Source organism: Streptomyces sp. NPDC058683, assembly GCF_042716195.1.
Lineage (GTDB): Bacteria > Actinomycetota > Actinomycetes > Streptomycetales > Streptomycetaceae > Streptomyces.
The window spans coordinates 1-48,139 of sequence record NZ_JBHXSK010000074.1; the positions used below are offsets into that span (position 1 = coordinate 1).

Below are 48,139 nucleotides of genomic sequence, written 5' to 3' on the forward strand. Positions count from 1 at the left end.
ACCGAAGTCCTCAAGATCACCGGCGAGAACGAACTGCTCGACGCCACCCCCGTCCTCAAGCAGACCTTCGGCATCCGCGACGCCTACCTCGACCCGATCTCCTACCTCCAGGTCACCCTCCTCAAGCGCCAGCGCGATGCCGCCACCGCCGGCGCCGAACCCGACCCCCTCCTCGCCCGCGCCCTGCTCCTCACCGTCAACGGCGTGGCAGCAGGACTGCGCAACACCGGCTGACCAGCACCACCGCACATGGCTGTGCCCCCGGGGTCGTACACCCGGGGGCACTTGCGTATGTGCTCACTGCCGTATGCGCTCACTGCAAGGCGAAGAAAGCCGCCGTCAGCAGCGCGATCCCCGAACCGCCCAGCGCCCACGCCACCCGTGTCAGCCGCAGCCCTCCGGCGACCACCACCGCCGCCAGCAGCAGCGCACCGCCCAGCGGCACCCAGGCGAGCAGGATCCCGGCGGGGCCGGACCGGACCACCTCGTCGGTGCCGGGCTTCACGATCACGTCGTAGGTCTGCCCCTTGCGCACCGCCACCGACTTGTCGATGACCACACGGGAGCGCGCGGAGGCACCGGAGGCGATCGGGGTGAACGGGCCCGTGCAGGTGTCCGCACCGCACGCGGTCACCTCGACCGTGCCCCGTTCCTTGCCCTTCGTCAGCATCACGTGCTGCGCCGTGCCCCAGGAGCCCCACACCCCGCCGACCAGGATCAGCACGGCGACCGCGCCCATCGACACGACCCGGCCGAACCGCAGGGCGGCGACCGGAGGCGTACGGGAAGAGGGGACCGAGGCAGCAGGCATGGCCGGGATCATTGGCCATGTCCCTACGGCCGGTCAACTGCGGTGGGGGACAAGTCAGGAGTTGTACGAGCTTTGCGCCCGCTCCAGTCCCTCGGTGACCAGCGCCTCCACGGCGTCGGCCGCCCGGTCCACGAGGTAGTCCAGTTCCTTGCGCTCGGCCGAGGAGAAGTCCTTCAGCACGAAGTCCGCGACCTGCATACGACCCGGAGGGCGCCCGATCCCGAACCGCACCCGGTGGTAGTCGGCGCCCATGGACTTCGTCATCGACTTCAGCCCGTTGTGGCCGTTGTCGCCGCCGCCGAGCTTGAGCCGGAGGACGCCGTAGTCGATGTCCAGTTCGTCGTGGATGGCGACGATATTCGCCACGGGCACCTTGTAGAAGTCGCGCAGCGCGTTCAGCGGGCCGCCGGACAGGTTCATGTACGACATCGGCTTGGCCAGGATCACCCGCCGGCTCCCCGGGCCCGGCGCCCCGAGCCGCCCCTCCACGACCTGCGCCTGCGCCTTGCCGGCCCGCTTGAACTTCCCCCCGATCCGCCCGGCGAGCAGGTCCGCGACCATGAAACCGACGTTGTGCCGGTTCATCGCGTACTCCGGTCCGGGGTTGCCGAGGCCGGCGATCAGCCAGGGGCCGCCTGCGGGGGCGGCGGCTGCGGGGGTGGTCACGTCCATGTCTCCTTGATACGCGCCAGCCGCCGCTCCCGGGAGGAAGCGGCGGCTGACGAACGATGAAACGAAGGTGAGGATCAGGCCTCGGCGACTTCCTCGCCCGCCGCGCCCTCTTCGCCCGCAGGGGCTTCCTCGGCCTGCGCGGCCAGGACCTGCAGGACGACCGTGTCGCCGTCGACGGCCAACGTGGTGCCGGACGGCAGGGTGATGTCCTTGGCGAGGACGGAGGCGCCGGCCTCCAGGCCCTCGACGGAGACGGTGACGGACTCGGGGATGTGGGTGGCCTCGGCCTCGACCGGCAGCGCGTTCAGCACGTGCTCGAGGAGGTTGCCGCCCGGGGCCAGCTCACCCTCGGTGTGCACCGGGATCTCGACGTTGACCTTCTCGCCGCGCTTGACCAGCAGCAGGTCGACGTGCTCCAGGTAGCCCCTGATCGGGTCGCGGACCACGGACTTCGGGATCGCCAGCTCGTTGGACTTGCCGTCGATGTCCAGGGAGATCAGAACGTTCGGGGTACGCAGCGCGAGCAGCAGCTCGTGGCCCGGGAGGGTCAGGTGGATCGGGTCCGAACCGTGGCCGTACAGGACACCGGGGACCTTGCTGTCGCGACGGATACGGCGGGCGGCGCCCTTGCCGAACTCGGTGCGCGACTCGGCGGCGATCTTCACCTCGGACATGGTGATCACTCCTCGTATAGGTAGAAACGGACGTGGTCACCCGGCCACGAACGGCCTGCTACGAAGAGCGCGTCGATAACGGAGCGCCGACACCTGTACGGAACAGGTACGGCCTCCCTCGCCGAGCAACTTGTGCAGTCTACTCGGCGGGAGAGGCCGTACCAAAAGGATCTTCAATGCGGGCGGTGCAGGCCGCGCAGCCTGTGCAGAAACCTCACTGCACGGTGCTTACGAAGCGCCGCTCACTGTTCGTCGAAGAGGCTCGTCACCGAACCGTCCTCGAACACCTCGCGCACCGCGCTCGCGATCGTCGGCGCGATCGACAGCACCGTGATCTTGTCCAGATCCCGGCCCAGCTCGCCCGGCGTCGGCAGCGTGTTCGTGAGCACGAACTCGCTCACCCGCGAGTTCTTCAGGCGGTCCGCCGCCGGACCCGAGAGCACACCGTGCGTCGCCGTCACGATCACGTCCTCGGCGCCGTGCGCGAACAGGGCGTCCGCCGCCGCGCAGATCGTGCCGCCGGTGTCGATCATGTCGTCGACCAGGACGCAGACCCGGCCCTTGACCTCGCCCACGACCTCGTGGACGGTCACCTGGTTCGCCACGTCCTTGTCGCGGCGCTTGTGCACGATCGCCAGCGGCGCACCGAGCCGGTCGCACCAGCGGTCGGCGACCCGCACCCGGCCGGCGTCCGGGGACACGATCGTCAGCTTGTCCCTGTCCACCTTCCTGCCCACGTAGTCCGCGAGCAGCGGGAGCGCGAACAGATGATCCACCGGACCGTCGAAGAACCCCTGGATCTGGTCCGTGTGCAGGTCCACGGTCAGGATCCGGTCCGCACCCGCCGTCTTCATCAGATCGGCGATGAGCCGCGCCGAAATCGGTTCACGGCCCCGGTGCTTCTTGTCCTGCCGCGCGTAACCGTAGAACGGCACAATCACCGTGATGGAACGCGCCGACGCGCGCTTCAGCGCGTCGATCATGATCAGCTGCTCCATGATCCACTGGTTGATCGGAGCCGTGTGGCTCTGGATCACGAAGCAGTCGGCACCGCGCGCCGACTCCTGGTAACGGACGTAGATCTCGCCGTTCGCGAAGTCGAAGGCCTTGGTCGGTACCACCCCGACACCCAGCTGGTGGGCGACCTCCTCGGCAAGCTCGGGGTGGGCGCGGCCGGAGAAGAACATCATCTTCTTCTTGCCGGTCGTCTTGATCCCGGTCACAGCACTGTCTCCTCAGAGGTGTCTCAGCCGTACAGCTGGATGTCCAGCGACCTCTGCGCCGTACGCGGGAGGCCGAAACAGCTGGTTAGGTGCGGGTGTGCACTTATCACGGTACGACGTCTTCGGCGCACCTGTTTCCGGTCAGTCCTCGTTCGTGCCCCGCCGGGAGGCCGCCTCGGCGGCCTTCGCCGCCGAGCTCCCCGGACGCTTCCGGGCCACCCAGCCCTCGATATTCCGCTGCTGACCGCGGGCCACGGCCAGCGAACCGGGCGGTACGTCCTTCGTGATCACAGACCCGGCAGCGGTGTATGCACCGTCCCCGACCGTGACAGGCGCCACAAACATGTTGTCCGAACCCGTCTTGCAGTGCGACCCGACCGTGGTGTGGTGCTTGTTCTCGCCGTCGTAGTTCACGAACACGCTCGCCGCACCGATGTTCGTGTACTCGCCGATCGTCGCGTCGCCGACGTAGGAGAGGTGCGGGACCTTGGTCCCCTCGCCGATGGCGGCGTTCTTGGTCTCCACGTATGTGCCGATCTTGCCCTTGGCGCCCAGCCGCGTCCCCGCCCGCAGATAGGCATACGGTCCCACGGTCGCGTTCGGACCGACATGGGCGGAATCGGCCACCGTGTTGTCCACGCGTGCCCCGGCGCCGACCCGGGTGTCCTTCAGCCGGCTGTTCGGCCCGACCTCGGCGCCCTCGGCGAGGTGGGTGGAGCCCTGCAGCTGCGTCCCCGGGTGGACGACGACGTCCCGCTCGAAGGTGACCGTCACGTCGACCCAGGTGGTCGCCGGGTCCACGACCGTGACGCCGTCCAGCATCGCCCGCTCCAGCAGCCGGTCGTTGAGGATCCGGCGCGCCTGAGCCAGCTGCACCCGGTTGTTGATCCCGGCGATCTCGCGGTGGTCGGCGGCGACCGACGCACCGACCCGGTGCCCGGCCTCGCGCAGGATCCCCAGTACGTCCGTCAGGTACTCCTCGCCCTGGCTGTTGTCCGTGCGCACCTTCCCCAGCGCGTCCGCGAGCAGCTGCCCGTCGAACGCGAACACACCCGAGTTGATCTCCCGGATCGCCCGCTGCGCGTCGGAGGCGTCCTTGTGCTCGACGATGGCCGTCACGGCGCCGGACGCGCCGTCGCGCACGATACGGCCGTAACCGGTCGCGTCCGGGACCTCGGCGGTCAGCACGGTCACGGCGTTGCCGTCGGCGTGGTGGGTCCCGGCGAGCCGGGCGAGGGTCTCGCCGGTGAGCAGCGGGGTGTCGCCGCAGACGACCACCACGGTCCCGTCGACCGGGCCGCCCAGCTCCTCCAGCGCCATCCGCACGGCGTGCCCGGTGCCGTTCTGCCGCTCCTGCACGGCCGTACGGACGGTGGCGTCGACCGCACCGAGATGTGCGCCGACCTGCTCGCGCGCGTGCCCGACGACGACGACCAGGTTCTCGGGGTCCAACTCACGGGAGGCGGCGAGCACATGGCCCACCAGGGAACGGCCACAGAGGTCGTGCAGGACCTTGGGTGTGGCCGACTTCATACGGGTGCCCTCACCCGCTGCGAGAACGACGACGGCTGCCGGGCGAATGGCGCTCACGGAGTTGCCCTTCGGCTTTTTGGATGGGTGGGGGTGACATCCGCAGGATACCGGGGCGTTTCGTGGGGGACATGAGAGCGGGCCCTGACGGGACTGTCAGCGGTCAGGACCGGAACGAGTGCGGCTCCCCCGCCAGGACTCGAACCCGGACAGATGGCACCAAAAGCCACAGTGCTGCCAATTACACCACGGGGGAATACGTCGACCAGGCCGGACATTCGGTCAGGCCGGTGAGTGGCGCCTCCTACTATGCCGTACCAGGCGCCTTCGATGCGACGGTACAAGTCGGCGCCCTTCAGGACCTTTACCGCGTCGCCTCTGCCGATTTGCGGCATTGCGGTCTCGTCGCTCTGCCGCGTTGCCGTGTTGCCGCTCTGCCGTGACGGCCGCCGGTGCGCATCGCGGCCGCGCTTCCGAACCCCCGTCGCGTTGACGGGTGAACGTGCCGTCCGCGTACCGTCTGGCCGGATTGATCGATTCCGGCCTCGAACGGGCGTGGTTCGGCAGTTCGAGGGATACCGGTGGGTTTCGGTGTTGTTCGGTTACGGAGGGTGGTGTAGGCCAGTAGACGAAACTCACCGGAAAAGCCCACCCCCGCGCCCGTAGGCTGGACGCATGACCACGACGGGGGCAGACCGCACGACGGCCTTGGCAGGGCCGTGGTGGTGGTCGCGGTGGCGAAGCGCGGCGCTGGACGGTGGTCTGGCGCTGGTGTCGGCGCTGGAGTGCGGCGCCGAGGGAATCCCGTTCGCACGGGATGCGGGGGTTCCGGTGTCGGCCGGGATCGTGTTCGGTCTGCTGGCCGGTTCGGTGCTGTTGCTGCGCAGGAAATGGCCGATCGCCGTCGTACTCGTGTCGATCGCGATCACGCCGGCCCAGATGGGCTTCCTGATGGGCATCGTCGGCCTCTACACCCTCGCCGCGGCCGAGGTACCGCGCCGGATCATCGTGGCGCTGTCGGGGATGACGCTGCTGGGCACGCTGATCGTGACGTTCGTGCGGGTGCGGCAGAGCATGGCGCGCGGGGATCTCACGCTCGGGGACTGGTTCGTGCCGTTCGCGGCGCTGGCGACCTCGCTCGGGCTGACCGCGCCTCCGGTGCTGCTGGGCCTCTACGTGGGTGCGCGGCGGCGGCTGATGGAGAGCCTGCGGGAGCGGGCGGACAGCCTGGAACGCGAGCTCCAGCTGCTCGCGGAGCGCGCGGAGGAGCGCGCGGAGTGGGCGCGGGGCGAGGAACGGACGCGGATCGCGCGGGAGATGCACGACGTCGTCGCACATCGGGTGAGCCTGATGGTGGTGCACGCGGCGGCGTTGCAGGCGGTGGCGCGGAAGGACCCGGAGAAGGCCGTGAAGAACGCGGCGCTGGTGGGCGACATGGGACGCCAGGCGCTGACGGAGCTGCGGGAGATGCTGGGTGTGCTGCGCTCGGGGGACGGCGACCGGCGTCGTACGGCGCCGGCGTCCGCGGCCTTGCCGTTGGCCGCGGTGGGGGTGGCCGCCGCGGCGGCGGCTTCGCGGATGGTGGCCGAGGAGGAGGGGCCGTATCTGTCGGAGCTGGAGGAGCTGATCGGGCAGTCGGCGGCGGCCGGGATGGTGGTCGACCTGTCGGTGGAGGGGGACGCACGGTCGTACGCGGTCGCGGTGGAGCAGACGGCGTACCGGGTGGTGCAGGAGGCGCTGACGAACGTCCACAAGCACGCGGCGGGTGCCAAGACCCATGTGCGGCTGGCGCATCGGGTGGCGGAGATCGCGATGCAGGTCGAGAACGAGCCACCGCCGGAACCGGCGTCGGCGGCCTCGGCGGGCCTGCCGTCGGGCGGCAACGGTCTGGTGGGCATGCGCGAGCGGGTGCTGGGGCTCGGCGGGGTGTTCGTGTCGGGGCCGACGGACGCGGGGGGTTTCCGGGTGTCGGCGGTGATCCCGGCGGCGTGAGCGGTTGTTGTGTGTGGGGGTGAGCGGTTTTGGTGGGTGGTCGCCGGTCGGCAGATCCGTCGGGGGCGGGTGGGTGCCGGTCAGGCGTGGGTGGTGAGGCGTTGGGGTTCGACGCCTGCGATGAGGGTGGTGAGGCCGTGGTCGATGTCGGGGCCCACGTACCAGTCGCCGGTGTGGTCGAGGGTGTAGACGCGGCCCTCGGTGTCGATGGCGAGGAGGGAGTGGGTCTCGGTCTCCTCGCCCAGCGGGCAGACCTCGGTGTCCAGGGCGCGGCCGAGGTCGCCGAGGGTACGGGCGAGGTGGAGACCGTGCAGGGGGTCGAGGTGGAGGGTGGCGGGGGCGATCTGGCGGCCGGGCCCGGTGGGGTTGATGTGCAGGCCGCCGAATTCGGCCCAGGCTTCTACGGCGGCGGGGAAGACGGTGTGCCGGTGTCCGGCGGGTGAGGTGTGCTCGCGGAGGGCGTCGGCCCAGACCTCGGCCTGCTTTATGTCCCAGCGTCCCGGTTGCCAGCCGGCGGCGCGCAGAGCTGCGTCGACGGGCACGGAGAAGCGGGTGGTGGAGGTGCGGTCGGGGTGCATCTGCCCTTAGTTCGTGTGCGGGTGCGTGTGCGGGTGCGGGTGCGGGTGCGGGTGTGGGTGCGGGTGTGGGTGTGGTGGTTGCGTGCTGCGCGGGTGGGACGGGGTGCTGCGCGGGTGGGGGTGTGCGTCAGTCGTCGGTGGCGGTGGAGTCGACGACGCGGACGCCGAAGTGGGCGGTGAGGGCGGCGCAGGCCCGGCAGGGGGCGGCGAAGCTGCCGTGCAGGGGGTCGCCGTCCTCGCGTATGCGGCGGGCGGTGAGCTTGGCCTGCTTGAGGGCTTTGCGGGCTTCGCCGTTGGTCATGGGTTTGCGGGTGGCTCGTTTGCTGCGGGCGTCGTCGGCGGAGGCGATGTGCCGGGAGATGAGGATGGCCTCGGCGCAGCGGCCGGTGAAACGGTCGCGTTGTCCGCTGGGCAGGGTGTCGAGGAACTCCTGGACCAGCGGGTGCAACGGGGGCGGCTGGTCGCCGCGGGCCGCGGTGCCGGTGAGGGTGGCGCCGCGGACGGAGAGGGCGGCGGCGACGGTGGGCAGGATGCCGTCGCGGCGGTGCCGGAGGGCGGGCGCGGGAGGTATTTCGGTGCTGCTCCAGCCGATGCGGGGGTCGCCGTTGGTGGCGCCGTGACTGGCGCCGGGCATGGCGGTGTGCGGTCCCGTCTGTGTGACGTTCATGATCGTCTTCCCCTCCCGGGCATCCCCCCGAAAGTCACAGACTGCCAAATCCCGTGGCGGGTGCGGAAGCTGGGGCGGTGCGACACGCCCGGGTTTGGGCAGGCTGTCACGGCAGGGTGACGGCTGGTCACGGAAGCGGAGGCCCGGTGACCGGGGTTCGCGTACCGCATAGGCTGTCGGCACCGCGATGGGCGCGGTCGACGCGTCTGGGACGTGGGAGAGACAGCCGGATACGGGCCGTGGCGCGCTTTGGGGTGCGGTTTCGGTTCGTACAGAGTGCCGCAGGGGGCAACCGTCATGACGACAGGTCGGCTCGGGCTGGGGGCACCGCCCAGCCGCCAGGCCGGAGGACAAGCCGTGCCGCCGAACTCGGCCTACGCCGGGCAGGTCGTGCATTTCCCGGATCCGGTCCGGGCGGCACGTCACCCGAGAGGGGTACGTGTCGACGAGCACGGCTACCCCGATTTCTCGCCCTACGCGCGCGCGGCGGCGGAGATCGCGGACCCGCCGGAGGGCTTCGGCGTCGACGAGTTGCGGCTGACGGACTACGTGTCGGCGAACGCCGTGCTGTCCGCCTCGGGCCATGAGCTGTGGGACACGGTGCCGGCGGTGGCGACGCCGCACGGCTGGACGTGGCATCACGTGGCCGGGTCGCGGCGGCTGGAGCTGGTCCCGGTCGAGGTGAAGGCGTTGCTCCGGCATCACGGTGGGGTGGCGACGGCCCGGGTGGACCAGGGCAAGCGGGGCACGCGTCCGCTGCAGGAGACGCGCCCGGCCCATGTGGGGCTGCCCAAGTCGGGTGTGGCGGTGTCGGAGTCGCAGGTGCAGGGCGTCGAGGAGGACCTCGGCTACCGGTTGCCGGGTGCGTACCGCTCCTTCCTCAAGGCGGCGGGCGGGTGCGCGCCGGTGGGTACGGCGCTGGCCCCCGAACTCGGGCTGCTCCTCGACCAGCCGTTCTTCACGGTCCGCGACGAGGCGGCGGTCAACGACCTCGTGTACGTCAACAAGTGCCTGCGCGACCATCTGACCAAGGACTACCTGGGCGTGTGCTTCGTGCAGGGCGGTCTGCTGGCGGTGAAGGTGAAGGGCGACCGGCTCGGCTCGGTGTGGTTCTGCGCGTACGACGACGTGCGCGACGTGGATCCGTCCTGGCCGCCGGCCGAGCGGGTGGAGCGGCTGCTGCTCCCCTGCGGTGAGGACTTCGACGTGTTCCTGTCCCGGCTGGCGGGTTCCCCGCCGGAGCTGGAGACGGTGGCGAACCTGATGGTGGACGGCAGTTTCGCCCGTGCCGTCTCTGTTGGCTCGGGGGAGTGAGTTTCGGCATGGTGACGTTCGCGCAGGCGCAGGAGCGCGCGGAGGAGTGGATCAACGGGGACGTGCCGGCGTACCAGCACCGTGAGGTGCGGGTACGGGAGTTCGGCCTCGGGTTCGTGGTGTGGGGCGAGGACCGTGCGGAGGGCCCGCGTTCGGACGCGGGCGGTCAGCGGCTGGTCATCGCCCGGGACAGCGGCGACGCCACGCTGTGGCCGGCGCTGCCGGTGGGCGAGGTGATCCGCCGGTACGAGGAGGAGTACGGCCGTGAGGCGGAGGTCGCCGACGCGGTACCGGCGCCCGCGGCACGGGTCGACCTGAACCAGACCTCGTTCCTGTTGAGCCCGCCGGAGTGGCTCCAGGAGGCGGCGGACAAGCTGGGTATTCCGGATCGGCGGTCGGGGAGTGACGGGGCGTCGGCCGAGGGGGCGGCCGGGGGTTCCGGGGCGGGTTCAGGTGTGGGGACTGGGGTGGGTTCCGGGGTGGGCTCGGGTGTGGGGACTGGGATGGGCTCGGGTGTGGGGGCCGGTGCGGGTTCCGGTACAGGGCCGGGGATGGGGTCCGGTGGGCTTGCGGAGACGCAGGCTGGGGTGCCGGCAGGTGCCGGTGGGGCTGGTGCCGGGGTTGGTCCGGCAGGGGGTAGTGGGGCTTCTTGGCCGGTGGCCGGGGGTAGTGCGGGTGGCGCGGGTGTTGCGGGTGGCGCCGGAGTGGGTGCGGGCGCGGGGGCTGCTTTTGGGGCGCAGGGTGCGCCTGGTGCGCCGGGCGTGCCCAACGTGCCTGCCGGCGCGACCCCTTGGGCGGGCACCGACACGAACGGCGATGCCGGTGAGGACCGTTCCGTGCCGTTGCCCGCGACGGTGTTCGCGCCGCCGCTGAGCGACTCCGACGACGGTGTGCTGGGGGACGCCGAGACGGCGCTGATGGCGGGAGGCAGCCAACTGCCGCCCACGGCGGTGTCTCCGGCGATCGAGGACGCGGGTGCGCCGGGCGTGCAGGGCGGACGGGGTGGTGTATCGGGGGCGCCCGGAGCTGTTGGTGCGCCGGGGGTGCCGGGTGCACCCGGGGCGCACGGTGCGGCTGCCGCGCCCGGCGCACCGCAGGGCAGCACGCCCCCGCCGCCTCCGCCGGGCGCCCCGACGTACGGGTACCCGCAGGGGCCGGCGGCGGCTCCGGGTACGCCCGCGCCGGGCGCGTCGCCCAATCCGCCGGCGCCCGCGGCTCCGCCCGCGCCTTCTTACGGCTATCCGCAAGGCCCCGCCGCCCCGAACTACGGCTACCCGCAGGCGTCGGCCGGTGCTCCGGGCACGCCCGGGCCTCCGGTGGGTCCGGCCGCGCCGAGCCGTCCTCTGGCACCGAACGCCGGTGACATAGCGGACGCCGCGACGAGCCGGGCCGCACCTCCTCCGCGCAAGGCGCGCGGTGCGGCCGGGGCGCCGCCTCCGCCGCCGGGCGCCCCGGGAACGCCGGGCGCACGTCTGGGGGGCACGCCCCAGCCGCCCGCGCCGCCCGCGCCGGGTGCGCCGGCGGGCGGGTATGCGCCGACGCAGATGGTGTCGGCGTTGGGTCCCGAGGGGCCTGGGGGTCCGGCGCAGGCGCCGGGCGCGCACACTCCGCCGGGCGCCCCCAACCCGCCCGGTGCGCCGGGCACTCCTGGTGGCACGCCCCCCGGCGATATCCATCGGTCGGCCACGATGCTGGCCGACCCGAGCGGGATGGGAGGGGGCGCGCCTCAGCCCCCGCGAGCCCCGGGCATGCCGAATCCGCCCGGCGCTCCTGGAGCACCTGGCGCCGCGGGCGTACCCCCGGCGCCCGGCGCACCGCTGCCGTCGCACGCCCCGGGTGCACCTTTCGCCCCCGGGGCACCGCAAGCCCCGGGCGCCCCCGGCGTGCCTCCCGCGCCCGGTGCCCAGGGCTCCACCGGTGGTGCGCGTGGGGCGGTCCACCACGCGGAGACCGTGTTGGCCGCGCCTTCGGTGGGCGCCCCGGGCGCACCGCTGCCCCCGCCCGCCCCCGGCGTACCCGCGGCTCCGGGCGCCCCTGGTATGCCGCCGGGCGCCCCGCAGATGCCTGCCGGTGCGATGCCGCCGCCCGGGCAGCCCGTGCCGGGGCAGCAGCCGCCGGCGTACGGCTACCCGCAGCAGGGTCAGCCGACCGTGGGCCCCGGCTACCAGGCGGTGCTGCGCTACCGTGCGCAGGACGGTTCGGAGCAGCAGCTGATCCGGCGTTCGGCGCCGGGGACGCCGCACCCGGAGTGGCAGATCTACCACGAGCTGCGGGCGATGAACGTGCCGCCGGGCCAGGTGCTGGAGCTGCACACGGAGCTGGAGCCGTGCGAGCTGCCGGGTGCCTACTGTGCGCGGATGATCCGGGAGCAGTGGCCGCAGGCGCGGCTCGCGAGCATCGCGCCGTACGGGACGGATCACGCGAGCCGGCAGCAGGGGATGCGGCAGTTGCTGGCGCACCAGGGCGAGTTGCACCAGGTGGCGGCGGGTCCCGCGCGGCCCGCGCCGGTGCGGGCGCCGTTGCCGCAGGTCCAGGCGGCGCCGCCGATCCCGCCTGAGGCGATCGCGCAGGAGCTGGGAGCGGCGTTCGGGCCGGGCGTGTTCCGGTTCGAGCAGGCGGCGGTGTCGCGGCAGGGTGTGCCGCCGATCGTGGCGCACACGCTGGTCGCGGCGGGACTGCCGCTGGACATGGGGCCGTTCTTCTGGGCGCAGGCCCAGCCGGGCCGTCCGGTGCCGACGCTGGCGGAGCTGGCGCAGGAGCGCGGGGTGCAGCCGGCGCCGGACGCGGGGTCGTACCTCGTGATGGGCACCGACTTCGGCAAGGCGATCTGTGTGCAGTACGGCACCGCCAACATCGTGGCCGTGCCGGTGGAGGCGGGGCCGGGCGGGGCGTCCGTGCCGCCGCAGTTCGTCAACACCGGGCTGCCGGAGTTCGCGCGCTGCCTGGCGCTGCTGGGCCGGATGTGGCGGCTCAGGTTCGGCCTGAACCAGGAACAGGCGGGCCGCTGGACCGTCGACTTCCAGGCCCAGCTGGCCTCCCTGGACCCGGCGGCGCTCGGTTCGCCGGAGAGCTGGTGGTCGGTGCTGCTGGAGCAGATGTGGGACGGCCTGCTGTAACGCGGCGGTAGGAACGACCGGTGGGGGCCGGTCCGGTCGGGTGACCGGACCGGCCCCCACGCGTGTGTGTACGCCTGGGATCGGGTCGGGCGGCGACGCCGAGCCGGGTACGGCGACCACGGGGCGCGCGGCTGTGAGTTCGCGCCCCCTGGTGCTCTCGCAGGCCTCGATACGACGCGCGGCGCTCCGGCCGTGACATGTCTGCGGAGTGTCGCGTTATGAACACTTACGCCCTATCCATCAAGATGTGCGCGAAATCATCATTTCGTGCGGGTCCGGCGGAGAGGGGTTCCAGGGTGAGCAGCGCATCGATGCCGCCGTACGACTTCGTGACCGTCCGGGGGCGTGGTTACCGCCCCGAACAGGTCGACACGTTCCTGGTGGCGCTCTCGCAGGACAGGGACGCCGCGTGGGAGCGTGCCGCGCGGCTCACTGTGCTCGCCAAGGACATGGAGGCGGAGGCCGTGCGGATGCGTGCCGTCGTCGAGCAGCTCCCGCCCCAGACCTACGAGACGCTCGGGGACCGCGCGCAGCGGGTGTTCCGGCTCGTGGTGGACGAGGCGTCGGCCGTCCGCGACAACGCCCGGCGCGCTCTGACCGACGGGGTTGTGCAGGCGCAGACGTGCGCCGAGAACGAGCGCTGTGCGGCGCAGGAAGAGGCGGACGCGCTCTGCGCGGACACCGAGGAACGCGCCCGCCAGCTGCTTCTCGCCGCGCGCGCCGAGGCCGACGAGATCCGTATCGGCGCCCGGCTGGAGGTGAAGGAGGCGCGCGGCGAGGCCCTCGCAGCATTGCGCGAGGTGCGGCAGCGCACCACCGGGATGCTCGCCGAGCAGGCCAGGGAGCACGCCGAACGCTGGATCGCGGCGGAGGACGAGGAGGTCGCGCGCGCCGCCGAGGCCGATGCGCAGATGGCCGACCGCATCGCCCGCGCGGAGGCCGCCCTGTCCGAGGCGAAGCGTGCCCTGGGCGACGCGGAGGAGTGGGAGCACCGTTCCCAGGAGGCGGCACGGGTACGTGCCGACGAGATTCTCGCGGAGGCGCGGGTCCGGGAGGAGCGCATCGCACGGGACACCGAGCGGGTGCTGCGCGAACACGGGGAGACCTGGGACGACGTACAGGCGCACATGGACCACATGCGCGACAGCCTCATGACCTTGACGGGGCGCGCGACGGCCGAATAGCGCCCCGCCCCGCCCTCACGCCCCCGCCCGCACGCCCCTGGCCCAGCCCACCGCACCCGCTCCGCTCAAGCCCCCCGGCGCCCGGCTCCCGCGAGGATCCAGCCCTCCACCGCCTCGTACTGCCGGCGCTGTTCCGCCGCCCCGCGCCGGCCGGAGGCGACCGTCCCCAGCCATCCCAGGAGGAAGCCGGCCGGGATGGAGACGATGCCGGTGGTGGTGAAGGGGAACCAGTTGAAGTCGGCGTGCGGGAAGGCGGAACCCGGTGAGCCGGAGACCAGGTTCGTGCCCGGCATCAGGAGGAACACGGTGAGGGTGCCGCCGAGGAGGGTGCACATCAGGCCGGTGCGGGTGTAGCGGCGCCAGAAGAGGCCGTAGACCAGGGCGGGCGCGAGGGCCGAGGCGCCGAGGCAGAAGGAGAGCGTGGCCAGGGGCTGCAGGCTGTGGTGCTGGACCAGGGTCGCCAGGAGGATCGTGGGGACTCCTATGGCGAGCGCGCAGACGCGGGCGAGTTTCATCTCGCGCCGGGCCGGTGTCTCCTGGGCGCGGGTCGCGAGGAGGTCGTGGGCGAGGGAGTTGGCGCAGGCGAGGATCATGCCGGCGACGGAGGCGAGCAGGGTGAGGAAGATCGCCGTGGTGACGGTCGTGAAGAGCAGGGTTCCCGCCGTCGACACGTCGGTTCCGAACGCCGCGCGGGATCCCAGCAGATAGGCGGTGTTGCCCTGCGGGTCGGCGGCGGTGATGGCGGTACGGCCGACCAGGGCGGCGGCGCCGAAGCCGACGACGCTGATGATCAGGACGAACAGGGCGACGCTCGACACGGCCCAGGACATCGAGCGGCGGACCTGGCGGGCGCCGGCGGCGGAGTACATGCGCATGGTGATGTGCGGCAGGCAGGCCCCGCCGAGGACGATGGTCAGCTCCGAACTGATCATGTCCAGCCGGGGGTTGGGCCCGGCGGCGAACTGGAGTCCGGAGTGCAGGTAGGCGGTTCCGGCGCCGCTGCCCCGGGCCGCCGCGGTGAGCAGCGCGCCGGGGTCCCAGTCGAAGCGGTGCAGGATCAGCAGGGCGACCACCGTGCCGGAACCGAGCAGCATCACGATCTTCAGGATCTGGATGAGGGCGGTGCCCTTCATGCCGCCGATGGCCGCGTAGCTGATCATCAGCGCGCCGAGGCCGATCACGCAGCCGGTCTGCACGGACTCGTCGGAGAAGCCGAGGATGAACGCCATCAGCTGGCCGGCACCGGCGAGTTGGACCAGCATCAGCGGCAGCAGGGCGGCGATGGTCACCGCGCAGGCCGTGATCCGTACGCACCGGCCGGGCATCCGGCGGGCCAGCGCGTCGCCCATGGTGAACCGGCCCGCGTTGCGCAGCGGTTCGGCCAGCAGGAACATCAGCAGCATCAGCGACAGCGCCGTGCTGAGGGCGAGGACGACGCCGTCGTAGCCGCACAGGGCGATCACGCCGCCCGTGCCGAGGACGGTGGCCGCCGAGATGTAGTCGCCGGCGATGGCCAGGCCGTTGCGCAGTGGGGAGAGGGAGCCGTAGCCGGTGTAGAAGGCGTCGAGGTCGTCGCGGTCGGGGCCGGTCAGCACGCACAGCAGGAGGGTGAGCGTGGCGACGGCGGTGAAGGCGACCAGGGACATCGAGGACATGGACTGCGCGGAGTCGCTGAAGCCGGTCACCGCACGGCTCCTCGCCTGGCGTCCAGTTCCGCGGTTCTGCGGATGCGGTCGGCGAGCGGGTCGACGTGGCGGCGCGCGGTGTGCTCGTACAGGGCGATCGCCAGCCAGGTGACGGGTAGTTGGAGGAGGGCGAGGAGCAGGCCGGCGGGTACGCCGTCGGCGACCGTGCTCGTCATCACGCGCGGCGCGAACGCTGACAGCACCAGGAACAGGGTGAAGTAGCCGAGCGCGGTGAGGGTCGCGGTGCGCCGCTGGAGGCGGTAGGCGCCGCGCAGCACCCGCAGGTCGCTGTGGTGGCCGACCGGCACCCGGTGCGGCACATGACGGGGCTTCGGCGGCTCCGGCGGCAGCGGCTGCCAGGGGTAGGTGAGGTACGACGGATCGCGCGGGGAAGGGTCCTGGGACATCCCGGTGCTCCTTGCGTGGCTCGGGTCCGTGGCGGCGGACCGCAGGGAGAGGAGGGAGCGGGGTCACGCACCCTACTCGCAAGTAGCCGGGGCTCGCGGTGTTTTTCGCCAACTGGCCGACCGGTATGCGCTTACTGGACGGGAGGGCGTCTGACCTCGGGTGTTACCCGCGTTAACCGAGGGACGGGAGTCGGTTCTCGTGGACCGTGTTGACGCAGGGTCAGGTGTCAGTCCGTGAGGACCGGGAAGCGTCGCGGTGCCACGAACAGCAGGACGAGGAACGCCAGTGCCGCCGCGCACGCCGCTCCGAAGTACACGGCGTGGACCGCGTCGGCGATCGCGTGGCGGGTGGACTCGGGGGCGGTTCCGTCGTCCAGCGTGCGCGTGACGGAGTCGAGGTCGCCGGCGCCGCCCAGGTGGGCCGCGAGCACCCCGTTGGCGATCGCGCCGAACACCGAGGCGCCGATCGTCTGCCCGGTCTGCCGGCAGAAGAGCACCGACGCGGTCGTCGTGCCCCGCTCCTCCCAGCCCACCGTCGACTGCACGCCGACGATCAGCGGCAGCTGGAACAGGCCGAGCGCGCCGCCCAGCACGAGCATGAGCAGGGTCGGCTGCCAGGCGGCGCCGGGGTAGGGCAGGAAGGGGAAGACGAACAGGATCAGCGCGGCCGCGCCGATGCCGATCAGCGCGGTGTCACGGAAGCCGATGCGCCGGTACACGTGCTGGCTGAAGGCCGCCGAGATCGGCCAGCTCAGCGTCCACACCGACAGCACGAATCCGGCGGCCACCGGGGCGAGACCGAGGACCGACTGCGCGTACGTGGGCAGGAACACCGTCGGCGCCACCATCAGCAGGCCCAGCGCGCCGAGCGCGAGGTTGACGGCCGCGATCGTGCGGCGGCGCCACACCCAGCCCGGGATGATCGGTTCCGCGGCCCGGCGCTCGATCCACATCACGAGCCCCACCAGCGCGAGCCCGGTGGCGAACAGCGCGCACGACGGCGCGGACCACCACGCCCACGCCACCCCGCCCTGCACGAGCGCCGTCAGCAGCACGCCCCCGCACGCGAAGACCGCCAGCGCACCCGCCCAGTCCACCCGCGGGGGCGTGGGCGGCGCGCGCTCCGGCTCGTGCAGATGACGCACTATCAGCCAGAGCGCCGCCGCGCCGATCGGCAGATTGACGAGGAAGATCCACCGCCAGTCCGCGTACGTGGCCAGCACCCCGCCGAGCCCCGGCCCGGCGACCGCGGAGACCGCCCACACCGTGGACAGCTTGGACTGGATCTTGGGGCGTTCCTTGAGCGGGTACAGGTCGGCCGCCAGGGTCTGCACGGTGCCCTGCAGCGCGCCCCCGCCGAGCCCCTGCACGATCCGGAACGCGATCAGCGCCGCCATGTTCCAGGCGGCCGCGCACAGCAGCGACCCCAGCAGGAACACCACGGCTCCCGCGACCAGTACCGGCTTGCGGCCGAAGGTGTCGGAGAGCTTGCCGTACACCGGCAGCGTCACCGTCACGGCCAGCAGATAGCCGGAGAACAGCCAGGAGAAGAGGGAGAACCCGCCGAGGTCGCCGACGATCTGCGGTACGGCGGTGGAGACGACGGTGGAGTCGAGCGCGGCCAGCGCCATCGCGAGCATGAGGGCGGCCACCACGGCCCCCCGCCGGCCCGTCCCAGCATCGCGCCCGGCCGCGCGTATCGCGGGTTTGGTGTTCTCCACCCCGGATCCCCTCCCCATACGTTCCCCTTGCATCTATGTCGCGTGCGACAGCTTCCCATCCGTCCCGACCTGGCGGGAGTGCGCATCCCCTTGACCCTCACGCGAGGGGAGGGGGGAGGCTGACTGCGCCGGAGGGTGGAGCCGGACCCGGAGAAGGGCTCCACCCGGCGGTGGACTTCCCCTAGGGGGTTCTCCGTACTACGGCTCGGGGAGGGTTCGTACCGTCGGAGGAGGAGACGGCACCCCTGCCGTCCTTAACCTGGCTTTACGCCGCCGGGGGGCGGTTGACCGAACCGGCGGGGGTGGGGTTTACCCCCCGGGAAAGACGGGGCTTCGCACCAGCGCGGAGCAACGCCGCACACCGCGAGACTCATCGTCGTACCGAACGCTTCCCAAACGCTTCGCAGCGGAGCGCGGCACCTCGCCGTCCGTTCGCTGACCGACTTAGGAGACATACCGTGACATCGGCTGTGACCATTCCCAGGCACGGGGGTACTGGAGGGCGTACGGCCGTTGCCGCGCGGGCGCGGCAGGTCGTCAAGGCGTACGGGTCCGGAGAGACCCGTGTCGTCGCTCTCGACCACGTCGACGTGGACATCATGCGGGGGCAGTTCACCGCGATCATGGGCCCCTCGGGGTCCGGCAAGTCCACCCTGATGCACTGCCTCGCCGGACTCGACACCGTGACGAGCGGTCAGATCTACCTGGACGAGACCGAGATCACCGGCCTGAAGGACAAGAAGCTCACGAAACTGCGCCGGGACCGGATCGGGTTCATCTTCCAGGCGTTCAACCTGCTGCCGACGCTGAACGCGCTGGAGAACATCACGCTCCCCATGGACATCGCCGGGCGCAAGCCCGACAAGGAGTGGCTGGGGCGCGTGGTCGGCACCGTGGGGCTCGCGGACCGGCTCAAGCACCGTCCCACGCAGCTCTCGGGCGGTCAGCAGCAGCGCGTGGCCGTGGCGCGCGCCCTCGCCGCGCGCCCCGAGATCATCTTCGGTGACGAGCCGACCGGAAACCTCGACTCCCGCGCGGGCGCGGAGGTCCTCGGCTTCCTGCGCAGCTCCGTCGACGACCTGGGGCAGACGATCGTGATGGTCACGCACGACCCGGTGGCCGCCTCCTACGCGGACCGTGTGCTCTACCTCGCCGACGGCCGGATCGTGGACGAGATGTTCAAGCCGACCGCGGACACCGTCCTGGACCGCATGAAGGACTTCGACGCGCGAGGGCGTACGTCATGACCGTCATGAAGACCTCCATGCGCAACTTCTTCGCGCACAAGGGACGCATGGCCCTGTCGGCCGTCGCCGTGCTGCTGTCGGTGGCGTTCGTGTGCGGCACGCTGGTGTTCACCGACACGATGAACACGACGTTCGACAAGCTGTTCGCGGCGACCTCGTCCGACGTGACGGTCAGCGCCAAGGGCGCATCCGACACCGGTGAGACGACCTCCGACAACGGCAAGCCGCCGGTCATGCCGGCCTCGGTGGTCGCCAAGGTCCGTGCGGCGGACGGCGTCAAGGCGGCCGAGGGGACGGTCTTCTCGACGTCCGTGACCGTCGTCGACGCCGAGAAGGACAGCCTGTCGCCGTCCAGCGGGGCGCCGACCATCGTCGGCAGCTGGAACTCCAACGACGCCCGCACCATGAAGATCACCTCCGGTGCGGCGCCCGAGAACTCCGGCCAGGTCATGGTGGACGCCGACACCGCCGACAAGCACCACCTCGGGCTCGGCGACGAGATCGGCGTGATCAGCGCGGTCGGCACGCACACCGCGAAGATCTCCGGCATCGCCGACTTCACCGTCACCAACCCCGGTGCCGCGATCTTCTACCTGGACACGAAGACCGCGCAGCGCACGCTCGTCGGGCAGAGCGGTGTCTTCACGAACGTCAACGTGACGGCCGCGTCCGGTGTCACCGACGCGCAGCTGAAGAAGAACGTGACCGGTGAACTCGGCGCCGGCTACCAGGTGCAGACCGCCAAGGAGACGGCCGACGCCAACCAGAAGGACGTCGAGAGCTTCATGGACGTCATGAGGTACGCGATGCTCGGCTTCGCCGGGATCGCCTTCCTGGTCGGCATCTTCCTGATCATCAACACCTTCTCGATGCTGGTCGCCCAGCGCACCCGCGAGATCGGCCTGATGCGGGCCATCGGCGCCGGCCGCGGCCAGGTCAACCGGTCCGTGCTCGTCGAGGCGCTGCTGCTCGGCGTGGTCGGCTCGGTCCTCGGGGTCGGCGCGGGCGTCGGCATCGCGGTCGGGCTGATGAAGCTCATGGGCTCGATAGGCATGCACCTGTCGACCAGCGATCTGACGGTCGCCTGGACGACCCCGGCGCTCGGCCTGGTCCTCGGGGTCGTCGTCACCGTCCTGGCCGCCTACCTGCCCGCGCGGCGGGCCGGCAAGGTCTCCCCGATGGCCGCGCTGCGCGACGCGGGCGCCCCCGCCGACGCCAGGGCGGGCCGGATACGCGCCCTGGTGGGCCTCGTGCTGACCGGCGCGGGCGGCTACGGCCTCTACCTGGCCTCGGCCGCGGAGAAGGCCAAGGAGGGCTCGGCCTGGCTCGGCCTCGGCATCGTGCTCTCGCTGATCGGGTTCGTCGTCATCGGCCCGCTGCTCGCGGGCGCCGTCGTACGGGTCCTGGGCGCCGTCCTGCTGCGGATGTTCGGCCCCGTCGGGCGCCTGGCCGAACGCAACGCGCTGCGCAACCCGCGCCGTACCGGTGCGACGGGCGCCGCCCTGATGATCGGCCTCGCGCTGGTCGCCTGTCTCTCGGTGGTCGGCTCCTCCATGGTCGCCTCCGCCACCGACCAGCTCGACAAGACCGTCGGCACGGACTTCATCATCCAGTCCGACAGCGGACAGCGGATCACCCCGCAGGCGGTCAAGGCCGTCAAGGACACCCAGGGGCTCGCGCGGGTCACCGAGTACCGGGTCACCGAGGCCGACTACACCACCCCCGACGGCAAGACGCTCAAGGACACCGACATCACGGCGGCCGACCCGACGTACGCGATCGACCTGCGCACCAAGACCGTCGCCGGAAACCTCGCGGACGCCTACCTGCCGGACTCGATGTCCGTGCACGACAAGTTCGCCGAGGCGCACGGCATCCACCTCGGCTCGAAGATCACCCTCAAGTTCAAGGAGGGGCGGACGGCCCGGCTGACGGTCCGGGCGATCACCAGCAGCGACGGTCTCATCGACGCCGGATCCAAGTACATGTCGATCGCCACGCTCGCCAAGTACGTGCCGGCCGACAAGATGCCGCTCGACGACCTGGTCTTCGCCACCGCCAAGGACGGGCAGCAGGACAGCGCCTACAAGTCGCTCAAGAGCGCGCTGCACGACTACCCGCAGTACACCGTGCGTGACCAGACCGACTACAAGGACGCGCTGAAGGACCAGATCGGCCAGCTGCTGAACCTGATCTACGGGCTGCTCGCCCTGGCGATCATCGTCGCGATCCTCGGTGTCGTGAACACCCTGGCGCTCTCGGTGGTCGAGCGGACCAGGGAGATCGGCCTGATGCGGGCGATCGGTCTGTCGCGGCGGCAGCTGCGCCGGATGATCCGCATGGAGTCCGTGGTGATCGCCCTCTTCGGCGCCCTGCTGGGCCTGGGGCTCGGCATGGGCTGGGGCGCCACCGCCCAGAAGCTGCTCGCCCTGCAGGGCCTGAAGGTCCTGGAGATCCCCTGGCCGACGATCACCGGGGTCTTCCTCGGCTCGGCCTTCGTGGGCCTGTTCGCCGCGCTGGTCCCGGCGTTCCGGGCGGGCCGCATGAACGTCCTGAACGCGATCGCGACGGACTGACGCGACCGAGACGGGACCGACGGGATCGACGGGACTGACGGACCGACGGACCGACGGGACCGACTGAGAGACCACCGCATACGGGGGTTGCGGGGGATGGCCCGGCGCCGGAGAGTCCTGGGGGACTCTCCGGCGCCGGGTGTGTGTCTTTTCGGGCCCGGCCTCCCGACCGACCGAGCCGGGTGGCGGCCGGGCATAGGCTTCGGGGGTCCAGGGGGCGGAGCCCCTGGTACGGCTGCCGAGACGCGCGGTGCCGCACAGGGCGACGGAGGTTATCCACAGCCCCGGCACACACCGACGCGTCGTCGTACGCTGGAGACCCCCCGGTCGCAGCCCGCGCCGGGCACTTCGCGTTGCCCACCCCTGGACGAAAGCCGCCTGAATGAGCCTGCACGGTCTGCTCGACGCCGTCGTCAAGGACGCCGCACTCGCGGAAGCGATCAAGGCGGCCGCGGACGGCAACCGCATGCACGTCGACCTGGTCGGCCCCCCTGCGGCCCGCCCCCTCGCGGTCGCCGCCCTGGCCCGCGAGGCCGGCCGGCCCGTGCTCGCGGTCACCGCCACCGGCCGCGAGGCCGAGGACCTGGCCGCCGCCCTGCGCACCCTGCTGCCCTCCGAGGGCGTCGTGGAGTACCCCTCGTGGGAGACGCTCCCGCACGAGCGGCTCAGCCCCCGCAGCGACACCGTCGGCCGCCGCCTCGCCGTACTGCGCCGCCTCGCCCACCCGAGCTCCGACGACCCCGAGACCGGCCCGGTCTCCGTCGTCGTCTCGCCCGTACGGTCCGTGCTCCAGCCGCAGGTCAAGGGTCTCGGCGACCTGGAGCCGGTGGCGCTGCGCAGCGGGCAGAGCGCCGATCTGAACGACATCGTGGAAGCCCTCGCGGCCGCCGCCTACGCGCGCGTGGAGCTCGTCGAGAAGCGCGGCGAGTTCGCCGTGCGCGGCGGCATCCTGGACGTGTTCCCGCCCACCGAGGAACACCCCCTGCGCGTCGAGTTCTGGGGCGACGACGTCGAGGAGATCCGCTACTTCAAGGTCGCCGACCAGCGCTCCCTGGAGGTCGCCGAGCACGGCCTGTGGGCGCCGCCCTGCCGCGAGCTGCTGCTCACCGACGACGTCCGGGCACGCGCGCGTGCCCTCGCCGAACAGCACCCGGAGCTGGGCGAGCTGCTGAACAAGATCGCCGAGGGGATCGCGGTCGAGGGCATGGAGTCCCTCGCCCCGGTCCTGGTCGACGACATGGAGCTGCTGCTCGACGTGCTGCCCAAGGGCGCGATGGCCGTCGTCTGCGACCCGGAGCGGGTCCGCACGCGCGCCGCCGACCTGGTGGCCACGAGCCAGGAGTTCCTGCAGGCCTCCTGGGCGGCCACCGCGGGCGGCGGCGAGGCGCCCATCGACGTCGGCGCGGCCTCCCTGTGGTCCATCGCGGACGTCCGCGACCGGGCGCGCGAGCGGGACATGATGTGGTGGTCGGTGTCGCCGTTCGCCGCCGACGAGGAGCTGTCCGCCGACACCCTCAAGCTCGGCATGCACGCCCCGGAGACCTACCGCGGCGACACCGCCAAGGCCCTCGCCGACACCAAGGGCTGGCTCGCCGACGGCTGGCGCACGGTGTACGTGACCGAGGGCCACGGCCCCGCCTCCCGCACCGTCGAGGTGCTCGGCGGCGAGGGCATCGCGGCCCGCCTCGACGTCGACCTGGGCGAGCTGAGCCCCTCGGTCGTGCACGTGGCGTGCGGCTCGATCGACTACGGCTTCGTCGACCCGGCGCTCAGACTCGCCGTGCTCACCGAGACCGACCTGTCCGGCCAGAAGGCGGCCGGCAAGGATGGTGCCCGGATGCCGGCCCGCCGCCGCAAGACCATCGACCCGCTCACCCTGGAGGCGGGCGACTACATCGTCCACGAGCAGCACGGCGTCGGCCGCTACATCGAGATGGTGCAGCGCACCGTCCAGGGCGCCACCCGTGAGTATTTGGTCGTCGAGTACGCCCCCGCCAAGCGCGGCCAGCCCGGCGACCGGCTGTACATCCCGACCGACCAGCTGGAGCAGATCACCAAGTACGTCGGCGGCGAGGCGCCCACCCTGCACCGCCTGGGCGGCGCGGACTGGACGAAGACCAAGGCGCGCGCCAAGAAGGCCGTCAAGGAGATCGCCGCCGACCTGATCAAGCTCTACAGCGCGCGCATGGCCGCCCCCGGCCACGCCTTCGCCGGCGACTCGCCCTGGCAGCGCGAGCTGGAGGACGCCTTCCCGTACGCGGAGACCCCCGACCAGCTGACCACCATCGCCGAGGTCAAGGACGACATGGAGAAGTCGGTCCCCATGGACCGCCTGATCTGCGGCGACGTCGGCTACGGCAAGACCGAGATCGCCGTCCGGGCCGCCTTCAAGGCCGTACAGGACGGCAAGCAGGTCGCCGTCCTCGTGCCCACCACCCTGCTGGTGCAGCAGCACTTCGGGACGTTCTCCGAGCGGTACTCGCAGTTCCCGGTGAGCGTGAAGGCGCTCTCCCGCTTCCAGACCGACACCGAGGCCAAGGCGACCCTGGAAGGCCTCAAGGAGGGTGCGGTCGACGTCGTCATCGGCACCCACCGGCTGTTCTCCTCGGAGACCAAGTTCAAGGACCTCGGGCTGGTCGTCGTCGACGAGGAGCAGCGCTTCGGCGTCGAGCACAAGGAGCAGCTGAAGAAGCTCCGCGCCAACGTCGACGTGCTGACCATGTCCGCGACCCCGATCCCGCGCACCCTGGAGATGGCGGTCACCGGCATCCGCGAGATGTCCACGATCACCACCCCGCCGGAGGAGCGGCACCCGGTACTCACCTTCGTCGGCCCCTACGAGGAGAAGCAGATCGGCGCCGCCATCCGCCGCGAACTGCTGCGCGAGGGCCAGGTCTTCTACATCCACAACCGGGTCGAGTCCATCGACCGCGCGGCCTCCCGCCTCCGCGAGATCGTCCCCGAGGCGCGGATCGCCACCGCCCACGGCCAGATGTCGGAGTCGGCGCTGGAACAGGTCGTCGTCGACTTCTGGGAGAAGAAGTTCGACGTCCTCGTCTCCACGACGATCGTCGAGTCCGGCATCGACATCTCCAACGCCAACACCCTGATCGTCGAACGCGGCGACACCTTCGGCCTGTCCCAGCTGCACCAGCTGCGCGGCCGCGTCGGCCGCGGGCGGGAGCGCGGGTACGCGTACTTCCTGTACCCGCCGGAGAAGCCGCTCACCGAGACCGCGCACGAACGGCTCGCCACCATCGCCCAGCACACCGAGATGGGCGCCGGCATGTACGTGGCGATGAAGGACCTGGAGATCCGCGGCGCCGGCAACCTGCTCGGCGGCGAGCAGTCCGGGCACATCGCGGGCGTCGGCTTCGACCTGTACGTCCGGATGGTCGGCGAGGCCGTCGCGGACTACCGGCGGCAGCTGGAGGCGGGGGAGCCCTCGGGAGGATGGGAGGAGCCGCCCCTGGAGGTCAAGATCGAACTGCCCGTCGACGCGCACGTCCCGCACGACTACGCGCCCGGCGAGCGGCTGCGCCTCCAGGCCTACCGGTCCATCGCCTCCGCCAACACCGAGGAGGACGTCAAGGCGGTCCGCGAGGAACTCACCGACCGCTACGGCAAGCTGCCCGAGCCGGTGGAGAACCTGCTCCTGGTCGCCGGGCTGCGGATGCTCGCCCGCGCGTGCGGGGTCGGCGAGATCGTGCTCCAGGGCACCAACATCCGCTTCGCTCCGGTCGAGTTGCGCGAATCGCAGGAGCTGCGGGTCAAGCGTCTGTACCCGGGGACCGTCATCAAGCCGGCCGCCCACCAGGTGCTGGTGCCCCGCCCGAAGACCGCGAAGGTGGGTGGAAAGCCGCTGGTGGGACGGGAGTTGCTGGGCTGGGTCGGCGAGTTCCTGGCGTCGGTGCTGGGGTCGTAGGACCGCCGGTCCCGGGACCGCGGGACCGCTGAGGCGCGGCTTTTGCCGGATTCCTTGACACTGGCCGCGCCCACTCCCCATCGTTGACGCATCGGCGCCTGCCAGGCGCCCCGTTCATTCCCAGGGGGAGGAATGAACAGCGTCGTCTTCGGCAATCTCGGCGTCACACTCACCGACCGGCACGGCGCCCGCGTCACGCGCCTGCCACTGCGCCCGCCCGGCCCGGGGCTCGTCCGGCTCCCGCACGGACCGGGAGCGGGCCCGCCGCCGTACCTCGTGGGCCGCGGGGACCAGCTCGACCTGGTGCACGGAGCGATCCGCGAGCGCGGGGCGGTCGAGTTCACCGGGCCCTGCGGGGCGGGCAAGACCACCCTCCTGAGAAACGCGGCGGCCCTCGGCGGCACCTACACGCGCGTGGGCCGCACCGAACTGGAGGACCTGCTCCAGGACCTGATGCGCCAGTTCTACGTCTACCCCGGCCCGGACGGCACCCGGCTCTCCACCCAGGAGTGCGCCCAGGCGCTCGGCAACGTCCAGGGAACCGTCGTGCTCGACGACGTGCCCTACGGCCCGCAACACCTCGCGTACCTGCGGCGGGTGCTGCCGGGCTGTGCGCTGCTGACCGGCACCGACACCCCGGCGCTCGGCCCGCTCGGGACCTCGCGCGCGCTGCCGGGACTGACGCAGGCCCCGGCCCTCGCCCTGCTCTCGCGTGAACTGGGCCGCTTCATACCCGACACGGAACAGGACGCCGTACGACGGCTGGTGGCCGCCGTCGGCGGACAGCCGCTGGCGCTGCGGCAGGCGGCCGCCCTCGTCCGCCTGGACGGGCGCACCTTCGCCGACCTCGCCACCCGCGCCGAATCCGACCCGGCGGTCCTGGACGAACTGAGCATCTCGGCCGTGGGCCCCCAGGCCAAACGGGCGCTGGCGGTGCTCACCCTGGTCGGCGGCGTCCTGCTGCCCACCGGCCTGCTCGCCCAGATGGCCGACATCGCGTACGTCGCCGAGACCCTGGAGACGCTGGCCGCGCGCGGCCTGGCCGAACAGCGCGAGGACCGCTTCGGGTTACCGGTCTGCAAGTCCGAGCCCTACCGGCGGATCCTCTACCGCTCCATCGGACTCGCCTCCGCCGTGCGCTCGCTGGCCGCCTGGCTCGCCTCCGGCGATCCGGCGGGCGAGGAGGCGCGCGGGGCCGCCGAGGCGGCGCTCGGCCTGCTCGGCATCGCCGCCGAACGGCGCGAGTGGCAGACGGCCGTCGAGATCGTCACCGTCCTCGAACGCGTGCTCTTCGTGCAGGGGCACTGGCAGGCCTGGCAGGAGACCCTCGCGCAGGGCATCACGGCGGCGCAGGCGGTCGGCGACCGGGCCGCCGAGGCGTACTTCACCCATCAGCAGGGCGTCCAGCACTTCCTGCACGACCGCACCGAGCACGCCCGGCGCCTGCTCCGGCGCGCGCTCGACCTGCGCACCCAGCTGGGCGACACGGCGGGCGCGGCGGTCACCGCCGCCAACCTCGCCCTCCTGGAAGCCATCCCGCCGGCACCGTCGCCGCCCGCTCCGCCGAGGAGGCAGGAGCCCTGGCGGCGGGTGCTGACCGCGGTCGCCGCGGTGGTGGCGGTCCTGGTGATCGGCACGGTGATCGGGCGGGCGCTGGGGGGCGCGGGCGGCGGGGACGGCCCCTCGGGAGCGTCCTCCGGGTCCACGGTGGACGGCGGGACGGGCGGCGGGGCGGTGGGCGGTGACACGGCGGCCGGCGGGACGAGCAGCGGGACGAACGAGGGGACGAGCGAGGGGACGAGTGACGGGACGGCCAGCGGCACGAGCCGGGGTACGAGTCTCGGTACGACCGTGGGGCAGACCACGAACGGGCGCACCACGACGGGCCAGACGACTTCCGGCAATGGCGGCAAGCCCCTGACGCTCGCCGCGCCCCTGGTCAGCCCGTCCGCGCAGGACTTCGGCCTGGTGCACGTCGAACCGGCCGAGAACCCGGCGGAGTTCGACTTCACCGTCACCAATCCCAACACCCAGCCCATCGAACTCGGTTCCGTCGCCGCGCCGCTGGACTCGGGGTTCGCGGCGATCGGCAGTACCTGCCCGGACCGGCTCGCCGCCCAGGCCACGTGCACGGTGACCGTCGAGTTCTCACCGCCCAGGACGGGGTCCGCGAGCGGCGCCCTGACGGTCACCTCGGGGAAGAACACCGTCACGGCCGCCCTGACCGGCACCGGGTACGTCCACCTCGCGGTCGCCGTCGTGGGCGCGTCCGACCGGCGCGTCACCATCGGCGGGGTTCCCGCCGGCGCGGCCTGCGACGGCCCGGCCGACACGTGGAACTGCGAGTTCGACGTCACGACCGAGGCGGTGTCCCTGACCGCGACCATCAGCGACGCCGGCTTCTCCTTCAAGGGGTGGTCGAGCCCCTGCACCGGCGTCTACAACCCCTGCACACCGGACCTCGCCGTCGACGCGACCGCCACGGCGACCTTCGGTCCACCGATCCTGCGCTGACCGCAGCACTGCGCCCGCTTCAGACGGTTTGGCGCGCCGCGGACCGGCAAGGCGTGCGGTACGGCGTGCGGCCGTGGCGTGGTGTGAGCGGGCGCGAAGGCGTACCGCTCGGGCTTCTCCCGGTACGTCAAAGCGGTTCCGATAAGGGGGAGTTAGTTGTTTTTAACCCTTTTTGGTCCCATTCGGCGTGAACCGTGCGACGGCTACCGTGAGCCAGGAGAGATCCGCCCACGTGGAGGCGGAAAAAAGAAGAGGGGGCGCACGTGACGCGTCTGAGGGGCGGGGCGGTCATCGCTGTCGTCGTGATCTTCGCCGTGGCCGGCTGCAAGGACCTGGAGGACAAGGGGAGCCCGGGAGCCCAGGGCACGGGCGGCGGGGGAGCGGCGCTGACCGCCGCCGAAGCGCTGACCGTCAAGGGCCGGGCGCCGAAGACCGGTTACACCCGGGAGAAGTTCGGCTCCGCCTGGGCGGACACCGACTCCAACTCCTGCGACACCCGGGACGACATACTCAAGCGCGACCTCAAGGAGGTGAAGTTCACCGACGGCGACTGCAAGGTCTCCTCCGGCGTGCTGGACCCGGACCCCTACTCCGGCAAGGACATCACCTACAAGCGCGGCCGCAGTCTGGTCGACATCGACCACCTCGTCGCCCTCTCGGACGCCTGGCAGAAGGGCGCCAAGTACTGGGACGCCAGCAAGCGCATAGCCCTGGCCAACGACCCGCTCAACCTGCTGGCCGTCGACGCGAGCGCCAACCGCGGCAAGGGCGACGGCGACACGGCCACCTGGCTGCCGTCCGACAAGGCCTACCGCTGCACCTACGTCGCCGCGCAGGTGGCCGTGAAGAAGAAGTACGGCCTGTGGGTCACCGCCGCCGAGAAGGCCGCGATGAAGAAGGTCCTCGTCACCTGTCCCGGCCAGAAGCTCCCCGCGGGCGGCAACCCGACCAAGGCGCCGTCCCGGTTCAAGGCCCACTGACGCGACGGCTTGCGCATCGGCGCCGCGACGAAACCGTTCGGCACCGCGGGCGCCGTCGAGGTACCCGGCGCGCACACCCCGGTTCGCTGTGAACCGGGGTGCACGCGTGCGCGCCGTGCGCGCCGTGCCCGACGCGTGGACGCGCCCGCCGCTCTGACCCCGCACGCCACACCACTCGGCGCGCGCCTCCCGGTGCACGCCGACTCCCCTGGTGCGCGCGTCCGCGCCCGCGCGCACCACCCGCCCGCGAGACCCCTTTCGACGGCCCGCGCCGGGGCGTGGGCGTCCGCTTGCCGCACTCGGCACACAACGGTTCGATACAACCCGGACCGCGCGTCGGTGTCGGGCCATATGCTCGAAGCGACCACCGCGCGACCGGTGTTGTCCGCAAGCGGACGCACCGGACGGGCACGTACGCCCTATTTCAGGCAATACAGGAGCGATCATGCAAGGCCAGGGCCATGCGCAGCCGGTGCAGCGGCCGCCGCACGACGCGGTACTGGTCCTGTTGCGCGTGGTGTTCGTGGCGATGGGAGTGTTCAGCGTCGGCTTCCTGGCCTGGGCGATGATGCTGCGGCTGGCCGTGGTGACCCGCAGATCGGCGGACTACGGCCTACTGGTGGCGGTGGCCGCGGCCGACATCCTCAGCATCGTGCTGCTGGCCACCGAACCCGGCGACGACGTGCACACGGCCGGCGGTTATCTGGGGATCACGCTGCTGTTCGGCACGCTCCTGGCCACGATCGTCTACTACCTCGCCGCCGACGTACGCCACTTCCAGCGGCAGCGCGAGGCGTACGCCGCGCAGACGGCGGCGCAGGCGTACGGCTACCCGCCCCCCGCCTCCCCGTACACCACGGCGACGACGCCCCTGGGCACCCCGCCCCCGCACACCGTGCCCCCGGTTCCCCGGCCGCCGCACTCCCCGTCCCCGATACCCGCGCCGCCCCAGCGTCCGGCGCCCGCGCGGATCGAGCAGGTGCGTGCCGAGCTGGACGAGCTCAGTGACTATCTGCGCAAGCACGACGGCCGCGACGAGGGCGGAAGGTGACCGTGGCGACAGGACGAGTCGTCGCCGACCGCTACCAGCTGTCCACGCTCATCGGGCAGGGCGGCATGGGCCAGGTCTGGACGGCATACGACCAGCGGCTCGACCGGCGCGTGGCGGTGAAGCTGCTGCGCCCCGACAAGGTGGCGGGCGCGGACGCCGACGAACTGCGCCGCCGGTTCCTGCGGGAGTGCCGGGTGACCGCGCAGGTCGACCACCCCGGCCTGGTCACCGTGCACGACGCGGGCACCGAGGGCGAGGAGCTGTTCCTCGTCATGCAGTACGTGGACGGCACCGACCTCGCCGGGCACCTCGCGGAGCACGATCCGTACCCGTGGCCGTGGGCGGTCGCGGTGGCCGCGCAGCTGTGCGCCGTGCTGAGCGCCGTGCACGCCGTGCCGATCGTCCACCGCGACCTCAAGCCGCGCAACCTGATGGTCAAGCAGGACGGCACCATCACCGTCCTGGACCTCGGTGTCGCCTCCGTGATGGACACCGACACCACCCGCCTCACCCACACCGGCACCCCCATCGGCTCGCCCGCCTACATGGCGCCCGAGCAGGCGATGGGCGGCGCGGTCGGCCCGTACACGGACCTGTACGCGCTCGGGGTGCTGCTGCACGAACTGCTCAGCGGGGAGGTGCCGTTCGCCGGCTCCACCTCGCTCGGCGTGCTGCACCGGCATCTGTACGAGCAGCCGGTGCCGGTGCGCCGGCTCCGCCCCGAGGTGCCCGAGCCGCTGGAGGGGCTCGTGCTGCGGCTGCTCGCCAAGGACGCGCAGCACCGGCCCGGCTCGGCGCAGGAGGTGTACGAGAACCTCGTCCCGCTCCTGCCCCCGCGTGGCATGCACACTGGGGCGCCCCTGGACCCCACGCGCCCCTTCCTGCGCCCGCACGCCCCCTGGCCGGACCGCGCGCGGATGCCCGCGCCCCAGCCCGCCGCCCCCGTGGCCGCCGCCCCCGGAAGACCCGAGGTCGCCGCGGCCGTCGACGAGGTCAAGCGGCTGCTCGGGGAGGGGCGCATCACGCAGGCCGTCGACATCCTGGGCGCGATCCTGCCGGTCGCCGCCGACCAGCACGGCGAGCGCTCCACGGTCGTACGCACCCTGCGCAAGCAGTACGCGGCCACCCTGATGGACGACGGCCAGTACCGGCGCGCGCTGCCCGAACTGCGCCGGCTCGCCGACGAACGCGCCGCCGAGGCCGGCCAGGCCGACCCGCAGTCCCTGCGCTTCCGCTACGAGACCGCCCAGTGCCTGGAACAGCTCGGCGAACCGGCCGCGGCGCTCGCCGAGTACCGCGCGCTGCTGCCGTACTACGAGAACCAGTACGTGTCCGGGGATCCGCAGCTCGCGCACGACGTGCGCCGCCGGATGGGGCATCTGCTGCTCGCGCTCGGCGACCGGCCGGCCGCGCAGGACACGCTCACCCGGCTGCTGTTCGACGTGGAACGGCTGCACGGGCCCGGTCATCCCATGGCGGGCGAGGTCCGGCGGACGCTGCAGTGGCTGGGGCAGGTGCGGCGTTAGCCCTCGCGACCGGCAGGCCGTGGTCCTGCTCCCTCGATTCTTCTTGCACAATGACTCTTCTTGACAGTGCACACACAAGGGTGGGGTTCCGCATGTCCAGCCATCGGCAGTCGAAGAAGCGCAGATACATCGCCTGGGGCGTCGCGGGGGCCGCGGTCGTCGCCGGGGCCGGGATCGCCGCGCAGGCCTCCATGGCGGCCACCACCTGGCCCGCGCAGAAGACGTACACCGGCCGCGCCTTCGACACCTGCACCGCGCCCTCGTCGGCCGCGATGAAGGCCTGGCACGGCGGCCTCTACGGCGCCGCCGCCGTCTACATCGGCGGCAAGAACCGCGGCTGTGCCCAGCCCAACCTCACCGCCTCCTGGGTCAAGTCCGTCTCCGCGATGGGCTGGAAGCTCATCCCGCTCTACGTCGGCGCCCAGCCGTCCTGCCAGAGCGGCTCCAACCCGGAGAAGATGACAGCCGCCAACGCCGCCTCCCTCGGCACGAGCGACGCCACCGACGCGGTCGCCAAGGCCGCCGCCCTCGGCATGAAGGCGGGCAGCCCGATCTACCTGGACATGGAGGCCTACGACACGACGAACACGGCGTGCAACAACGCCGTGCTCACCTATGTGCGCGCCTTCGACAAGCAGCTGCACGCGAAGACGTACCGCGCGGGCTTCTACGGCTTCACCAGCTCCAGTGCCAAGGCGATCGCGAACGCCAAGGACAAGACGGACCTGCCGGGCAACCTCTGGTACGCGCTGTGGGACAAGAACAACACCACCACGGCGGACTGGCCGTTCGGCGCGACCCAGTTCACCGGGCACAGCCGGGCGCACCAGTACATGGTGAACAGCAAGGAGACGCGCGGCGGTTACACGATCACCGTGGACCGTGACGCGTGGGACGCCCCGGTGGCGATCACGGGCTGAGCGCCGGGCGCCCCGCGAAAACCCGCGGACCGACCCGCAAACCCTTCCGGGGGGTGGCGCGGCGGTGCCGGATGCGCGTGTGAATCGTTGGTCGAATGGGTTGGCCAGAGCTTGCCCACTGCCTACCATCGATCACCGCAAGACTTTGTGCACCGCCGCACAATCTCCTCGGGAGGCATCCTTGCACCGCCGCCGTCGCACCGCGCTCGTCCTGTCCGCCGCGATCGCCACCGCGGCCCCCTTCCTCACCGCCTGCGGAAGCGACGCGCACCCGGGCGCGGCGGCCGTCGTCGGCGGCCAGCGGATCACCGTCGCCCAGCTGGAGACCCGGGTGAACGAGGTGCGCCAGGCGCAGCGTTCCGCGGTGCCGGACGAGCAGCAGTACCAGCAGGTCCTCGCCGCCACCAGCAGCCTCACCCGGGACACCCTGCACAACATGGTCCTCGACCAGGTGCTGCACCGGGCCGCCCAGGACGCGGGCATCAGCGTCACCCGCAAGGAGATCCAGCAGATGCGCACCGGCCTCGAACAGCAGGCCGGCGGCTCCAAGGCGCTCCAGAACGCCTGGCTCCAGAAGTACGGCATCGCCCCCAAGCGCCTGGACGACAACCTCCGCCTCCAGCTGGAGGCCCAGAAACTCGCCCAGCAGCTCGGCACCGACACCACCCAGCCCGTCTTCTGGAAGGCCCTGTCCAAGGCGTCCCAGGAACTCCACGTCGACCTCAACCCCCGCTACGGCGCCTGGGACGTCCAGAAGAGCAGCCGGGTGGACGCGAAGACGCCGTGGGTCCGGGAGGTCACGTCGTCGGGGACACAGACGACGGCGTAGGGCGGGCGACGGCGCAGGACAGGCGACGGCGCAGGACAGGCGACGGCGTAGGGCGGGCCGGATCGACGGGCAGAGTGTGGCGGGCGGGGCCGACGCAAGTGGTCATACGATCACTTGATCATCCCCACCCTGTGGACAACGCCCGAGGCCGGCGGCGTGGGTGCGTTACGTTCGGATCGTGAACACCACCAGCCCGGAACCCACGCCCACCACCCCGGACCCCCCTGCCGCTCCCCGGCCCGCCGACGGCCCCGACACCGGCCGGATCATCCTCCTCACCACCAGCCACCGCGTCGCCCCCGGCCTGCTGTCCTGGCCCGCCTGGCAGGCGCTGCGCTCGGCGGACCGCGTGCTGTGCGCGGACGGCGCGCATCCGCAGCTGCCGTATCTGCGGGAGGCCGGGACAGTCGTGGACGAGGCCGCCCCCACCGCCCAGGAGCTGGTCGACGCCTGCGCCGGCGGGCGGACGGTGGTGGTCGTGGCGACGGGCGAGGGCGAGCCGGCCCTCACGGACGGCCTGGCCCGCCTCGCCGGCTCCGGCCGTGCCGCCATGCCCGACCTGGAGCTGCTCCCCGCCTCCTACGACCTGCCCGGCGCCCGCCTCCTCGACCTCGTCCAGGTCATGGACCGCATCCGCGCCGAGTGCCCCTGGTCGTCCCGGAAGACCCACGAGGGACTGGCGAAGTACGCCATCGAGGAGGCGTACGAGCTGGTCGAGGCCATCGAGGACGGTGACCGCGACGATCTGCGGGAGGAGCTGGGGGACGTCCTGCTCCAGGTGGTCTTCCACGCCCGCATCGCCGAGGAGGACCCGGACGCCCCCTTCTCGATCGACGATGTGGCGGGCGGCATCGTCGCGAAGCTCATCCGCCGCCACCCGCACGTCTTCGGCGACGAGACCGCCTCGACACCGGAGGAGGTCAAGGAGCACTGGCTGCGCACGAAGGCGGCGGAGAAACGCCGGGACTCGGTGACCGACGGGATACCCCTCGGCCAGCCGGGCCTCGCGCTGGCGGCGAAGCTCTCCTCACGGGTGCGGACGGCCGGGCTGGAGGTGCCGCTGCCCAAGGTGGAGGGCATCGGGTACGACCTGCTCGCGCTGGCGGTACGGGCCGAGGCGGAAGGCGTCGACCCGGAGGCGGCACTGCGGGCGGCGGGCCGCGCCTACCGGGACGCGATCAGGGAGACGGAGGGCCACTGAGATCGTCCCGTCCGCACGGGGAGCGGCCGCGTTTGAGTACCGTGGCTCCAGCGACGCTCGGGCTCAAAGGGGGACGCGGTGGACACCGGGGTCGATGAACTGGCGAGGGCGGGCGCGCGGAGGGTTGTCCAGGGCCTGGCGGTTCTCAAGGAGGGCCCGCGGGCCCCGGCGATATCGGACTTCCCTTTCCTGCTCTGCCTTCTCGACGCTCCGGGAGGCAGCAGGATCGAGGGGCGTCTCGTCGTGGACTGGCACCGGCTCAGAAACCGCGGCAGCGCGGCGACGCGCGAGATCGAGACCAACTGGTTCCACCGCTTGCGGAACCGGCTGGACACGGACCCGCCGCGGGCCGCCCGACTGCGAGCCGCGCTGGAGGAGGACCACCGACGGCCGGACGCGGATACGGACGCCGATACGGACGCCGATACGGACGCCGATACGGACGCCGATACGGATGCGGATGCGGACGCGGATACGGACGCGCCCGAGGGGACCGGGGCGGCCGACTCCGAGGGGCCGGCGGATCCGGCGGCTTCACCCGCCCCCGACGGCCCGCAGAGCGCGGGCGACCACGTCGACTTCCGCAGCGGCACCTTCCAGGACCAGGTGGTGGGCGTGCAGCACCTCCATTACGGGACCGTGCCCGTGTCGATCGCCTGGCGTCCCGCGGACGAGGTCGCACCGCTGGAGTTCGGGGTCCGTCCGACGCGACGCGTGGCGGGACTGCCGGAGGTGCCGCCGTACATCCCGCGCGACTGCGACAAGCGGCTGCGCGCCGAACTGGACCATCCCGGTCTCGTCCTGATCCTGGGCGAACCGTACGTCGGCAAGTCGTACTCGGCATGGCACGGCGTCCAGTCCTTACCGGACCCCGTGCTCTACATCCCCGAGCCCGGCGAGGACCTGCGCGCACTCCTCACCGAGCCGGAAGGCGGCCACGGCCGGTCCGTCGTCTGGCTCGACGACCTCACCGACCACCTCGGCGACGGGCGGCTCGGCCCGCGGCTGCTGGGGCGGCTCACGACGCTCGGCGTGGTCGTCATCGGGACGATGCCGGCCGACGAGTACTACCGGCGCCGCGCCGGGACCGAACCGGGCGACCGGGTCGTGGCCATGGCACGCACCGTCGAGGTGCCACGGGAGTGGAGCGAGGCAGAGCTGCAGCGGCTGGCGGGCCACCGGCGTGATCCCCGCGCCTACCCGGCATTCCTGTGGAGCGGCCGCGAGGGTGCCGCCTCGTACTTCGCGATCGGGCATCTGCTCTTCGACGAGTGGCGCCGGATCGGCACCCAACTGGAGCACCCGGGCGGCCAGTTGCTGGTCAGGGCGGCGGTCGATCTCGCCCGGTGCGGAGTCACGGCGGCGGTGCCGGTCGCGCTGCTCCGGGCGGTCCGGCAGCGGTACGCGGCGGAGGAGCGCGAGCCGTTCGAGGAGGCGTTCGCCTGGGCGACGGCACCGTTGTTCGGTGTCTCGGGGCTGCTGGTGGAGGGCGACGAGAAGGGCACCTGGCGGGCGTACGGGGCGCTGGTGGCGGAGGCGCTGCGATCGGGGGACCTGGAGCCGGTGCCGGACGAGGTGTGGTGGACGCTGCTGGATGCGGCGGAGGCCGACGCCCCGTTCGACCGTGGGGCCGTCGTCGACGCGGCGCGGGCCGCACTGCAGCCGCGGTTCGAGGCGGGGGACACGGCGGCGATGTACGCCTTCGCCGGCCGGGCCGACGCGGAGGAGAGCGCGGAACTGTTGCGGCGGGCCGCCGAGGCCGGGCACCCGGAGGCGGCCGAGAAGCTGGCGATGCGGATGCTCGCAGCCGGGGACGAGGCGGCGGCGCTTCGATACCTGGAGGCGGCGGCGGAGGGCGGCAGCGTCTCGGCGGCCCGGGAGGCGGGGCTGCTGCACCGGGACCGCGCGGAGAGGTGGTTGCGGCGGGCGGCGGAGGCGGGGGACGGGGCGGCGGCACATCAGCTGGGGGACACGCTGATGGGGCGGGGCCACAGGACCGCAGCGCGACACTGGTACTTGCGGGCGTTCGACAAGGGCCATCAGGAAGTCGCCTTCGGCCTCGCCATCCTGTACCTCAGCGCAGGCGACCTCAATACCGCCGAGAGCTGGCTCCGTCGTGGCGTCGACCAGGGAGACGCGCGGGCGATGAACGGCCTGGCACTGCTGCTGCACCGCAGGGACAAGGACGACCCCGAATGGGAGGAGCTCTTCCGCCGGTCCGCCGCGGCAGGGTACGTCGGGGCCAGGGTGAACCTCGGAGGCCGTCTGATGGCGAAGGGGAGGGGGAGGGGGAAGGAGCAGGAGGCGGAAAGACTCTTCCGTGAGGCCGACGCCCTGGGGAGCAGCGAAGCCGCGTTCCAGATGGCCGGTCTGCTGGACCGCAGGGGAGCCGAGACGGAGGCGCTGCAGTGGTACCGAAGAGCTGCCGAGCGGGGCCACTACCTCGCGGAGCGGGCCTTGGCGGAGCGAGCCGTACCCCCGCAGCACGCACCGGATACCGTCAAGGAGTGACCCACCAGCCCGCCCCCGACGGCACCACCCGCCCCGACGGCACCATCCACCGCGACGGCACCATCCACCGCGACGGCACCATCCACCGCGACGGCGCCCCCGCCCCCGACCTCTTCACCTGGGAGTTCGCCGCCGACCCCTATCCCGCCTACGCCTGGCTCCGGGAGCACGCGCCCGTGCATCGCACCCGGCTTCCCAGCGGGGTCGAGGCCTGGCTGGTCACCCGCTACGCCGACGCCCGGCAGGCGCTCGCCGACCCCCGGCTGTCCAAGAACCCGGCGCATCACGACGAGCCCGCGCACGCGAAGGGGAAGACCGGGATCCCCGGGGAGCGCAAGGCCGAGCTGATGACGCATCTGCTGAACATCGACCCGCCGGACCACACCCGGCTGCGGCGGCTGGTCAGCAAGGCGTTCACGCCGCGCCGGGTGGCCGAGTTCGTGCCCCGGGTGCAGGAGCTGACCGACCGGCTCATCGACGGGTTCGCGGACCGGGGCGAGGCCGACCTCATCCACGAGTTCGCCTTCCCGCTGCCCATCTACGCCATCTGCGACCTGCTGGGCGTCCCGCGCGAGGACCAGGACGACTTCCGGGACTGGGCCGGGATGATGATCCGGCACGGCGGCGGGCCGCGGGGCGGGGTCGCGCGGTCCGTGAAGAAGATGCGCGGATATCTGGCCGAGCTGATCCACCGGAAGCGGGAGGCGCTGTCCGCCGAGCCGGCCCCCGGCGAGGACCTCATCTCCGGGCTCATCCGCGCCTCCGACCACGGCGAGCACCTCACCGAGAACGAGGCCGCCGCCATGGCCTTCATCCTGCTGTTCGCCGGCTTCGAGACGACGGTCAACCTCATCGGGAACGGGACGTACGCCCTGCTCACCCACCCGGAGCAGCGCCGTCGCCTCCAGGACTCCCTGGCCGCCGGCGAGCGCGGGCTGCTGGAGACCGGCGTGGAGGAACTCCTGCGCTACGACGGTCCGGTGGAGCTGGCCACCTGGCGGTTCGCCACCGAGCCGCTCGGCATCGGCGGGCAGCGCATCGCACCCGGCGACCCGGTCCTGGTCGTACTCGCCGCCGCGGACCGGGACCCGGAGCGGTTCGACGCGCCGGACACACTCGACCTGGCACGGCGGGACAACCAGCATCTCGGCTACGGCCACGGCATCCACTACTGCCTCGGCGCCCCGCTCGCCCGCCTGGAGGGGCAGACCGCGCTCGCCACGCTCCTCACCCGCCTCCCTGACCTGCGACTCGCGGTGCCGGAGAGCGAGTTGCGCTGGCGCGGCGGCCTCATCATGCGCGGACTGCGCACGCTCCCCGTGCAGTTCACCCCTGATGGCCGATGAGCCCCACCGGCACCCGCACGGCCCCCACCGACACCCGCTGACGCCTGCCCGGCCCTCCCCGCCGGCGCCCCGCACGGCCCTCCACCGGCGAAGATGACCGACGTTCAAGTCTGTGATCTTCACGTGATCTGCGCGGCATTAACTTGTGACAAGTGATCGTCTGCCTATACGTTCACCCATCAGTGCGGCGCCCCAGCGGGACCCGTCGCGCCGGTCACCGCTGTCGCTCGAAAGGTTTCCGCATGCTCTCCGGGAACGGTCGTCACCGTCGCCCCCGCCAGGCTCCGGCTCTCCTCGTCGCGGCCGGCGTGACCGGCTCGGCCATCGCCATCCCGCTCCTCGGCGCGGCGAGCGCCAACGCGGCCGACGGCAACACCTGGGACAGGGTGGCCGAGTGCGAGAGCGGCGGCTCCTGGAGCATGGACACCGGCACCGGCTACTACGGCGGCCTGCAGATGTCCCAGGAGGACTGGGACCAGTACGGCGGCCAGAAGTACGCCAGTACGCCGGACCAGGCGAGCCGTTCGCAGCAGATCGCCGTCGCCGAGAAGATCCTCGCCGACCAGGGCACCAAGCCCTGGCGGACCTGCGCCCTGCTCGCCGGACTCTCCTCGGACGACGCCTCGGTGAACGTCGACACGGGCCTCGACGGATCGGACGACACGTCCGGCTCCTCCGACTCGTCCTCCGGGCTGTCGGATTCGCCCTCTTCATCTGGTTCTTCGGATTCATCCGGTTCATCGGATTCCGGCTCGTCGGACACCTCGGGCACCACGGACTCCGGCTCCGCCACCCCGTCCCCGAGCGCGAGCGACGACTCCGGTACGGGCACCCCCGCCGACTCCACCAAGGCGGACAAGTCGGGCTCCAAGGGTTCAAGCGCCTCGAAGGCGAGCGAGAACCCCGTCGTGCCCGAAGCCGACGACTCGGACAATTCCTGGCAGACGGGCAGCTCTTGGGATCTGGTCGACACGGGGGCCGTCGGCAGCGGCGGCAAGCACCGTGGCGGCTCGGCGGACGAAAGCGTGACAAACGGTCAGAGTGTGACTTCTTCCGGCCGTCACGCCTCCCGGGATGCCGGCACCTACACCGTCCGGGACGGCGACACCCTCGCCTCCATCGCCGACTCCCTTGACCTCGACGGCGGATGGCGCGCGCTCTATGCCGCCAACAAGGCGGACATCGGCGCCGACCCGAACGACATCGCCCCCGGTCAGACCCTGAAACTCAGCAGCGAAACGGACTAAAAGTAGCGGGAGTTGGCGCCGCGGACCGCCCTACTTCGAAGTTAAATGTCCGTTTTGGTGAAAGTGTGGGATGAGTCTCAGAAGCCCTGATCATCTTTGAAATTCACCTGATCGCCTGTTTACGGTCAAGGCCGCTCGTCACCACGAGCCCCGGCCGTCGCAACGCCGAGTCCTGCCAGCGGCCACCCGGGAACAGTCGTCGCGTCAAGCGCCGTAGGCAGGAGCGGGGGACCCAAGGTAAGTGCCGGGACCGGTAGTTGAGGCTGCCGTGTCCGGCTCGGGGTGAAGCCGCGCACCGTGAGGTGCGTGGCCGGGCAACTCAACCGGCCCGAACCCGACAGCTCACCTCGCAGGCGTCGGTGAGGGGATCCACCATGCTGTTTTCCGGCAAGGGCAAGCACCGTCGTCCGTCCAAGGCCACCCGCGTCGCCGCGCTCGCCGGTGTCACCGGGGTCGCCATCGCCGCACCGCTGATGGCCTCCGGCACCGCTTCCGCCGCCACCGCCTCCGAGTGGGACGCCGTCGCCCAGTGCGAGTCCGGCGGCAACTGGGCCATCAACACCGGCAACGGCTACTACGGCGGTCTGCAGTTCTCCGCCTCCACCTGGGCCGCGTACGGCGGCACCCAGTACGCCGCGCAGGCCAACCAGGCCACCAAGGCGCAGCAGATCGAGATCGCCGAGAAGGTCCTCGGCGCGCAGGGCAAGGGTGCCTGGCCGGTCTGCGGCACGGGCCTGTCCGGCGCCGCCTACACCGGCAGCAGCGCCGGCTCCTCCAGCTCCTCGTCGAGCGGCAGCACCAGCAGCCGTACGACCGACACGCAGGCCGCCTCCCGCTCCGCCGAGCGTCCGGCCGCCAAGAAGACCGTCACCACCCCGACCGGCGAGAAGGTCAAGAAGGGCGACGGCGAGTACAAGGTCGTCAAGGGCGACACGCTCAGCTCGATCGCCGAGAAGCACAAGGTCAAGGGCGGCTGGCAGGCGCTGTTCAAGCTGAACAAGGGCATCGTCGACGACGCCGACTTCATCTTCCCGGGCCAGCAGCTGCACCTGAAGTAGGACGACGACGGGCCGCTCCCGAAGTCCTACGAAGTAGTACGCGGCGCCCAGCTGAACCACAGCGCCCACACAGCCGTGGTCCTCATAGTGAGGACCACGTGAGGGCCACCCCCGTCCCCCACGGGCCCCCGCCCCGGTGCGTTCTCCCCCGTACGCACCGGGGCGGGGTTTCTCTTTGCCGTCCTCCCGCGGCCCCCTCGCGGTCTTCTTCGTGACCCGCTCTTCTTCCGTTCTTCATCGGGACCCCCTTTGTTCCGCACGTGAACAATGAGTACCGTCTGTGTGTCCAAGGGTCGGTCGGTCGTGCCGGCCGACGGCCCCGGGACGGTTAGGCTCTAGTCGCAAGGCTGAGCAAGGGCCGACGAGGCCCGCGTGCGCCCGCACAACCAGCGTCACATCCCAAGAAGGAGATGCTCGTGCCGTCCATCGACGTCGTCGTAGCCCGGGAAATCCTGGACTCCCGAGGCAACCCCACGGTCGAGGTCGAGGTCGGCCTCGACGACGGCAGCACGGGTCGTGCCGCCGTCCCGTCCGGCGCCTCCACCGGTGCCTTCGAGGCCATCGAGCTCCGTGACGGCGACCCCAACCGCTACCTCGGCAAGGGTGTCGAGAAGGCCGTCCTCGCCGTGATCGAGCAGATCGGCCCGGAGCTGGTCGGCTACGACGCCACCGAGCAGCGCCTGATCGACCAGGCCATGTTCGACCTGGACGCCACCGACAACAAGGGCTCGCTCGGCGCCAACGCCATCCTCGGCGTCTCCCTCGCCGTCGCCCACGCCGCCTCCGAGGCCAGCGACCTCCCCCTCTTCCGCTACCTGGGCGGCCCCAACGCGCACCTGCTGCCGGTGCCGATGATGAACATCCTCAACGGCGGCTCGCACGCGGACTCCAACGTGGACATCCAGGAGTTCATGATCGCCCCGATCGGCGCGGAGTCCTTCTCCGAGGCGCTGCGCTGGGGTGCCGAGGTCTACCACACCCTCAAGAAGGTCCTGAAGTCGAAGGGCCTGTCCACCGGCCTCGGCGACGAGGGCGGCTTCGCCCCGAACCTGGAGTCCAACCGCGCCGCGCTCGACCTCATCCTGGAGGCGATCAAGCAGGCCGGTTACGTCCCCGGTGAGCAGATCGCCCTGGCGCTCGACGTCGCCGCGTCCGAGTTCTACAAGGACGGCAAGTACGAGTTCGAGGGCAAGTCCCGCTCGGCCGCCGAGATGACCGAGTACTACGAGGAGCTCGTCGCCGCGTACCCGCTGGTCTCCATCGAGGACCCGCTGTTCGAGGACGACTGGGCCGGCTGGAAGGTCCTCACCGACAAGCTGGGCGACAAGGTCCAGATCGTCGGCGACGACCTGTTCGTCACCAACCCGGAGCGCCTGGCCCGCGGCATCGAGGACGGCGCCGCCAACGCCCTGCTCGTCAAGGTGAACCAGATCGGCTCGCTCACCGAGACCCTGGACGCCGTCGAGCTGGCCCAGCGCAACGGCTTCAAGTGCATGATGTCGCACCGCTCCGGTGAGACCGAGGACGTCACCATCGCCGACCTCGCCGTCGCCACCAACTGCGGCCAGATCAAGACCGGCGCCCCGGCCCGCTCCGAGCGCGTCGCCAAGTACAACCAGCTGCTGCGCATCGAGGAGATCCTCGACGACGCCGCGGTGTACGCCGGCCGCAGCGCCTTCCCGCGCTTCAAGGGCTGACCCGCCAGGGGCCGCTGACCCGTTAAGGGTCAAGGCTGCGCCAGTCGTACGTACGTCCCCGTACCGGTCCCGTACCGTGTGCGGGGACGTACGCGCGTGTGAACGGGAGGCGGGGACATGGCCGTGAAGGACCGGGACCGGTTCTCCACCGCGACCAGGCTGAAGCTGCTCGGCGAGCAGACGGCGGCCCGGGTCTACCGCTCCCAGACCAAGCGGCAGGCCCGCCGCTCCCGGCTCACCGGCCGCGCCGCGCTGCTCGCGATCGTGCTGTGCACGATGATCGTCGCGCTCGCCTATCCGATGCGGCAGTACGTCTCCCAGCGTGCCGAGATCGCCGACCAGGAACGCCAGCAGGAGCAGGCCCGGCAGCGGGTCGAGCAGCTGCGGGACGTCAAGGCCCGGTGGCAGGACGACGCGTACGCCGAGCAGCAGATCCGGGAGCGGCTGCACTACGTGATGCCGGGGGAGACGGGGTACATCGTGATCGACCCCGCTGCCGCCAAGCAGGCGCACGCCTACCTCGGGGCGGCCGACCGGCCCTGGTACGCGAACGTCTGGGACGGCGTCGACAAGTCCGACGCGTCCGACCAGTGAACCGACAGAAAGCCACACAGAACACAGTCATGCAAACGCCTCCGCCCTCCACTCCGCGCACCGAGCCGACCGACGCCGACGTCGAGGCCTTCAAGCAGCAGCTCGGGCGGCCGCCGCGCGGGTTGCGGGCGATCGCGCACCGGTGCCCGTGCGGGCAGCCGGACGTCGTGGAGACCGCGCCGCGGCTGCCGGACGGCACGCCGTTCCCGACGCTGTACTACCTGACGTGCCCCAAGGCCGCGTCCGCCATCGGCACCCTGGAGGCCAACGGCGTGATGAAGGAGATGACGGCGCGGCTGGAGAGCGACCCGGAGCTGGCGGCGGCGTACCGGGCCGCGCACGAGGACTACATCCGGCGCCGGGACGAGATCGAGGAACTGACGGGGTTCCCGAGCGCCGGCGGGATGCCGGACCGGGTGAAGTGTCTCCACGTGCTGGTGGCGCACTCGCTGGCGGCGGGGCCCGGCGTGAACCCGCTCGGCGACGAGGCGATCGCCATGCTGCCCGAGTGGTGGGCCAAGGGCGCCTGCGTGGTCACCGGCGAGTGACGCGCCGTCCAGGGGGAGCCGCCCCCTGGGGTCCGTCCGCCCAGCACACCGCCCGGTCTCCCGAGAAGTCCCGAACAGAGAAGGAACGCCAGCCATGACCCGCGTCGCCGCCATCGATTGCGGTACCAACTCCATCCGGCTGCTCGTCGCCGACGCGAACCCGGAGACCGGGGAACTCGTCGACCTGGACCGGCGGATGGTGATCGTGCGGCTCGGCCAGGGGGTCGACCGGACCGGGCGGCTGGCGCCGGAGGCGCTGGCGCGGACCTTCGCCGCCTGCCGGGAGTACGCGGCCGTCATCAAGGAGTACGGGGCGGAGCGGCTGCGGTTCGTGGCCACCTCCGCCTCCCGGGACGCCGAGAACCGCGACGAGTTCGTGCGCGGGGTGCTGGACATCCTCGGCGTCGAGCCGGAGGTCATCAGCGGTGACCAGGAGGCCGAGTTCTCCTTCACGGGTGCGACGAAGGAGCTGACGGGCCGCGACGACCTCGCCAAGCCCTTCCTCGTCGTGGACATCGGCGGCGGCTCCACCGAGTTCGTCGTCGGGGACGAGCGGGTGCGGGCCGCGCGGTCCGTGGACGTCGGCTGCGTGCGGATGACCGAGCGGCACCTGGTGCACGAGGGGCACGTCAGCGACCCGCCCACCGAGACGGAGATCGCCGCCCTGCGGGCCGACATCGAGCGCGCCCTCGACCTCGCGGAGCGGACCGTGCCGCTGCGCGAGGCGCACACCCTGGTCGGCCTGGCCGGGTCGGTCACCACCCTCTCCGCCATCCACCAGGACCTGCCGGAGTACGACTCCGCCGCCATCCACCACTCCCGCATCCCCTACGCCCGGGTCCGGGAGATCACCGAGCGGCTGCTGGACTCCACCCACGCCGAGCGCGCCGCGATCCCCTCCATGCACCCCGGGCGCGTCGACGTCATCGGCGCAGGCGCCCTCGTCCTGCTGTCGATCATGGAACGGGTGGGCGCGACGGAGGTCGTGGTGAGCGAGCACGACATCCTGGACGGCATCGCCTGGTCCATCGCCTGACCCTCCACCCCGGCGACACCTGCTCCCACCACCCGGCCCGCAGGCGCCTGCTCTTCCCGACCGGCCCGCCCGCTCCTCCGGCCCGCCGGCACCTGCTCCTGCCGCCTGGTGTCGCCCGCGTCTTCCCCCCGCGCCTTCGCTGGCCCGCCCGCTCCTCCGGCCCACCGGCGCCTGCTCCTGCCTCCCGCCCCGCCCGCTCCCGCCTCCCGGCCCCTCGCGACCGGCCTCGCCGACCCCTCCTGGCCTGCCTCTCCCACCCCTTCCGGCCACCTCGCGCACCCCCTCCGACCACCTCGGATGAGCGTGTGGGGTGTCGGGTGAGCGGGGTTTGGGGGGTGTGACACGCCGTGCCACGACACCCCCTCCGGAAACTTCGTGAAGTTCTTCACAAGGAATTCGGCGCAGGTGGGGGGTACCGGGGGCCCCGTTGGCCCGTTCGGGGGCTCAACGGCCCCGAGCGCGTGCTCAGGAGGGCGTGTCGGGGGTGTTTCCGGAGGTGCTCGTGTGGGTGACATCCGGTGCCTCCGCGGTGCCCCCGGAAGCCTGGACGAGCAGCTCACGCGGCATTGACAACGGGTCGTATCGGAAGTGGGTTCCCGCCGCTGACCATGACCTGTGTCACGTGGGCGGCGGAGTGTAGCACGACCCCCGTGGAAGCTTGTGAAGGGGCGCACGAGCGGCCCCCCTGAGGCGGGTGGATACTCGATGCCATGAGCACCACGGAGCGTCCCAGGATCCTCGTAGTAGGCGGTGGGTACGTAGGCCTGTACGCAGCTCGGCGCATTCTCAAGAAGATGCGCTACGGCGAGGCGACCGTCACGGTCGTCGACCCCCGGTCGTACATGACCTACCAGCCCTTCCTCCCCGAAGCCGCCGCCGGCAGCATCTCCCCTCGGCATGTCGTCGTCCCGCTGCGGCGCGTGCTGCCGAAGGCGGAGGTCCTCACCGGCCGGGTCACCACCATCGACCAGGACCGCAAGGTCGCCACGATCGCCCCCCTGGTGGGCGAGTCGTACGAGCTGCCGTTCGACTACCTGGTCATCGCGCTCGGCGCGGTCTCCCGCACCTTCCCGATCCCCGGCCTCGCCGAACAGGGCATCGGCATGAAGGGCATCGAGGAGTCCATCGGCCTGCGCAACCACGTCCTGGAGCAGCTGGACAAGGCCGACTCCACGACCGACGAGGAGATCCGCCGCAAGGCGCTCACCTTCGTCTTCATCGGCGGCGGCTTCGCGGGCGCGGAGACCATCGGCGAGGTCGAGGACATGGCCCGCGACGCGGCGAAGTACTACAAGAACGTGTCCCGTGAGGACATGCGCTTCGTCCTCGTCGACGCCGCCGACAAGATCCTTCCCGAGGTCGGCCCCAAGCTCGGCCTGTACGGCAAGGAGCACCTGGAGAGCCGCGGTGTGGAGATCTACCTCTCCACCTCGATGGACTCCTGCGTCGACGGCCACGTCGTGCTGAAGAACGGCCTGGAGGTCGACTCCAACACGATCGTGTGGACCGCCGGCGTCAAGCCGAACCCGGCGCTCTCCCGCTTCGGTCTGCCGCTCGGCCCGCGCGGCCACGTGGACACCGCTCCCACCCTTCAGGTGCAGGGCACCGACTACATCTGGGCCGCGGGCGACAACGCCCAGGTGCCGGATGTCGCCGCCCGCAAGGCCGGTGTCGAGAACGCCTGGTGCCCGCCGAACGCGCAGCACGCGCTCCGTCAGGCCAAGGTCCTCGGCGACAACGTGGTCTCCGGTATGCGGGGCTTCCCGCAGAAGGAGTACAGCCACGCCAACAAGGGCGCGGTCGCGGGCCTGGGTCTGCACAAGGGCGTCGCGATGATCGTCCTGGGCAAGACGAAGATCAAGGTCAAGGGCCGTCTCGCCTGGTACATGCACCGTGGTTACCACGGTCTGGCGATGCCGACCTGGAACCGCAAGATCCGCATCTTCGCCGACTGGACGCTGGCCATGTTCCTCAAGCGCGAGGTCGTGTCCCTCGGTGCCATGGAGAACCCCCGCGAGGAGTTCTACGAGGCCGCCAAGCCGGCTCCGGTCGCCACCCCGAAGACCGAGGAGAAGGCCAAGGCCTCCTAGGTCAAGGCCCCCTGGGCCGAGGTCTCCTGACCAAGGTCCGACGGCCCCGGCCGCCGGTCACGAAATCACCCGAAGGACCTCCCGCCATCCGTGGTGCGGGAGGTCCTTCGGCGTTCCCGGGCACCCGGGCAACTGCATGGCGGCTACAGCTGTTTTGCCCAGTCGTAACTCCTTTGCGGGACTGCGCTGCTGCCCTCACGGTGTTTACGTGGTAACCGGCATCCGGGATCGTCGTCTTGGAGGTGTGCGCCATGGCCGACGCCGCGTCGCGGCTGAGGAGTGTTGCCGAGCAGGTGCTGGGAGTTCCGCTCCCGGTACGGCTGCGGGCCTGGGACGGATCACAGGCGGGACCGCCGGACGCCCCGGCGATAGTGATCCGCAACCGCCGTGCCCTGCGTTACATGCTGTTCAAGCCGGGTGAACTGGGCCTGGCCCGGGCCTGGGTCGCCGGTGATCTGGACATCGAGGGCGACCTGTACAGCGCCCTGGCGGCGATGTCCGGGCTGATCTGGGAGCGCGGGGAGGACGGCCGTACCCTCGCCCAGGCCCTGCGCGACCCCGAGGTGCGGGCCGCCGGCCGGGAGCTGCTGAAGCTCGCCGGACCGCCCGTCCCGCCCGCCCCGCCCCGCGAGGAGGTGCGCAGACGCCGCCATCTGCACACCCGCCGCAGTGACAAGCAGGCCATCAGCCACCACTACGACGTGGGGAACGACTTCTACGAGATCGTCCTCGGGCCGTCGATGGTCTACTCGTGCGCGTACTGGGAGGACGACGGGACCCTGGAGACCGCCCAGCGCGACAAGCTCGAACTCGTCTGCCGGAAGCTCGATCTGAAACCCGGTCAGCGGCTGCTCGACGTCGGCTGCGGCTGGGGCTCGATGGCGATCCACGCGGCCCGCGAGCACGGCGTGAGCGTCGTCGGGGTCACCCTCTCCCAGGAGCAGGCCGCGTACGCCCGTAAACGGGTCGCGGACGAGGGTCTGACGGACCGGGTGGAGATCAGGGTCCAGGACTACCGGGACGTCAGGGACGGGCCGTACGAGGCGATCTCGTCGATCGGGATGGCCGAGCACGTGGGCGCGGAGAAGTACCTGGACTACGCGAGCGACCTGTACGGCCTGCTGAAGCCGGGCGGACGGCTGCTCAACCACCAGATCGCGCGGCGGCCGCGGCGCGACGAGGAGACCTACCAGGTCGACCGGTTCATCGACGCCTACGTCTTCCCGGACGGGGAACTCGCCCCGATCGGTACCACCGTCACCCAGCTGGAGCGGGCCGGGTTCGAGGTGCGGGACGTGGAGTCCCTCCGCGAGCACTACGCCCGCACCCTGCGTCGGTGGGTGGTCAACCTGGAGGCCGACTGGACGCGGGCGGTACGGCTCGCCAGCCCCGGCCGGGCCCGCGTCTGGCTGCTGTACATGGCCGCCTCCGCGCTCGCCTTCGAACGCAACCGCATCGGCGTCAACCAGGTGCTGGCGGTCAGGACCCCCGAGTCGGGTGCGTCGGGGCTGCCGGTGCGCACCCGTACCTGGAACCGGTAACACCCCCCACCGGAACCAGCAGGACGGCGAAGGGGGGCCCCACCCACCCTGGGGGGGCCCCGCGCCCGCCCCCGCGACGAGGGCTTTATAGCCCCCACCCAATTAAGACCTGGCCCCCGCCCGGCCCG

36 protein-coding genes, 1 tRNA gene and 1 riboswitch are annotated in these 48,139 nt (G+C 71.7%); of the genes, 25 read left to right on the top strand and 12 right to left on the bottom strand.

Annotation, left to right across the window (positions count from 1 at the left end; translation table 11 throughout):
* Positions 1-234 (top strand): phosphoenolpyruvate carboxylase (locus tag ACFWXC_RS48045; RefSeq protein ID WP_384489739.1); only part of this gene is annotated, 234 nt, incomplete at its 5' end.
* Positions 235-313: 79 nt separating this feature from the next.
* Here the strand turns inward: ACFWXC_RS48045 and ACFWXC_RS48050 are convergent.
* The 6 genes from ACFWXC_RS48050 to ACFWXC_RS48075 all read right to left on the bottom strand — a co-directional run bounded on the left by ACFWXC_RS48050 (position 314) and on the right by ACFWXC_RS48075 (position 5,166).
* On the bottom strand, positions 314-823 hold the full coding sequence (locus tag ACFWXC_RS48050) for a hypothetical protein (protein WP_384489741.1): 510 nt from the start codon (positions 821-823) through the stop codon (positions 314-316).
* Between the two features lie 42 nt (positions 824-865).
* A complete protein-coding gene (pth, locus tag ACFWXC_RS48055; protein ID WP_384489743.1) occupies positions 866-1,483 on the bottom strand; it encodes an aminoacyl-tRNA hydrolase in 618 nt (205 codons plus the stop codon).
* A 74-nt stretch (positions 1,484-1,557) separates the two neighbouring features.
* The gene (locus ACFWXC_RS48060; RefSeq protein ID WP_384489745.1) at positions 1,558-2,157 is read right to left on the bottom strand and encodes a 50S ribosomal protein L25/general stress protein Ctc; all 600 of its coding nucleotides are present in this window, start codon (positions 2,155-2,157) and stop codon (positions 1,558-1,560) included.
* A gap of 242 nt (positions 2,158-2,399) precedes the next feature.
* Positions 2,400-3,380 carry a ribose-phosphate diphosphokinase gene (locus ACFWXC_RS48065; protein ID WP_384489747.1) on the bottom strand — a complete coding sequence of 327 codons (981 nt, stop codon included), beginning with the start codon at positions 3,378-3,380 and terminating at the stop codon, positions 2,400-2,402.
* 141 nt (positions 3,381-3,521) lie between these two features.
* Positions 3,522-4,970, bottom strand: a complete 1,449-nt coding sequence (gene glmU / locus ACFWXC_RS48070; RefSeq protein WP_384489750.1) for a bifunctional UDP-N-acetylglucosamine diphosphorylase/glucosamine-1-phosphate N-acetyltransferase GlmU — start codon at positions 4,968-4,970, stop codon at positions 3,522-3,524.
* A 124-nt stretch (positions 4,971-5,094) separates the two neighbouring features.
* Positions 5,095-5,166: transfer RNA gene (locus ACFWXC_RS48075), tRNA-Gln, on the bottom strand.
* A 419-nt stretch (positions 5,167-5,585) separates the two neighbouring features.
* Here ACFWXC_RS48075 and ACFWXC_RS48080 point away from each other — a divergent pair.
* Positions 5,586-6,902, top strand: coding sequence for a sensor histidine kinase (locus ACFWXC_RS48080; protein WP_384489752.1), 1,317 nt, complete (start codon positions 5,586-5,588; stop codon positions 6,900-6,902).
* 80 nt (positions 6,903-6,982) lie between these two features.
* On the opposite strand, the gene ACFWXC_RS48085 is transcribed toward ACFWXC_RS48080, so the two are convergent.
* Together ACFWXC_RS48085 and ACFWXC_RS48090 are read right to left on the bottom strand one after the other, a co-directional pair.
* On the bottom strand, positions 6,983-7,480 hold the full coding sequence (locus ACFWXC_RS48085; RefSeq protein ID WP_384489754.1) for an SUKH-3 domain-containing protein: 498 nt from the start codon (positions 7,478-7,480) through the stop codon (positions 6,983-6,985).
* Between the two features lie 127 nt (positions 7,481-7,607).
* Positions 7,608-8,147 carry a YwqJ-related putative deaminase gene (locus ACFWXC_RS48090; RefSeq protein WP_384489756.1) on the bottom strand — a complete coding sequence of 180 codons (540 nt, stop codon included), beginning with the start codon at positions 8,145-8,147 and terminating at the stop codon, positions 7,608-7,610.
* Between the two features lie 297 nt (positions 8,148-8,444).
* Between ACFWXC_RS48090 and ACFWXC_RS48095 the strand changes: the two genes are divergently transcribed.
* Positions 8,445-9,461 (top strand): SMI1/KNR4 family protein, encoded by a 1,017-nt coding sequence (locus tag ACFWXC_RS48095; RefSeq protein ID WP_384489758.1) that lies wholly within the window; start codon positions 8,445-8,447, stop codon positions 9,459-9,461.
* Between the two features lie 166 nt (positions 9,462-9,627).
* Here the strand turns inward: ACFWXC_RS48095 and ACFWXC_RS48100 are convergent, their stop codons facing one another.
* On the bottom strand, positions 9,628-9,834 hold the full coding sequence (locus tag ACFWXC_RS48100) for a hypothetical protein (RefSeq protein WP_384489807.1): 207 nt from the start codon (positions 9,832-9,834) through the stop codon (positions 9,628-9,630).
* 1 nt (position 9,835) lies between these two features.
* On the opposite strand from ACFWXC_RS48100, the gene ACFWXC_RS48105 reads away from it, so the two are divergent.
* Together ACFWXC_RS48105 and ACFWXC_RS48110 are read left to right on the top strand one after the other, a co-directional pair.
* On the top strand, positions 9,836-12,577 hold the full coding sequence (locus ACFWXC_RS48105) for an SUKH-4 family immunity protein (protein ID WP_384489801.1): 2,742 nt from the start codon (positions 9,836-9,838) through the stop codon (positions 12,575-12,577).
* Positions 12,578-12,873: 296 nt separating this feature from the next.
* Positions 12,874-13,761, top strand: coding sequence for a cellulose-binding protein (locus ACFWXC_RS48110; protein WP_384489760.1), 888 nt, complete (start codon positions 12,874-12,876; stop codon positions 13,759-13,761).
* A gap of 65 nt (positions 13,762-13,826) precedes the next feature.
* Here the strand turns inward: ACFWXC_RS48110 and ACFWXC_RS48115 are convergent, their stop codons facing one another.
* The 3 genes from ACFWXC_RS48115 to ACFWXC_RS48125 all read right to left on the bottom strand — a co-directional run bounded on the left by ACFWXC_RS48115 (position 13,827) and on the right by ACFWXC_RS48125 (position 17,592).
* Positions 13,827-15,446, bottom strand: coding sequence for a cation acetate symporter (locus ACFWXC_RS48115; RefSeq protein ID WP_384489762.1), 1,620 nt, complete (start codon positions 15,444-15,446; stop codon positions 13,827-13,829).
* Entirely contained in the window at positions 15,443-15,853 is a 411-nt protein-coding gene (locus tag ACFWXC_RS48120; protein ID WP_384489764.1) for a DUF485 domain-containing protein, read from the bottom strand. Before ACFWXC_RS48120 ends, ACFWXC_RS48115 begins: the two co-directional genes overlap by 4 nt.
* A 227-nt stretch (positions 15,854-16,080) precedes the next feature.
* Entirely contained in the window at positions 16,081-17,592 is a 1,512-nt protein-coding gene (locus ACFWXC_RS48125; RefSeq protein WP_384489766.1) for an MFS transporter, read from the bottom strand.
* A gap of 440 nt (positions 17,593-18,032) precedes the next feature.
* Here ACFWXC_RS48125 and ACFWXC_RS48130 point away from each other — a divergent pair, with 440 nt between their 5' ends.
* The 20 genes from ACFWXC_RS48130 (at position 18,033) to ACFWXC_RS48225 (ending at position 48,011) form a co-directional block, all read left to right on the top strand.
* Complete coding sequence (locus ACFWXC_RS48130; protein ID WP_384489768.1) at positions 18,033-18,821, top strand: ABC transporter ATP-binding protein; 789 nt, start codon at positions 18,033-18,035, stop codon at positions 18,819-18,821.
* Positions 18,818-21,397, top strand: coding sequence for an ABC transporter permease (locus ACFWXC_RS48135; RefSeq protein ID WP_384489770.1), 2,580 nt, complete (start codon positions 18,818-18,820; stop codon positions 21,395-21,397). Before ACFWXC_RS48130 ends, ACFWXC_RS48135 begins: the two co-directional genes overlap by 4 nt.
* Before the next feature lie 382 nt (positions 21,398-21,779).
* A complete protein-coding gene (mfd, locus tag ACFWXC_RS48140) occupies positions 21,780-25,322 on the top strand; it encodes a transcription-repair coupling factor (RefSeq protein WP_384489772.1) in 3,543 nt (1,180 codons plus the stop codon).
* Positions 25,323-25,454: 132 nt separating this feature from the next.
* Entirely contained in the window at positions 25,455-27,836 is a 2,382-nt protein-coding gene (locus ACFWXC_RS48145; RefSeq protein WP_384489774.1) for a hypothetical protein, read from the top strand.
* Between the two features lie 263 nt (positions 27,837-28,099).
* Positions 28,100-28,816, top strand: a complete 717-nt coding sequence (locus ACFWXC_RS48150; protein ID WP_384489776.1) for an HNH endonuclease family protein — start codon at positions 28,100-28,102, stop codon at positions 28,814-28,816.
* 445 nt (positions 28,817-29,261) lie between these two features.
* Complete coding sequence (locus tag ACFWXC_RS48155; protein WP_384489778.1) at positions 29,262-29,867, top strand: hypothetical protein; 606 nt, start codon at positions 29,262-29,264, stop codon at positions 29,865-29,867.
* Between the two features lie 38 nt (positions 29,868-29,905).
* Entirely contained in the window at positions 29,906-31,393 is a 1,488-nt protein-coding gene (locus tag ACFWXC_RS48160; protein ID WP_384489803.1) for a protein kinase, read from the top strand.
* 92 nt (positions 31,394-31,485) lie between these two features.
* Positions 31,486-32,313 (top strand): glycoside hydrolase domain-containing protein, encoded by an 828-nt coding sequence (locus tag ACFWXC_RS48165; RefSeq protein WP_384489780.1) that lies wholly within the window; start codon positions 31,486-31,488, stop codon positions 32,311-32,313.
* Between the two features lie 181 nt (positions 32,314-32,494).
* Positions 32,495-33,142 carry a SurA N-terminal domain-containing protein gene (locus tag ACFWXC_RS48170; protein ID WP_384489782.1) on the top strand — a complete coding sequence of 216 codons (648 nt, stop codon included), beginning with the start codon at positions 32,495-32,497 and terminating at the stop codon, positions 33,140-33,142.
* Between the two features lie 178 nt (positions 33,143-33,320).
* A complete protein-coding gene (locus ACFWXC_RS48175; RefSeq protein ID WP_384489784.1) occupies positions 33,321-34,343 on the top strand; it encodes a nucleoside triphosphate pyrophosphohydrolase in 1,023 nt (340 codons plus the stop codon).
* 78 nt (positions 34,344-34,421) lie between these two features.
* Positions 34,422-36,854 carry a tetratricopeptide repeat protein gene (locus ACFWXC_RS48180; RefSeq protein ID WP_384489786.1) on the top strand — a complete coding sequence of 811 codons (2,433 nt, stop codon included), beginning with the start codon at positions 34,422-34,424 and terminating at the stop codon, positions 36,852-36,854.
* A 44-nt stretch (positions 36,855-36,898) separates the two neighbouring features.
* Positions 36,899-38,200, top strand: a complete 1,302-nt coding sequence (locus tag ACFWXC_RS48185; RefSeq protein ID WP_384489805.1) for a cytochrome P450 — start codon at positions 36,899-36,901, stop codon at positions 38,198-38,200.
* 242 nt (positions 38,201-38,442) lie between these two features.
* Positions 38,443-39,447 carry a transglycosylase family protein gene (locus tag ACFWXC_RS48190; RefSeq protein ID WP_384489788.1) on the top strand — a complete coding sequence of 335 codons (1,005 nt, stop codon included), beginning with the start codon at positions 38,443-38,445 and terminating at the stop codon, positions 39,445-39,447.
* A gap of 199 nt (positions 39,448-39,646) precedes the next feature.
* Positions 39,647-39,818: riboswitch (cyclic di-AMP (ydaO/yuaA leader) on the top strand.
* A gap of 3 nt (positions 39,819-39,821) precedes the next feature.
* Positions 39,822-40,505, top strand: a complete 684-nt coding sequence (locus tag ACFWXC_RS48195) for a transglycosylase family protein (protein ID WP_384489790.1) — start codon at positions 39,822-39,824, stop codon at positions 40,503-40,505.
* Between the two features lie 410 nt (positions 40,506-40,915).
* The gene (gene eno, locus ACFWXC_RS48200; RefSeq protein WP_351706579.1) at positions 40,916-42,202 is read left to right on the top strand and encodes a phosphopyruvate hydratase; all 1,287 of its coding nucleotides are present in this window, start codon (positions 40,916-40,918) and stop codon (positions 42,200-42,202) included.
* A gap of 117 nt (positions 42,203-42,319) precedes the next feature.
* Positions 42,320-42,796 carry a septum formation initiator family protein gene (locus ACFWXC_RS48205; protein ID WP_351738836.1) on the top strand — a complete coding sequence of 159 codons (477 nt, stop codon included), beginning with the start codon at positions 42,320-42,322 and terminating at the stop codon, positions 42,794-42,796.
* 29 nt (positions 42,797-42,825) lie between these two features.
* Entirely contained in the window at positions 42,826-43,344 is a 519-nt protein-coding gene (locus ACFWXC_RS48210) for a DUF501 domain-containing protein (protein WP_384489793.1), read from the top strand.
* A 94-nt stretch (positions 43,345-43,438) separates the two neighbouring features.
* Positions 43,439-44,380 carry an exopolyphosphatase gene (locus ACFWXC_RS48215; RefSeq protein ID WP_384489795.1) on the top strand — a complete coding sequence of 314 codons (942 nt, stop codon included), beginning with the start codon at positions 43,439-43,441 and terminating at the stop codon, positions 44,378-44,380.
* Positions 44,381-45,090: 710 nt separating this feature from the next.
* On the top strand, positions 45,091-46,470 hold the full coding sequence (locus tag ACFWXC_RS48220) for an NAD(P)/FAD-dependent oxidoreductase (RefSeq protein WP_384489797.1): 1,380 nt from the start codon (positions 45,091-45,093) through the stop codon (positions 46,468-46,470).
* Between the two features lie 251 nt (positions 46,471-46,721).
* The gene (locus ACFWXC_RS48225; RefSeq protein WP_384489799.1) at positions 46,722-48,011 is read left to right on the top strand and encodes a class I SAM-dependent methyltransferase; all 1,290 of its coding nucleotides are present in this window, start codon (positions 46,722-46,724) and stop codon (positions 48,009-48,011) included.
* Positions 48,012-48,139 lie beyond the last annotated feature (128 nt).

Bases quoted from the DNA above. Each gene is read 5' to 3' on its own strand.
- ACFWXC_RS48120 (WP_384489764.1), bottom strand. From the start codon at position 15,853: ATGTCCCAGGACCCTTCCCCGCGCGATCCGTCGTACCTCACCTACCCC.
- pth (WP_384489743.1), bottom strand. From the start codon at position 1,483: ATGGACGTGACCACCCCCGCAGCCGCCGCCCCCGCAGGCGGCCCCTGG.
- ACFWXC_RS48190 (WP_384489788.1), top strand. From the start codon at position 38,443: ATGCTCTCCGGGAACGGTCGTCACCGTCGCCCCCGCCAGGCTCCGGCT.
- ACFWXC_RS48135 (WP_384489770.1), top strand. From the start codon at position 18,818: ATGACCGTCATGAAGACCTCCATGCGCAACTTCTTCGCGCACAAGGGA.
- ACFWXC_RS48090 (WP_384489756.1), bottom strand. From the start codon at position 8,147: ATGAACGTCACACAGACGGGACCGCACACCGCCATGCCCGGCGCCAGT.
- ACFWXC_RS48210 (WP_384489793.1), top strand. From the start codon at position 42,826: ATGCAAACGCCTCCGCCCTCCACTCCGCGCACCGAGCCGACCGACGCC.
- mfd (WP_384489772.1), top strand. From the start codon at position 21,780: ATGAGCCTGCACGGTCTGCTCGACGCCGTCGTCAAGGACGCCGCACTC.
- ACFWXC_RS48225 (WP_384489799.1), top strand. From the start codon at position 46,722: ATGGCCGACGCCGCGTCGCGGCTGAGGAGTGTTGCCGAGCAGGTGCTG.
- ACFWXC_RS48060 (WP_384489745.1), bottom strand. From the start codon at position 2,157: ATGTCCGAGGTGAAGATCGCCGCCGAGTCGCGCACCGAGTTCGGCAAG.
- ACFWXC_RS48125 (WP_384489766.1), bottom strand. From the start codon at position 17,592: ATGGGGAGGGGATCCGGGGTGGAGAACACCAAACCCGCGATACGCGCG.
- ACFWXC_RS48215 (WP_384489795.1), top strand. From the start codon at position 43,439: ATGACCCGCGTCGCCGCCATCGATTGCGGTACCAACTCCATCCGGCTG.
- ACFWXC_RS48165 (WP_384489780.1), top strand. From the start codon at position 31,486: ATGTCCAGCCATCGGCAGTCGAAGAAGCGCAGATACATCGCCTGGGGC.
- ACFWXC_RS48155 (WP_384489778.1), top strand. From the start codon at position 29,262: ATGCAAGGCCAGGGCCATGCGCAGCCGGTGCAGCGGCCGCCGCACGAC.
- ACFWXC_RS48145 (WP_384489774.1), top strand. From the start codon at position 25,455: ATGAACAGCGTCGTCTTCGGCAATCTCGGCGTCACACTCACCGACCGG.
- ACFWXC_RS48220 (WP_384489797.1), top strand. From the start codon at position 45,091: ATGAGCACCACGGAGCGTCCCAGGATCCTCGTAGTAGGCGGTGGGTAC.
- ACFWXC_RS48050 (WP_384489741.1), bottom strand. From the start codon at position 823: ATGATCCCGGCCATGCCTGCTGCCTCGGTCCCCTCTTCCCGTACGCCT.
- eno (WP_351706579.1), top strand. From the start codon at position 40,916: ATGCTCGTGCCGTCCATCGACGTCGTCGTAGCCCGGGAAATCCTGGAC.
- ACFWXC_RS48205 (WP_351738836.1), top strand. From the start codon at position 42,320: ATGGCCGTGAAGGACCGGGACCGGTTCTCCACCGCGACCAGGCTGAAG.
- ACFWXC_RS48095 (WP_384489758.1), top strand. From the start codon at position 8,445: ATGACGACAGGTCGGCTCGGGCTGGGGGCACCGCCCAGCCGCCAGGCC.
- ACFWXC_RS48085 (WP_384489754.1), bottom strand. From the start codon at position 7,480: ATGCACCCCGACCGCACCTCCACCACCCGCTTCTCCGTGCCCGTCGAC.
- ACFWXC_RS48195 (WP_384489790.1), top strand. From the start codon at position 39,822: ATGCTGTTTTCCGGCAAGGGCAAGCACCGTCGTCCGTCCAAGGCCACC.
- ACFWXC_RS48080 (WP_384489752.1), top strand. From the start codon at position 5,586: ATGACCACGACGGGGGCAGACCGCACGACGGCCTTGGCAGGGCCGTGG.